Raw genomic sequence first — 55,360 nt, 5'->3', positions numbered from 1 at the left:
CCTCCAGGTAGAGCTCGCCCTGCCACTGCACCACGTGCGGGAACAGGTCGCCGTAGAAGGTGGAGTCCTTGGCCAGCAGCGACTGGAGGTCGAGCTCCCGCTTGGTGCTGACGAGCTGGTCGAGGCGCACCTGGCGAGGAGGGATCCTGGCCCAGTCGCGTGACGTCATCCCGTGGTCGGGATAGGGCCTTCCGTCACCCACCGCCTTGAAGATCACCCCTTGAGTCTACGGCGTCGGGTGGGGCCGGAGAAGATGGCGCAACTGCTCTGGTCACCTCACCCAGGGTGCACGGTCAATGACAAATCCCCAGGTCACCTGATGTAACGGTCAGCGGGAACCGACCGTCTCCGGTACGGCCGCGGGCGCCTCCGCGTGCCCGGAGCGCCGCGGGACGGGCCGTACGAGCCCCGGCCGGCCCACCTTGAGCCCGGTGAGCAGCTGCGGGACGACCAGCGCGAGCAGCAGGCCCAGCGGGACCTCCCAGCCGCCGGTCGCGTCGTGCAGGACGCCGACCGCGAGCGGGCCCGCGCCGGCCAGCAGGTACCCGCCGGTCTGCGCCATCCCCGACAGCCGCGCCGCCACCGCGGGCGTCGCCGCGCGCAGGCTCAGCATCGTGACCGCCAGCGGGAACGCGCTGCCGGTGGACAGCCCGAGGACGGTGACCCAGAGCCAGCCGAGCTGCGGCGCCAGCAGCAGCCCGCCCAGCCCGGCGACGTACACGACGCTGATCGCGCCGATCAGCGGCCGCTGGTCCCGCAGCCGCGCCGCCAGCACCGGGACGACGAAGCCCAGCGGGATACCGATGATCATCATGACGGAGACCATCGAGCCCGCGGTCGCCGCCGGATGGCCGGCGTCGCGCATGATCTCCGGCAGCCAGGAGAGCAGCACGTAGAACATCAGCGAGGTGAACCCCATGAACCCGGTCACGAACCACGCCAGGGGCGCCCGCAGCAGCGTCCCCTGATCGTCGGCGCCCGGCCCGTCCTGGGGCGCGGCCGCCGGGGCCGCCTCGGGCCTGCGGCGGAGGGCCAGCGGCCCCCAGACCAGGACCGCGACCAGGGACGGGACGGCCCACACGGCCAGGGCGAGGCGCCAGCCGCCGGCCTCGGTCAGCGGGACGGCCAGCCCGGCGGCGATCGCGCCGCTGCCCGCCATCAGCATCATCGCCATGCCGGTGAGCGCGCCGATCCGCCGCGGGAAGACCCGCTTGATGACGGCGGGCATGAGGACGTTCCCCATCGCGATCCCGGCGCCCGCCAGGACGGTGCCGGCGAACAGCGCGGGCCTGGCCGGGATCACGCGCAGCACGATGCCCGCGGTGATCATGACGAGCGAGATCGCGATGGCCGGCTCGGTGCCCAGCCGCCGCGCCAGCACGGGCGCGACGGAGGCGAACAGGCCGAGGCACAGGACCGGCAGCGTCGTCAGGACGCCGGCCTCGACGCCGGACAGCCCGAACGTGGTCCGCAGGTCGGTGAGCATCGGGGAGATGCCGGTGATCGCCGCGCGCAGGTTGACCGTCAGCAGCACGAGGCCGGTGAAGGTCCACACCGCGGTGGCGCGAGTGATGCGTGGGGAGGTCATATCGCCTTCGTCGAATGCCGCGTCGAAGCGGGTGGTACTCGTGGTTCGCCGGCCGCGCGCGGGCGGCGGCGGATGGGTTCTCGCCGGGGGGGGCGGCTAGGACGGCGCGACCGGGGCGGCGGAGGGCGCCGAGGTCGCGGGGGTCGCGGGAGACCCGGAGGTAGCGGAGGTCGCGGCCTCGGTGGAACGCAGGATCTCGTCCAGGCAGATGTGGGTCGCGCGGGCGGCGGCCTCGGCGTCCCCGGCCTCGATCGCCGCGGCGATGGGCCCGTGCGGGACGTCCTTCTGCTCCGGCGCGAAGCCCGCGCCGCCGATGCTCGCGCGCAGCGCCGCGCTGAAGTCCCGGTACAGCTCGGTGAGGACGCCGTTGTGGGTGGCCTCGACGACCGCCATGTGGAACGCCAGGTCGGCCTCGACGAACTCGGCGTGCGCGCCGGCCGCCCAGGTCGCGTCCCGTTCGGCCAGCGCCGCGCCGATCGCGGCGACGTCCTCGGGGGTACGGCGGGCCGCGGCCAGCCGGGCGGCCTCGACCTCCAGCCCGCGCCGCACCTCCAGGATCTCGATGATCTCGGCGGTCGCGAGCCGGCGGCGCACCGCGCCGGACAGCTCGCTGGTGGCCCGGACGTACGTGCCGTCGCCCTGCAGGCACTCCAGCAGCCCGGCGTGCGTCAGCGCCCGGACGGCCTCGCGGACGGTGTTCCGTCCGACGCCCAGGCTCTCCGACAGCGCCGGCTCAGGCGGGATCTTGGCGCCCAGCGGCCAGTTCCCGGCGGTGATCTCGCCCCTGAGCTGGTCGATGACCTGCTCCACCAGCGACGAGCGACGGGCCGCGCGCAGTGTCAAGACTCCCCCTTGGATCCAAGGATTCCACCAATCATCCCATGTCTCCATGTTAGGACGCCCCGCGCGGGCGCGTTTATTCCGGCTCCCGCCGGAACCGGTGGAACCTGGCTCGCTACGACACCGCTTGGGCGGCGTTCTGCGACCGGGCGGGGCGCAGGCCGGCGGCCGCCAGGGCCTGGCGGTACGCGCCGGTGGCGCCCTTGCCATCGCCCGCGGCCTCGAACAGCTCGCCCAGCTCGCGGAACAGCTGCGCGACCGGGCGGCCGGCGGGAAGCCGGTCGAGCTCGCCCACGGCGGTGCGCAGGACGACCAGCGCGGCCGTCGCGTCCTGCTGGGCGAGCCGCGCGCGGGCCAGGACGGCACGGGCCTGCGTCGTCTTCCGCACGTGGGCGGCGAAATCGCCCGCCGGGACGCTGCTCAGCTGGTTGGGGTCGGCGGAGGGCGGGGCGGCCAGCGCCCGGCCGGTGTCGAGGAACTCCTCCAGCAGCGCGATCGCGTCCTCGGGATGCCCGACCAGGACGAGCGCGCGCGCCCGCTCGATCGTGCTCTCGACGCCCTCGGCCCCTTCCAGGGCGGCGGTGCCGCGCAGCAGTTCGATGGCCTCCTCGGCCGCCGCCGTGCGCGCGGTCTCGTTCCGCGGCGGCCCGGCCGGGGCGTCTGCGGGGACGTCCGTGCCGTTGTCCTCGGCGGAGAACGGGGCCACGCCGCGCAGCAGCGCCTTCGCGCCGGCGAGGTTGAGGCGGGCACGGGCCAGCGTGGGCGTGACGCCGCCGTGGGCGGTCAGGGCCTGGTCGGCGAAGTAGAGGGCGTCGCCGACCGATCCCTCCTCCAGCGCGCGGGCGCTGGCCTGCCGGTACGCCCGGGTCGGCTCGGTCTCCGTCTCGTCCCCCTCGGGCGGGGCGGCCAGCACGCGGCGTCCCAGGGCGTGCGCGCGGACGGGGTCGGAGCGGTCCACGTAGGCCAGCAGGAGGATCCGCCCGACCTCGGTGTACTCGTGGCCGGTGCGCAGCCCCAGCCGGCCCAGCCGGGCCAGCGCCCGCTCGGCCAGCGCGATGGCCTGCCCCAGGTCGCCGACCGCGTGGTAGCAGCGGGCCAGCGCGATCACCGGCGGCAGCCAGCTCGCCCGGCCCGGGTCGCGTTCGGACTGCTCGCGCAGCTCCTCGAACAGCGCGATGGCCTCGGCGGTACGGCCCAGCTCCTCCAGCGCGCGGGCGCGGCCCCAGCGGGCCCGGGAGGTCAGGTCGGCGTCGTCGCTGCGCGCGAGGACGTCGTCGAAGCCGCTCTCCGCCGTCGCCGCGTCGCCGGACAGCAGGGCCAGGTGCGCGTGCCGTTCCCGGACCTCCAGATGGGCGCGCTGCTCCGGCTCGACGCCCTCGGCGAGGTACTCCGGAGTGCAGCCGAGGCGTTCCGCGAGCATCCGCAGGACGGTCGGCGTGGGCGTGCGCTTTCCGGACTCGATCAACGAGATATAGCTGTCGGAGAGGTCGTGACCGGCGAGCTGTGCCTGCGACAAGCGTCTGGTCAGCCGCAGGTTGCGGACACGTTCGCCGACATTGCCTGGACCCGGCATGTGGACTCACTTAGCGGAAGTAAACAGGCGGCTGGGGTGCCGACATGATTGCACATTGCGGGTTGCCCCACATCGTGAGCAACCAAGCGGCACGACATGGGATCACCTGTACGAGCCCGGCGTCAGCCCTTCGCCGGCGGCCCGTGGCCGGGGGACCGGTACGCCGTGCCGGCTCGGGGATCAGCCGCGCTCCCAGGGGATCTCTCTTACCGTAGCCGGTTCGCTGCCGCCTGGTCGGCGATGCCCCTAATTCGAGGCCCTAGGGCCCGAAAATCCCGTACAAAAGCCTCAGAATTCCCAGTCGCCGCGGCCGCCGCTCAGTCGTCGGCGGTCGCGTTCTTGTTCGGGAAGATCATCTCGCAGACCTCCAGGTAGAGCTGCTCGGGGTACGGGAGGTAGTCCACGGTGTCGAGCGCCTGGTCCTGGCCCGCCGACTCCAGCACGAAGTCGCCGTACCCGAGCATCCGGCCGGCGATCGTGCGGCGGAAGCTCATGTCGGTGACCTTGGCGAGCGGCATCATCGCCACCTTGCGGGTGATCAGCCCGGTGGTCAGCAGCATCCGCTGATTGGTGATCACGAAGTAGTCGACCGACCATTCGGCGACCCGCCAGACGAACCACGCGAGCAGGATCAGCCAGCCCCACCAGATCCAGGCCGTGACCTCCGCGACGGTGTTGCTCAGCACACCGGCGACGATCAGCCCGGCCAGCACCAGGCCGACCGGGAGCATCAGCACGGCCGGATGCCGCCGCACCGTGATGACCTGCGTCTCGTGCGGGAGAAGGTACTTGTTGACCGAGGCCGGGGCGGAGTCGCCGGGCGTCACCAGCCGCATCGTCGCCCCCTCAGGTCAGCTCGGTGACGAAGGTGGCCATCGCGCCCGCGGCCGAGGCGATCCCCTCGGCGGCGCTCCGCACCGACCCCGCGGCGCCGTCGGGCTGCTTGATCACGTAGAACGCCACGAAGGCCGCGGCAGCCCACGTGAAGTACTTCTTGGCGGGCACGGCAGCCTCCCGGAGCGAATGACCCACAGACCCCAGATCAGTTTCGCACAGCCCCGATGTGCCGCAAAGTAAGGCCTATGGCGCGTTGCCGAGGGTCGGACGCGACCCCTGGCGACGCCGCTCGGCCGCCACGACCGCGAGCACCTGCAGGTGCTTGCGTGCGATCCGTTCCACCAGGTCCGGCGACGCCGCCCCGGTGACCTCCTCCGCCCCGTGCCGGGCCGCCTCGACGCAGCGCGCCACCGTGTCGGCGGCGTGCACGTTCGCGAACTCCTTGGTGAGGCGGCCGCCGACCTGCGCGTACCCGGCCTCGCCGGACGCCGCCGCCTCCTGGTGCGCGGCGTCCTCGCGGTCCGGCCGCCCGCTGTCCCCTTGGTGAGCCATTGCGCTTCCTAGAGCCTCGCTCGCGCCGCTCCGGTCCCGAACGGTCCCCTGTGTGCCGGGGCGGCGGAGAGGAACGATCAATGACGTTCCGTGGCTCCTTATTACCCAGGGTCACCTATGCGTGAACATCGCGCGAAGTGGTCCGCGATCTGCCGCTAGACCACGCCGTAGAGGCGGTCGCCCGCGTCGCCGAGGCCGGGGAGGATGAAGCCCTGCTCGTTCAGGTGCGAGTCCACCGCGGCCGTGACCACGCGGATCGGCACCCGGGTGCCGTCGAACGCCTGCTCCATGTACTTCAGGCCCTCGGGCGCGGCCAGCAGGCAGATCGCCGTGACGTGGTCGGCGCCGCGGTCGAGCAGCAGCTGGATCGCCGCGGCGAGCGTCCCGCCGGTCGCGAGCATCGGGTCGAGGACGTAGCACTGCCGGCCCGAGAGGTCCTCGGGCAGCCGGGTGGCGTACGTCTGGGCCTGCAGCGAACCCTCGTCCCGGATCATGCCGAGGAAGCCGACCTCGGCGGTGGGCAGCAGCCGGGTCATCCCGTCCAGCATCCCCAGGCCCGCGCGCAGGATCGGCACGACCAGCGGCTTGGGGCTGGCGAGCTGCACGCCCTCGGCCTGGACCAGCGGGGTCTGCACGGTGGCCGCGGCGACCCGCACGTCACGGGTGGCCTCGTAGGCCAGGAGCGTGACGAGCTCGTCGGCCAGGCGGCGGAACGTGGGCGAGTCGGTGTTCACGTCCCGCAGTGTGGTGAGCTTGTGCGCGACGAGCGGGTGGTCGACGGCGTGGGTCTGCATGCGCACACCGTACCCGCGCGGGTAGGCCCGGTCTGCCACGCTTGCCCCAAGATGGTTCCCTGGTGAGGGCAGGACAGGGGCCGGACGGAGAGGATAGGAGCCCGCCGAGCGGGGCACGATGCCGTTATGACCCGAGATCGCGACCAGCAGCCGAGCCGCTTCGCGTCGGCCGATGACGCCTTCCTGGAGGTCACCGGGTCGCGCGCGAACGCCAGGCGCGTCCGCGGCGAGGGTACGCGCCGTACGCCGGGCGGACGCGCCGCACCGCGCGGGGCCGCGGAAGGCACGGACGACCAGGAGGCCCAGGAGGCCAAAGGGGACCGGGAGGACGCCGTCGGGGCCACCGCCGCCCGCGACGACCGCGCGGAACCCGGACCCGCCCCGGAGCCGGACGCCGAGCGGGACAGGGATCCGGGCGGGCCCGATCCCGAGGAGGTCCGCGACCATCTGCGCCGCCGCGCCATCTTCCTGCGCGAGCTGGCCGAGGCGAGGGAGCTGCGCGAGCGCGTGACCCCGCACCGCTCGCGGCGCGCCCGGATCCACGCGGCGCTGCGCCGCCGCACGTTCCGGCTGCACTGACCGGCCGCGCCGGGGCGACCGAGTAACCTCGGCCGAGGCTCCGGCCCGCGGCGCTGTCTCCACGCCTCACATCCGGTCAGGGAACCGAGTTTGGGCGTGGGGGGCACGAGAAGGCGCCGCATCTGCGAGCATGCCGTGGCAGGATCGGCGCCGGTGGGGTGGAAATGACGGATGTGGACGCGACGGATTTCGCCGTCGTGGTGTACCGGGAGGACGAGCGCTGGGAGGCCGAGGTCCTCCCCGTGGCACTGACAGAGGATCTCTCGGGACTGGTCCATGCGCTGCGCCAGCAGCCCAGCCTGGGCGGGACGATCGGGCTGGTGTCGGTGGGCGACGACTTCTTCGTGGCGATCCGGCTGCTCGGCGACGAGGTGATGGTCTTCCTCTCCGACGTGACCGCCTCGGTCGACTGGCCGCTGGCCGGGCAGGTGCTGGAGCACCTCGACATCCCGATCCCCGAGGACGAGGAGCTCGACCAGGTGCTCCCGGTGGGCGACATGTCGATCTTCGCCGATCTCGGCCTGGACGAGATGGAGCTGGGCGCGATATCCGGCGACCTGGAGCTCTACCCCGACGAGATGCTGCTGAGCATCGCCGGCCGGCTCGGCTTCGCCGCCGCGTTCGAGCGGGCGCTGGACGCGTTCGGCTGAGAAAATCGCCCCGGTCCCCGATCGGGGCGGTTCAGGGGTGTGACCGGCGCGATCCCGTGGGTCACAATGAGCGGGTGTCCTACTTCGCCGCCGTCTTCGCCCGGACCCCGCAGGGCTGGGTCGGGACCGAGGCCGTGCTCGCCGAGGTCGAGGGGATCGACGACGTCACCGACCTGATGCGCGAGGCCGCCGTCGAGTCGTACGGCGATGCCGTCGTGCTGCTGATCGAGGAGGACGACGACTGGTTCGCCGTCCTCCGCCTGGACGGGGAGAGCGAGCCGCAGGCGTTCGTGTCGGCCATGCGCGAGGACGGCATGTGCGGGCTGTTCCACCAGCTGGTGGGGGAGGTGCCGGACGGCGACGCGGGCGGCGACCCCGGGCTGCTGGAGGACCTCGGCGTCGACACCAAGCGGCTCGGCGAGCTGGGCGAGCGGGCGCTGCCGGGCGACGCGCTGCTGACGGTGGCCGAGCTCGCCGGGTTCGGCGAGGAGTTCGACCGGCTCCGTGACTAGCGGACGGCGGCGGCGCGCACCGTGACGGAGATCACTCCCGAGGAGGAGTTCGCGGCCCCCATGCGGCTGGCCCTGGCCGAGGCGCGCCTGGCCGGGGAGGCCGGTGACGTCCCCGTGGGCGCCGTCGTCCTGGACGCCTCCGGGACGGTCATCGGCAGGGGCCACAACGACCGGCAGCGTACGGCGGACCCCACCGGCCACGCCGAGATCGTCGCGATGCGCGCCGCCGCGATCGCCCTGGGCAGCTGGCGCCTCTCCGGCTGCACGCTCGTGGTCACGCTGGAGCCGTGCACGATGTGCGCGGGCGCTTCCGTACAGGCGCGCGTGGAACGCATCGTGTACGGCGCGGTGGACCTCAAGGCGGGCGCGGTGGGTTCGCTGTGGGACGTCGTCCGGGACCGCCGTCTCAACCACCGCCCCGAGGTCTTCGCCGAAGTACTCGCCGACGAGTGCGGCTCTCTGCTTTCCGAGTTCTTCGCGCACCGCAGAGTCGGGTAGGCTCTCCCGCGGTGGTGTCGCCTAGTGGACGAGGGCGCACGCCTCGAAAGCGTGTGAAGGGCAACCTTCCGTGGGTTCGAATCCCACCACCACCGCCACCTGAATGGCCGTTCACCTGGCCAAACGCTGAGAGGGCGGGACCTGTGGTCCCGCCCTCAGCGCTTTCCAGTCTCAGTTCTAGTCTCAGTCGCCCTGCTCAGGCCGCCCCTTGGTCCCCTTCGGGGCCGTCGTCCTGGTCCTCGGCGGGCTCCCAGAGCAGGCCCGCGACCCGTTCGGCCACGTCGCTCCGGATGACGTCGCTCATGTGCTGGTACCGCTTGGCCATGGCCGCACTCGACCACCCCATGATGGCCATCGCGGTAGGCGTCGGGACTCCGAGGATCAGGAGGACCGTCGCGGCCGTATGACGGGCGTCATGAAGGCGGGCTTCGCGGAGTCCGGCCGTCACGAGCAGGTCCTTCCACTCGTGGTAATCCGTGAAGGGGTTGAGCGGCTCCCCGTCCGGCTTGGTGAAGACGTAACCCTTATCCGCCCAGAGTTGCCGCGCTTGATCACGCTCGGCCTCCTGCTGGGCCTTGTGGAGCTTGAGAAGCTCCAGGAGGGGCGCGGGAAGGCCGATCACGCGGCGTCCGGCCTTGGACTTCGTCCGGCCGGTCTCCGCCCGGACCTGTTGCCGTTGCGGGCAGTAACCCGCCTTGATTCGCCCGCAGGACTCCCCCTCACAGCCATGGACGTACTTCGGACGGAGGCGGCCCCGCCGGATACGGACCATGCTGCTGGTGAGGTCAACGTCCTCCCACTTGAGGCCGAGCGCCTCGCCCTGGCGGAGCCCGAGGGCGAGCGCGAACACCCACCGGACACCGTTCCGTTCCTGCTCCCCCGCCACCTTGAGCAGCTTCTTGATCTCGCCGATCTCGTACGGCTCGAACTCCTCCTCTTCCACCTTCGGGGCCGTGGCGAGAAGAACGGGGTTGGTGCCGAGGTGGCCACGCTTGACGGCGACGTTGAGGGCGTTTCGCAGGGTGCGGTGTACGTGATGTGCCGTGCCTGCCGAGAGACCCTGCTTCTCCTGCATCCGGCCGTACAGCGCCTCGCAGTGCTCGGGCGTGAGCTTGTCCAGGCGGTGAGCGCCGAGGCCGGGGATGAGGTGCTTCTCGACGTCCACCCGGTAGCCGGAGTGCGCGTTCTCCGAGATCCTCGGCGGGATCGCGATGCTGTCGATCCAGTGCTGGAGCCACTTCTCCACCGTCCAGCGCTGTCCGGCCTTGGGCATCCTCCCCTTGTCGCGAAGCTCTTCCAGCTTCTTGACCTTCGAAGTGACCTCGGCCTTGGTCTTGGCCATGACGTGACGGCGGTCGGGCTTGCCGTCGTCCTTGGTGCCGACCGTCACGCGGCCGTGCCAGTAACCATCCTTGCCCTGGTAGATGCTGGAACGCCCATTGGCATTACGCCCCATAGTGGTTGTTCTCCCTCGTGACTACTTGGACGGAACAGCGGCCAGGAGGCCGGAGACATAGGCGGCGAGGCATTCGGCGGGAACTCGGCGGAGGCGCCCGATCGTCACGCTCTGGATCTCGCCGGAGGCGATGAGGCTGTACATCTGCGTGCGGCCGATCCGGAGGCGCTTGGCGGCCTCTTCGACGGTGAGCAGAAGGTCCGAGTCGTTGGTCATGAGGGCGGTCACGGCAACCTCCGGGGGCAGGCTGTAGGGATTGCGGAGCGTCACGAGCGGCGAGGCTCGGCGGAGGGCGGGCGGAGGTTGATGACGCGGTGACGTGGTGACAGAAGTCGACAGAAGTACTTCTGTCGACTTCTGTCACCGTGTCCCCCTGTCCCTGACCGCCGTGGCGGCCTGACGGCTGATCACGATGGGTCACGCCGACGGGGACGGACTGCCGGTCAGATCGGGGTGTGCTTCGTAGGCCGGGGCGGCGGGGCGATTGCGCGCGTTGGGCGGGCTCGGAAGGCGCCGAATCCACCCGTGCGTTTCCAGGACGCGCAATGCGGGCTCGGTGTCGGCGGCCTTCTTGAACCGGTTCTTGAGGCCGCTTCGCATGAGGTCCCGTGCGGTGAATCGGGTCGTGCCGGACCGTTCGATCCACTCCAGTACGGCGCGGCCGTCGTTCACGGCGGGATCGGCGCCGATGGCGTCGTAAGCCGCCTGGGCGTGGAGGGTGAAGTACTCGCCGATGAGCCGGGCGTTCGTGAACGTGGCGAGCGTGATTGGGCGGTCCCATCCGTCGCGGATGTGCTGGGCGAGGTGCAGGAGAGCGGCGATGCGGACGACCGCGCCGACGAACTTGCCCGCCCAGTCGGTCATATGGGCCAGGTCGCCCGTCCCGGGCCGTAGCCGGATCTCGTGCTCGCTCGCCAGGTCGAGAATGGCGGCCTGGGCGTCCGGCGCGAAGTGCAGCGTGGCGGGCTCGGGCAGCGCGGCCAGCGACAGGACCATTGCTTGCACGTTGGCGCTGTATGCGTCCCGGATGTGGTCGGGAACGGGCTCGGGGTGCGCGTTGCGGAAGCCCAGAAGCGACGTGGGCACGGAGTACAGCAGGCGTCCCAAGAGACCCTGCTCGCCGAACTGGGGAGTCTCGCCGAGGCGGGTCAGGACGCCGGGTTGGGTGCAGATTCCGAGGGTGATGGTCGCGGCCGCGATGCGTTCGCTCGGACGTCCCATGCGGTCAATGCGCATCTCTTCGCCCGCGTGACCGGACTTGAGGATGGCCAGGTTGGGGGCGCCGCCGTAGCGCCCAGCGGCGATAGAGAAGATCTCGCCTTCTGGCGACAGGACGGCGAACCGGCCGCCCTGCTCGGCCACGTGACTGGTGAGCCGTTCCACGGTGGCGTCATCGGAGAACAGGCACGGCTCGGCCGGGATCGGCGTGTTCTCCAGGTCCAGCCGCGCGGACGCTGCCTCGTCCCGGGCCAGGGCCTGTTGAGTTGGGTCCTGGGCGGAGGTCGCGGCCTTCTCGGTCTTCTCTACGGCGGCCTCGGCGACCTTGCGCGCCACGACGGCATCGGCGATGAGCGGGCGGGCCTGCTCGACCAAAGCGGCCTCAGCGGCCTTGATCGGGGCGGTCATGTGCTTGTAGACCTCGGACTTGCGGTTGCCCGGGGGCAGCACGACGAGCGTGAACAGGTTGGTCGGCTCCGTCCAGGTAGTGGCGCGGGCCCAGACCTTCCCGCCAGCGGCGACGCCGAGCACCGCCAGGGCAAGGCACCCGGCAAGGTCGGGCGGGGTCTGGGTGACCTCGGAGAGACCAGCGGTGTACTCGCCGAGCCACTCCGGGAACGCCCACACAGGGAACGCGGGCAGCTCCGTGGACGCCGAAAGCGGCGTCGGGTCGGTCCAGCCCTGGCCCTGTGCGGCAGTGGCGGCGGCCAGCTCGGCGACGACCGCGCCGCGTAGGTCGTCCTGGGTGTCACCGGTCGCGGCGTAGCCGAGCTGCATCAACCGCGTTCCCGAGGCGACCACGCGGCGGGCGTAGGCCAGATCGCGCACTATGTGGGCGTAGAACGTGGCGTTGGTGGCCGTGAGGACCTGACTGATCAGGGTGTGCAGGTAGGGAGCACCGCCCATCGTGGCGAGGTCGCGCGGGTCGATGGCGGCGGCCACGGCCACGGGCTCAACGGGGGCGCCACGGTCGGCCAGGCCGACGATGGTGTCCCAGATGAGCCCGTGCGCGGGGCGGTAGAAGTCGGGCCCGGCCACCAGGTCGCGTACCTCGGGCAGCGCGGCCGGGGCCAGCATGACCGCGCCGAGCGTGTGCTGCTCGGCCTCGATGTTGTGTGGCAGCGGCCGGACGAACTCGGCCAGCTCGGCGCCGTGTTGCTCGTTGTCTTGGATGACTTGCAGGCGCGGCGTGCTCAAGGTGGTTCCTCCTGAGACGAGAAGCGGGGAGCGGCGGGGTCAGCGCTTGTTGAGGCCGTTCCAGATGCGGCGGCCGAGGCGGAGTTGGGCGCCCTTGCCGGAGCAGCGGCCGCAGTAGCGCCAAGCGCGGCCGGAGGGCGAGCGGAACTTGCCCGTGCCGTCACAGCGGGTGCAGGCACGGAAGGGCCACAGCGCGCACGCGATGGCGTATCCAGCGAGCGCGAGAAGGGCGATGACGAGGAGGGCGGGCGTAGCGTCGGCCTGGGTAGCGGTAGCGGTGATGAAGGGGGTCACGGTGCCTCCTGACGCGGTTTCAGGGCAGCGGAGAGGGAGCGCGCTACCCGCTACCTGCGGGTATTCGCGCTGATCAGGTGGGTAGCGGGGGCGGTAGCGCGGTCGCTACCGCCACCGGGTGTCCGCTACCGCCGTCCGGTCACGGGCAAGGCCGTGACCGGACGGGCGGGATCAGGTGGAGCGGGCCTGGAGGGCGGCCGTGACGGCGTCGTGCTTGGCGCCCTTGAGCACCTGGCCGTCACGCTTGCCGTTCACGCTCTGCACACCGAACGAGCGGACCTGAGCCGAGACCGCATCAGCGGTCAGGTCGCCGTACGACTGGGGCAGCTTGTCCGCCAGACGCGTCGCCAGCTCTTGCCACGGCAGGAAGCCTTCACCGGGCAGGAACATCGCGTGCACGTCGGCGAGGACGTCCCGGACCTGCCGGGCGGTACGGTCTCCGGCCGCGTGCCCGGACAGCGTTCCGGCGCGCTCGCGGATCTCCCGGGCGACGTTGAGGATCTTCTCGGCGTCCTCGGCGTCGGCCAGGTGGGATCGCACGGTCGGGGTGTCGTCGGAGGCCCCGCGCAGGATGCCCACACCCTTGTACGAGGGCAGCAGCAGCGAGGAGTCGAATCCTTCGCTGTAGGCGCCCGCGCCGAGCACGAGGTCAGATACCTGCCATGAGCCGGTGCGGAGGCTGAAACGGGTCTGGTGGTTGTCGCGGAAGGAGTTGAACGACGTCGCCACCTGTCCGGCGCCGATGCCCGAGGGCTTCTGAGTCGCGTCGACCATGAAGACCCCAGCGGCCGGAGCGGTCTTGACCAGGAACAGCAGCAGGGAAGCGATCTCCTTGTTCGCCTCGACGTCCGGGGTGTCGTAGTACTCCTGGAACTCGTCCAGGAAGACTCCGCGTACCGGCATCCCGTACTTGGGGTCGCGGGCGATCTCCCGCGTGAGCTTGCCCTCGGGGCAGACGTCGGTCGGCAGGTCCGACAGGCGCTGATAGCGGTCCTGGACGTCGGCCTTCAACTCCCGCAGCGCCTCGACCAGGATCTCGACGGGATCGCCCTCCCGGGTCATCACCAGGCCGGAGGAGAACTGGTGCGCCACGAGGGCGAACTTCCGCCAGTCCGGCTTGCCGGAGGCGTCGAACACCGACAGCCGGACGTACGGGTCCAGGGCGGCGTAGAGGGCCAGGAGGCGGGCGAAGAACGTCTTCCCCTGGCGCGGTTGCGCGCCGACCATGGTCGAGTTCCACAGCAGCGGGACCGTGACTGCTCGGCCCCGTTCGTCCAGGCCGACCGGGGCGGGCTCCCAGATGTCGGTGGGCTTGCAGCGGAGCAGCGGCGTACGTCCGACCGGCACGGCCAGCGGGTCACGGTTGGCCACCCACAGCGTGTGACGCCGGTGCGAGGTGGCGTCCCGCGTGACGAACACCTGCGAGATCGCCACGTCCAGGCCGGATGCGAGCGCGTCCCTCGCCTGGATGACGTCGTTGAAGCCCTTGCCGTACGGCAGGTCAACGGTCACCTTCGAACCGTCGCCATCGGCGGCCAGGCCGGGCGCGGCGAACTGGACTTGCTGACCGGGCTTCTCGGGGTGGCCGAGCTTGGCGGCGTAGTAGGCACGCAGCACCACGTCATGGGTGATGACCCGGTACCGCGACGGGATGACCGCCTGTCCTGCGATGTTCTTGCCGGCCGGACGGCCGTAGCGAGCGAGCAGCGGCACGACCAGCGCCGCCGCGCCCGCCGTGGTCCACGCCGATCCGGCGGCGAACATCGCTCCGGCACCGATGAGGACGGTCTCGCCGAGCACGACCATCCCGCGTCCGGTGCGGACCTTGGACACCTCACGGTGGAGCTTGAGCCACAGGTCCGCGTCGCCCTTGCTCGCGGCGGCCTGCCTCAACGGCTGCTGCTCCAGGACCCACCACCAACGCAACTGCTTGCCTGCCAGCTTGGCCGTGCCGAGCAGGGCGTAGCCAGTCATCCTGACCGCGTACCACGGCGCCCGGACGGCGTGATAGCCGGTGATGTGCAGCCAGCGGCCGACCGTCTTGCGTACGGCGGCCTCGAAGGTCACGCGGTCCCTGAACACCGGCGGGATGATCGGACGGCGAGCGCCCTCGGTGACCGCCTCGTCGCCCGCGGGGCTCGGGACCGTGCCCTCCGGGACCGGCGCGGACACGGTGTCGCCGGTCTCCTCCTCCGGCTTGTCCAGGACGACCTCATAGGAGGTGTCCTGCATCTCGGGCTCGGTCTCCGGTGCAGTGGGCAGGGGAAGGCGGACGACGTCGGCCATGGGCTTGGAAGTGCCGTTCAGGTTCATCGGGCGTCGTCTCCCTTGGTCGCGCTCACGGTCTCGGGGGCGGGCTCGGCGGTGGGGTCGGTCGGGGCCTCGGTCCTGAGGCGGCCGAGCAGGGCGCCAACGCGTTCGTTACCGGAAGGGCTCCCGGCCTTGCGCAGCTCGGCGGCGAGTGCGTCCCGGGTGAGGGCCTGGCCCTGTGCGGACAGATCGGAGGCGATGCGCCAGCCGAGCGGCATCAGGTCGTCCACGTCCGGGACGGACCGGGCCTTGCGGCTGCCTCCCGTCCGGGACCGGCGGCCGGACGCCGAGGCGGACCGTCCGGGCCCCGTCTTCCGGGCCGTCTTGGCGGCGGTCTCAGACGGCTCGGCCGGGTTGGCATCGGACGGTCCGGCCTCGATGGCGGGACGGTCCTCGGTGGCGGTCTCGTCAGCCGGGGCGAGTTCGCCGAGGCGGTACATGGCGCGGACGCGACGGGGAGCCTTGCGGCGCCAGGCCCAACGGCCGTAGGTGTCCTGGAGGTCGGTCAGGGCAAGGACGCGGTCCCGCTCACGGTGCAGGGCGTCCGGGTAGGAACGGATTTCCCACAGCACCATGCGGCGCCACAGCTTGAGCGTCGGCCACGGCGCCAGCACCCAGCGCGAGGCACGGATGCCGTCCATGCGCGTCCCGGCCTCGATACCGGCCCGGATGCGGACGACGTGTGAGCCGATCTCCACGGCCAGTACCCACAAGCAAGGCAGGACGGCGTGAGCGACGGCGCCGAACGGCGTGGTCTCGTCCGCCACGTTCAGGTAGACCGTGGCGGCCGTGAGCGTCCAGGGGATGAGCCGCAGCCAGCGGACGCGCATGTCCAGCCGGGCGAGCACGATGTCGAGTGCGGCGAAGATGGCAATGCCCAGGTCGATGCCGAGGGGCACGGTCCAGGCGAACCAGCCGAACGACGGCCGGGCGGCCTGCTCGACGGCGGCGAAGCTGTTGACGAACCCCAGCAGGCCGAGCACCGCCACGCACGCGGCGACCGTGGCAACGGCCGTGAACTCGTTGCCGGTCAGCGTGCGGAGGTGTGGCCGAGACCGGTCCATATCGACGGACGGCGGAGGCGGGGCCAGGCTGTCAGCCATGATGAGACTGCTCCTTGATCCTGGAAGGGATTGGGAGTCATCGGGGCGGCCGGTTTCTTGGCGGAGACAGGGCCGCCCCGATGCTCGGAACACGTTCGATGTCGCGGGTTTGAGGCCCGCCACGGTCAGGCCACCTCGCCCAGGGACGTGGCGGCCAGCTCGGCGATCTCCTCGGCGGTGAAGCGCGCCCAGACGCCGGATTCGGGCAGGGTCTTTAGGGCGTACTCAAAGCAGGTCTGACGCAGCGGGCAGGTTGCGCAGACCTCGATCGCGACCGCTTCGCGAGCCTCGCGCTCCTCGGCGCTCTCCTCGGTGAAGGCGTCCGGGCCAGTGTGCAGGTCCGGGTCGAAGCGGCACTGCGCGCCCTCGATCGGCTCACCACGCAGATCAACGGTCGTGGACGAGGGGTGAGCCAGGGCGATGCGGTTCATCTGAGATCTCCTGAGTGCTTGCTCTGGGCCAGAGCGGAATGGTCGGGATGCGGAGGCCGGACGTCAGCCCAGCGCGCCCGCGAACTGGCCGATCGCCGTGATCACCTTGTTGACCAGGTGCGCGGCGGACGTCGGGTTGTTCACGGCGTAGATCGCGACCGCGACGCCCGCGATCCACTGGCCGACGTGGCTGGTCTTCTGGGGGAACATGGCGAACCTCCTTGGCGTTGACCTGACCGGCTTGGCTAGTCAGGTTCCGTTGGCTCGCCATCATGGCTGGCTTGGCTAGTCAGGTCAAGCCCGAAGCTCGAAATCTTCCTGGCTTGGCTAGCCAGGGCTTACGCTGGGAGCCATGAGCGTGGAGACCGAAAGCCTTGGTGACCTGGACCCCGATGACCCTCGGACGCCCTCACAGCAGATCGCCAACAAACTTCGGGCGGCGATCCTCACTGGCCAACTCAAGTCAGGCGACAAGCTGCCCTCGCAGCCGGATCTGGCAGCGCGGTACGGCGTCGCACGCGAGACGGTCAAGGCAGCGCTTCGCATGCTCCAGAGCGAGCGCCTGGTCATCACCCGCCAGGGGAGCGGCTCCTACGTACGCGCGCAGACTGAGCGCCCAGTCGGCCTGAGGCCGCACATTGAGGCCGCGTTCGAGAGCCCGCACGTCGCCATCGACTTCGCCGGTTTCTCGGGCGAGACCCTGCACAACACCCTCATTGAGGTACTCGACAAGGTGCGGGCCGGTCGGCTGACTCCGGAGTCACTCAAGATCCGGATCATGATGTGCGACACCTCGGCACCCATGGCGCTCCCGCGCCGAGTGGGCACCGAGACCGCCGAGCCCGCCATCAAAAAGCGCGCCGACCGAATCACGCGCCGAGCCGTTGACGGCATCATCGACGCAGTCAACGAGCTAGTTGACCTGGGACTTCTCAAGTCCGGAAGTGCGGAAGTGCGGGTCCACGAGCTGACGCCCGCCTTCAAGCTCTACGTCCTGAACGGCGAGGAAGCGTTCTACGGCCTGTATCCGGTGGTCAAGCACTCGATCCGGCTGGAAGGGCAATCGACCGAGATCTTCGATCTCCTCGGCAAGGACACCACGCTCTTCCACTTCTCGGCGCACGACGACTCCGAGACGTCGAACGCCCCGCAGTTCGTCAAGGAGGCCAAGGCTTGGTTCGATGCCCTCTGGGGGACGATCTCGCGCGAGTACGAGCTGTGACCTCCCTGCACGCGCTCTTCGAGCAGGCCGAGGCCCTCCTCCTGGACTTCGACGGCCCAGTCTGCAAGCTCTTCGCCGGATACCCGGCCCAAGAGGCCGCCGACGAGATCCGCAGTCTCCTGGGCGACCACCAAGACCAACTCCCCGAGCACCTTAAGCACGGTCCAGACCCCCTGAAACTCGTGCGATGGATCGGCGCTAACACCCCCCAGTTGCTCCCAACAGCAGAGCAGGCTCTCGCCCGTGCCGAGTCCCGTGCAGCGGAGTCCGCCACCCCCACACCGCACGCAGACGCGATGATCCGAGCGACAGCCGAGTCCGGACGACCCGTCGTCATGGTTAGCAACAACTCAGCAGAAGCCATCTGGCGCTACCTGCGGGCTCACGGCCTGGACCAGCACATCCGAGCGGTAGTCGGTCGCGATCCTCAGCACCCTGACCAGATGAAGCCCGACGTCCGCCCGATCCTCCGGGCCGCCCAAGAGGCGGGCGTCCCGTCCGATCGATGCCTGCTCATCGGCGACACACCAACCGACATCGAAGCCGCCGAAAAGGCCGGCACCCCGACCATCGGCTACGCCAAGCGAGAAAGCCGCGTGCACGAGCTGGGGGCCGTCGGCGCTGACGTCGTCGTCGAGAGCATCGCCCTCCTCGCCGAGGCCGCCGGAGCCCTCCAACTGGACTCACAGTGACGGGCGCCTCTGTAAGCATCCCGGCCTCCGTAGAGCAGGGCATCTCCGCACGCTGGCCTGACCGAGCACCGGCCTGGCTGGACGAGGTCACGAACGAACTGGCAGAACTCTGCCGACGCTACAGAGCGGCCCCGATGTCGACATTCGACTCTCGATACGGCCTGGTGGTCGAAGTCGAGGCCGACACCGAACGCCTAGTGATGCGTTCCTCCCCAGACCCCGATGCGCTCTTTCAGGCAGAGGTCTCCCAGCAGCTAGCCAAGCTCGGCATCGGCCCCGATATCCGGGAGGTCATCGCCACGAAGTCGGGAGTGTGGACGGTCGCGGCCCGGATCCTCCCCGGCTACACCCTGAAGAACCGCCCCGTACCGGTCGAGCAACTGGCTGCAGCACTTCGGCCACTACGAGACCAGCCAGCATCGGCACACCTGCCAACCCTGACTGCCTGGCTGTCCAGCCGCCTCACAGCCACCGAGGACGTAGACATGCCGTCCGGACGCACAACGGCGCCCGAAGCCGAACGCCAGCATGCCGCCGCCCTGCTGTCCGAACTGGCTGAACAGCCCCCTCAAACGCTCTGCCACGGCGACACATCGTCCAAGAACATCCTCATGGGCCCTGCGGGGAAGCTGTACCTGATCGACCCGCGCGGCCTCTCCGGAGACATCGCCTATGACGTCGCCGTGGCCGCGTGGAAGACCACCAGTGATGACCCCCTACAGGACCGAGCCGCAGAGCTGGCGCGCCTGGTCGGAGTCGATACGGAACGAGTCCAAGCCTGGCTCGTCGTCGCCGAGGCCGCCCGTGTCTAGTGGGGGCCGCAAGGCCGCGCCGATGTGGCTAGACCTCGTCCTCCCGGAGGAGGTCTGCCGCGTGGCCTGCGCTCTTTGAGGATCTCCGGGACCCCGGAGGCTGCGGAACCTGCATCGGTTCTGCGTTCGTCCCGTACAGGCTCATAGTCCGTGGTCCCCAGTGACAGGCAACGTTGCCGTCCTCGTGAGCCCAGAAGGTCAGGCTCGTATAGGAGGACTGGAGGAGAGGCTCCGAGCAGTGCCTACAGACAACCATCGGCGCACCTATCGTTACGGCGTTCGCATTACAGGCGCGAATGGCCGATAAGGGTCCGCAGTTCGGCAGTCCGGTTGAGAGGAACGGACTTCGGAAGAGCATGGAGTGTACGCGCGGCACGGTGCCTATAGATCGGGTCGACAGGCACCTTGTCCCTGACGAACGATTGCATCACGTCAGCAGCCATTTCGAGCGCTATCCCCGGGTTGTGAGGCGCCTCGCACCATGCCTGATTGAGTCGCAAGAGCTTCCGGAATCTCATGCGCTCGTTGGCCTCGTACGCGGTCGCCCGAAATCCGGCGGCGAAGAATTCGCTCGCGCTCGGCTGCCGACGAAAGGCGTGGGCGACTGCGAGTGAGTTGTACATCTGCGATGGAGTGAGCTCGAAAGCGTTGGGCTTCGGTATCTCTGGCAGGCGCTGTTGCCAGTCGCGTACCTGCCGTTCATACTCCTCGGACAGTCCGGCGGGATCCGGCGATCGCGAGTAGTGCACCATGGCTTGCGAGTGCAGCCCCGCCAGAATGAGCTTCCCGTGCGGTTCCTCCGCCTCTTTCTCGATTACCTTGATGCCGCGTACCGCTGCTCGTGAGCCGAGTTCTGGGGTTCCATACCAGATTTCGGCAATCGATTCGCGATCGTAGGCACTGGCCACCGCTGCACGGTCACCGCATTGGTAGCCAAATTCTCGTGCGACGGACGCCGCTTGGCGAGCCTGCCGGATCTCTCCGAGCCTCGTGTGGAGTGTCGTGAGGAGTACCCCTTGCCACGCCATGACTCGATATCCGGCGCGCCGCCGAGTCCGGTCGTTGGCACGGTTAGCAAGGGATCGGGTGACGAGAAAGTCAGCGTGCACCTCGCCCAGAAGCGCACGCGTCGACTGAGGATGGGCAGCGGCGACCGCCCAGTCCTGAAAGATGCGGGTCTCGAAGTCGGAAATTTCAAGTCCGTTGCGTGTCGGGGCTGCACTCCGAAAGTGCATTATCTTCTCTCCTCCATTTACGACAGGCGTCAGCCCAACGAGCGCGATCCCGGAAAGTGCTTGCCTTCGCTTCATGTCACCTCTCGCCTTCGTCGAGCCGTTCGGGTTTATATCGCAGGGGTGTAGACGCCCCTAACCTTCTTGTTGAGTTTCGGGGGCGCGCACTGTGTGGTTGCCATGCTGCGCCTGCTCTGCGACTCTGATCGCCGTCTGATTTCGGAGTTCGTTTGCAGCTTCTGTCATCGCGTTGGATCTAGCGATCAGTTGCGTGGCGTAGTCGAAAGCTTGCCGCAAGTCCAAGGAGGAGCGGATTGCCGACATCGCTTCTTCGTGAGCGTCACTGATTCCGTCCAGAATCCTCGTGAACGTCTTTGGAGGAGTAGACGGGGGCGGGGGGAGGCGACCCTCATAATCAGATCTGGACCGAACAACGGATCTACTCCCTTGACGGCCACTTATGAGATCCTCGGCAACAAGTTGCCGCAAGGCGGCCTTGACGGTTTCCCGCGCAACGCCGTATCTCCTGGAAAGCTGTTGCTGAGAGGGAAGCCTTGTGTCTGGCTTCAAGTGGCCAGCCAGGATCGCCGATCTGAGTTGCGCCGCGATTTGCTTCGACGGCGAACGCGGATCCTCGGGATTCAGTCCGCTAAGTAGATCGTCAAGTCCCGGGGAGCGCCCAGAGTGCTCGCCGACCGATTGGCCATCGGTCCGCGATGAGAGGGGTCCACCGTTCATGAGGACCTGGCCCCGTCAGCGCCGCTGACGAAGGATTCGCACTGCGTGTTCCCCAGTCGTGCGGGCTCACCTTGTCCGGCCCTGCGTGCGATGACCTTGGGGTGTGGAGCGGTCCTCGGTCGGGCGGCCTCCGCCAGAGCGAGCCGCTCGGCCAACCGCTGCTGTGCATCACACAGGATCCAGAGCTCTACGTCAGTCCGCGCCTCGACCTCGGACACCGCGCCCCATCGGCGTTGGAAGTCGGTGAGGTCCTCAGTCCTGGTCGCGACGTACGTCCGATCTTCGAGCACGACCGACCAACCGTTGATCGCGGGTACGGCCTTGGCTGACTGCATGTGATGGCTCTCCTCAAGGCCAGCGGCGCCGGAGCGGAGTCCGAACTTGGCGAGCAGATAGCCAAAGCAGTGTACGTGCTACATAGAGCTATGCATAGCTCCCCGTGCCTTTATGCAGGTCAACGGGGCTCTACGTTTGTCGTGTGGGTGATCGTTCAGAGGTTCCGGAGTTCGATCCGCAAGGGCCGCAACTCGTCTACATGGCGTTTGCTGACCACATCGCGGCGCGGATCGCTGCTGGCGACCTCTCGCCCGGATCGCGGCTGCCGTCCGAACGCGAGCTTGCGGACGAATACGGCATTGCCTACATGACGGTACGGCTCGGAATGCAGGAACTTCGTGAGCGTGGCCTGATACTCACCGTGCATGGCAAGGGCACGTTCGTGGCCGAGCCACCTCAGGACGACACCAGCGAAGAACCTCAGGCAGACCGCTGAGGACTGAGGCCGGAACCCGCATGGTGTAGCTCGCCTCCAGGACCGACTGAACTGGGTGTTCGCGCCTGAGCTGTTTGTTTGCGGGACCGACTTCTATCGTGGCTGCAGGTGTGCGAGGCGGTGGCGTGGCAGGCGGAGTTCGCACGGCGGCAGGTCGAGGCTCGGCAACGTATTGAGGACCTTCGACAAGACCCGCCTCATACGTTCACTGCCCGGGGCGCAGTCAGCTGACCCATTCCGAGGATGCTCTCGGGAAGGGTATCGATCAGTTCGGTTCTCCACAGTGACCACACCTGGCAAATCTCTACAAGGCAGCCGTGACGAGCGCGATCATGAGCGGCATGATAGATCCCGTCACAGCGCCGTTGCCGCCACTCCTGATGCCGACTGGCCCTGGCCAGAGTGATCTGCTGATCCACTTTTGTGGGCGAAGGGAGAACTCGTTGTTCACTCCCGATGTGCCTGCGGACATCAGGGAGATGAATCCTGAACAGCGCCTAGATGCGATTCTCACCTCGCAGTCCATCCGTGCCTTCACCCCCTTTCGCGCCCATGTGCCAGCCGTGTGCCTGTCAGAAAGCCCTGGTCTCCACCTCGTTCACATGATCCGCGATCGGGGGATGCTTCCCTGGGGCATCCTGCTCCGCCGGTCCGATGTCATTGCCGCTGGAGGCGGCGGTATCGCCTACCCGCCTGACGCAGTCCACGAGCAGTGGCCAACGGACATACAGGTCTGGGGCAATCCCATCCGCAACGACGGTCGAGCCCTGATGGATTTCAGCTGGGAGCGCGAATGGCGGATTCCCGTGCCAGGCGGAGCGTTCTTCTTGCAACCCCAGGCCGTAGCAGCGATCCTGGTCGGCGACCAGGATTGGACGCCTACTCCTGTAGCCACCGAGTGGGTGAACGGCTACACGGGTGAACCCTTGCCCGGTCCCAGCGTTCCCGAAGCCATCGCCCTGCCGCACTACCCGGAAGCATGGACCAACGCCGTACGTCTGTACTGGGACGGGACTACTGTGGTTCACATCCAGTAGGACGTGGAACAACACCGCCGAGTCCTTAACGTGGTGTCTCTGTAGAACTCGGCTGGTCGAAGAGGCGACTCGGTTCGAGAAGAGCCGCAGCCAACCGCATGGGGACCGGGCGTCGTCCAGTCTCAGTTCTAGTCTCAGTTAGTCGTCATCCGGGGTTCGTTCGGGCCCGTTCATGGCCGTCCGGCCACGGACGATGGCTGGTCCCGCACGGGGTTGACCACCCGCTGAGCGACTGCGGAGTACTCCGCCGATCATGGGTGAACAGAGATCCGCAGACCTCGAAAGCGTGTGAAGGGCAACCTTCCGTGGGTTCGAATCCCACCACCACCGCCGCCGCGAGAAGGCCCCCTGGTCGGGGGCCTTCTTCGTTTTCCGGCCGGTCCGCGGTCCGTCTGCGGGCCGGTTCTGGGTGTTGTCAGCCGATGGTGACCAGTGCCACGCCCGCGACCGCCACCGCGAGCCCGAGGCGCTGGACGGCCCGGAGCCGCTCGCTGTAGGCGATCCTGGCCAGCAGGACGGTGATCGCCGGGTAGAGCGACGTCAGGACCGCGGCGAGGCTGAGCAGGCCCTGCTGCGCGGCGACGAAGTAGAGGCCGTTCGCGGACGCGTCCAGGATCCCCGACAGCAGCGCGAGGCCGATCAGGAGGCGTCCCGAGACCGGCGGGCCCTCGTTCCTGCCGGCCCTGGCGAGCAGGAGCAGCGCCGTGCCGATCACGACGAGGTTGCCGACCCGGGCCGCGACCAGGGGCCACAGCCCGCCGCCGTCGCCCGCCGTCTCCAGCAGGATGAAGAAGATCCCGAAGCAGGTTCCGGAGATCCCCGCCATCAGCGGGCCGGCGTCGTACCACCGGACGGCCTTCGGGGACGCCGCGTCCGGATCGTCCTTCTCCATGCTGACCAGGCCGATCGCGACCAGGCACAGCAGCACCCCGGCGAGGACGGTGGCGTCCAGGCGTTCCCCGCGCAGCGTGCCGACGGCGACCGGGAGCACGGCCGAGGCCAGCGCCGACACCGGAGCGACGACGCTCATCGGGCCGCGGGCGAGCGCCCGGTAGAACGTGATCAGGCCGATCCCGCCCGCCAGCCCGGCGCCGAACCCCCAGGCCAGCGACGGTGCGGTGGGGCGGCCGCCGATGATCACCGCGGCCGCCAGCACCACCGCGAGCCCGACCGGGACGCACCATGCCAGCGCCTTCAGCGCGGTCGACCGGCGGGAGACCGCGCCGCCGAGGAAGTCCGCGACGCCGTAGGCGAGGGCCGCCCCCAGCGCCAGCACGGTCACCATCAGGCGCCGCCGCCGATCAGGCGGCTCTCGATCCGCACGTCCGGGCTGAACTCGCGGAGCCGCGCCGCCAGCGCGTCCCCGGCCTCGTGGAGCCGCTCCAGCGGGTACGGCTCCAGGCGCTCCAGCAGGAAGAGCGCGTTCCGCGTCGACTCGGTGATGCGCGTGCGCACGCACTGCCGCCAGTTCCAGCGCCGGCAGGTCACGCCGAGGTCGTCGCGCCACACCACCTCGCCGGCCGCCGGGTGCTCCGTGACGGTCTCGCCGCCGGCCACGGTGTCGAACGGCTCGTCGCCGCTCGCCCGGACGAGCCGGGCCGCGCCCTGGTAGGCGTCGAGGTCCTCGCCGCCGATCGGGAGCACGTACTCGACGCTGACCGCGTTGTAGGCGTCCACGACCCTGTTGATGGAGGGGAGGGCGTCGGCCCTCCTCAGCAGGGCGTCGATGGACGACCGCGTACGCTGGGGCTTGGCCCCGAACGCCCGGTACGCCTCCCGCCACGCCTCGACGTGCGGGTCCTGCGCGGCGCCGTCGGGGACCTTGGCGTCCGGTTCGCCGCCCGGCCCGTTCACCAGGCCCTCGGCGGTCATGGCGAGCACCGTCGCGTCGGGGCGCAGGTCCCGCACCGCTTGGTCTATGACGATCCGCTCCAGCATCGCAACCTCCGTCCGGTCATTTTAATGAACTCTAAATGTCATCCTACCGACCGCACCATAGGGTTGGGGCCGTGAGTGATCAGGACGCGATCGGCGAAGCGGTGGCCAGGACCGTGCGGGCACTGCGCGCCGGCCACGGCTGGAGCCTCGACGAGCTGGCCGGCCGCGCCGGGGTGAGCAAGGGCGTACTGGTCGGTCTCGAACAGGGGCGCGGCAACCCCAACCTCGGTACGCTCATTCGCATCTCGGACGCGCTGGGCGTACCGCTGACCCGGCTCGTGCAGGTCGAGGAGCACCCGCCCGTACGGGTGTTCCCGCCGGAACGGCACGTGGTCCTGTGGGAGGGCCCGGCCGGCGGCACCGGCACGCTCCTGGGCGGCAGCGATCCGCGGCCGTCCCTGGAGCTGTGGCGCTGGGAGCTGCGGCCGGGGGAGGTCAGGGAGAGCGACGCGCACGTACCCGGGACCAAGGAGATCGTGTACGTGGAGGAAGGGGTCCTCACCCTCACCGTGGACGGCCGCAGCGACATCGTCCGCGCCGGCACCGCCGCCGTGTTCGTCGGCGACCGGCCGCACGCGTACGGCAACGCGGGGGAGGACGGGCTGCGGTTCGTCCTCGCCGTCCTGGATCTGTGACGGCCCCCGACTCGGGATCCTTGGAGCGGGCCAGCGCGTTGAAGGAGTGTGCAGCCGGTGAACGGAAACGAGTCCCAGGGCATCTCCGGTACGGTCATGGCCCTCGGCTCCGGTACCGCCTGGCAGGTCGTCTCCCCCGCCGCCATCGAGGCCCCGCACCTGCTCGCCGCGGTCGCCGTGGGGGCTCCCGGCGAGGTGTGGGTGGCCGGCCACGCCCGTTCCCGCCCGCTGATCGCCCGCTGGGACGGCACGTCCTGGACGACGCCGCCCGCGCCGCCGGCCGAACCGTCCCATATCGGTGCCGGTTTCCAGGGGATCGACGCCGCTCCGGAACGTGCCATCGCGGTCGGCGGCGCCTATGACCGCGTGAACGCGACGGAGGTCCCGCTGATCCGGCACTGGGACGGCACCTCCTGGCAGGACCACGCGCCGGAGGGGACGGGCTACGTCCTCACCGGCGTCGCCCTCTTCCCCGGTGAGGCCTGGGCGGTGGGCCACGGCCTCCCTTGGAACGCCCCAGGCCCCGTGGCCCTGCACCACTCTCAGGGCTCCTGGCGGCTCGTAGCGCTGCCGCCCGTCCCGAAGGGCAAGCTCCTCGCCGTCTCAGGCACCGCGCCCGACGACGTCTGGGCCGTCGGCGCCGCCGACCGCGCCGCCCTGATCATGCACTACGACGGCCGCGCGTGGACGCGCGCCGCCGCACCCTCGACCCGCTTCCCCCTCACCGACGTCGTGGCGCTCTCCCCCTCCGACGCCTGGGCGGTCGGCCGCGACCGTGTCCTGCACTGGAACGGCCGCAAGTGGAGCCGTGTCAGGACCCCGCTGACCTCGGCCAACACCGTCACCGCCCGCGCGCCCGGCGACCTCTGGGTCGCCGGCGGCCACGGCGAACTCGCCCACTACGACGGCGCCCGCTGGACCCTGGCCGACTCCCCGCAGGGCCGGACCGCCGTCTGGCTGGCCTCGGCATCCTCCGGGTCCGCCACCTGGCTGGCCGGCTCCCACCAGGCGACCCGCCAGACCCCCACGCCCCCGCCTCAGAGCATCTCCGCGGAGTCCTAGCGGGCGGGGCGCGCTCGGTGCGGGCTCAGATCCGCACGGGCATCGCCAGGTAGCGGAAGCCGGTGTCCTCGCCGGTGTCGGTGGCGTGGTCGTCGTCGGACTTGTCGGGGACGGCGCTGAGGAGGGCCGCCTTGGTCGGGGCGGTGCACTGGAGGCGGGCGAACTCGGTGTCGATGCCGGCCAGGCCGTCCAGGAGGTACTGGGGGCTGAAGGCGATGTCGATGTCGTCGCCGTCGAGGAGGGCGGGGAGGCTCTCGTTGGCGCGGGCGTTGTCGCCGGAGGCGGCGCGGACGCGGACCTCGCCGGGCGTGAAGGCCAGCCGGACGGGCGTGTTGCGCTCGGTGACCAGCGCGACCCGCTTGATGGCCTCGGTGAACGGGGCGACGCGGACGCGGGCGGTGGTCGTCCAGGTGCCGGTGAGGCGGGAGCGGTAGTCGATGAACTGGTCGTCGAGCAGGCGCGTGGTCATGCTGCGGCCGCCGCCGGAGACGCCGATCAGCACGTCGCCGGAGCCGGCCAGGTCGAGGGTGACCTCGGCGCCGGGCTTGATCGCCTTGGCGGTGTCGGCGAGGGTGCGGGCCGGGACGACGACGCCCGCGGTGAACGCGGGGTCGGCGGGCGTCCAGGTGAGTTCGCGGGCGGCGATGCGGTAGCGGTCGGTGCAGGCCATCCGCATGGTGGCGCCGTCGATGTCGAGCCGGACGCCGGTCAGCATGGGCAGGGTGTCGTCGCGGCCGGCGGCCGGGGTGACCTGGGCGACGGCGGCGGCGAACAGGTCGCCGGGGACGGTGCCGGCGTGCGCGGGCGGCTCAGGGAGGGCGGGGTAGTCCTCGACGGGCAGGGGGAGCAGCCCGAACTCGGCGCTGCCGCACGTGAGGACAACCTCGGAGCCCTTCAGCGCGACGTCCACCGGGTGCGGCGGGAGGCTGCGGACGATCTCGGCGAGGAGGCGGCCGGGGACCAGCGCGCGGCCCGGCTCGGCGACGGTGACGTCCTCGCCGGTCAGGACGGCCTGCGCGGAGACCTCGTGGTCGAACCCGGCGAGGGAGAGCGAGCCGTCCGACGCCTCGATCAGGAGGCCCGCCAGGACGGGGAGCGCGGGGCGCGACGGCAGCGTGCGCGCCGCCCACGCCACCGCGTCCGCGAGCGCCTGCCGATCGACCCGGAACTCCATCGTCTCCCCCTCGTCGCGCGAAAAGCCGTGCACCGGGAACGGTAGCGGCCGGGTCCGACAGCCTAGAAGCCCGGCGGCTCAGGCGGCTCAGGCGGCTCAGGCGGCTCAGAAAAGGGTCTCGGCCTTCACCCGCTTCTCGAAGTCGAGGAGGTAGCGCTTGCGGTCGAGGCCGCCGCCGTAGCCGGTGAGGCCGCCGGTGGAGCCCACGACGCGGTGGCAGGGGACGATGATGCCGATCGGGTTGCGGCCGTTGGCGAGGCCGACGGCGCGGGACGCGCTGGGGTTGCCGAGCTCCTGCGCGAGGGTGCCGTACGTGACGGTCTCGCCGTACGGGATCTCCTGGAGGGCGTTCCAGACGCGCTGCTGGAACGGGGTGCCCTGGAAGGCGAGGGGGAGCGTGAACGCGGTGAGCTCGCCCGCGAAGTAGGCGCGAAGCTGTTCGGCTATGGGGGTGAACGTCGTGTCGCCGTCGGCGGGGACGCCGAAGGTCTCCTCTGGTGGGCGATGCCGTTGGTTGTTCATGTAGAGGCCCGTAAGGGCGTCGTCGGTCATCACCAGGGTGAGGGGCCCGACGGGGCTTTCTATGGTGGTGTGCGTGCGCATGGCGTGCTCCTTCAGGCCGAAGGTCTCAGACGGGGGGCTCTCAGACGGGCAGGTCGTTGATGGGGTGGTCGCCGGTCGCCCACAGGTACTGGACGGCGTACGCGCGCCAGGGGCGCCAGGCGGCCGCGCGCTGGGTCAGCGCGACGGGGGTGGCGGGCAGTCCGAGGTCGCGGGCGGCCGCACGGATGCCGAGGTCGGTGGGGGTGAACGCATCGGGGTCGCCGAGCGCGCGCATGGCGATGGTCTCGACGGTCCAGGGACCGATGCCGGGGAGGGCGCCGAGTCTCGCCCTGGCCTCGTCCCAGTCGCTTCCGGCACCGAGGTCGATCTCGCCGGCGGCGAGGGTCGCCACGAGGGTGGTGAGGGTGGTGCGGCGGGCCTGCGGGAACGCGAGGGTGACCGGGTCGAGTTCCGCGAGTGCCTGCGGGCTCGGGAACAGGTGGGTGAGGCCGCCCGCCGGGTCGGTGATCTGCTCGCCGTGGGCCGTCACCAGGCGTGCCGCGTGGGTGCGGGCCGCCGCGGTCGACACCTGCTGGCCGAGTACGGCGCGTACGGCGAACTCGGCGGGGTCGGCCGTACGGGGTACGCGGCGCCCGGGTGCCTTGTCCACGAGGGGCGCCAGCACGGGGTCCGTGCGCAGGAGGTCGTCGACCGCGACCGGATCCGCGTCCAGGTCCAGCATGCGGCGGCACCTGCTGATCGCCATGGCCAGGTCGCGCAGGTCGGTCAGCGTCAGGGAGCACGCGACGTGGTCTGGCTGGGGCGTGAGCGCGACGATGGCGTGCCCGTGGGGGAGGCGGAGCGTTCTCCTGTAGGCGCCGTCCCGCCACTCCTCCACGCCGGGTACGCCCGTGGCCACCAGGTGGCCGAACAGGTTGTCGGGACATAGGGGAGCGCGGAAGGGCAGCCGTAGGGAGAGCGCTTGTGTGCCTGCGGCGGGGTGTCCGCGCGCGACCCGGTCCCGGAGTTGGCTGGGGGTCAGCGCGAAGACCTCCCGTACGGTGTCGTTGAACGCCCTGATGCTGGCGAATCCGGCCGCGAACGCGACGTCCCCCATGGGCAGGGCGCTGGTCTCTATCAGCAGGCGGGCCGTCTGGGCCCTCTGGGCGCGGGCCAGGGCGAGCGGGCCCGCGCCCAGTTCGGCGCGGAGCTGCCGTTCGATCTGCCGGGTGCTGTAGCCGAGGCGCGTCGCCAGCCCCGGCACTCCTTCACGGTCGACGACGCCGTCCGCTATCAGGCGCATGGCGCGGGCCACCACGTCCGCGCGGTGGTTCCATTCGGGGGAGCCGGGGCTCGCGTCCGGGCGGCAACGCTTGCAGGCCCGGAAGCCCGCCTGCTGCGCCGCGGCCGCGCTGGGGTAGAAGCGCATGTTCGCCGGCTTCGGCGGAACCACCGGGCAGCTGGGCCGGCAGTAGATGCCGGTGGTGACGACGCCGGTGTAGAACCAGCCGTCGAACCGCGCGTCCTTGGAGCGCACCGCTCGTACGCAACGTTCCACGTCCTCGTGCATGGGTTCAACGATCGCCGATGTCAGCCGCCTTCACTAGCGAGAATCCGACATCTACCTGGCGGTGGGATAATCGTCCCAGGGGCGGCGACGGGCGGCCCGGAAGGCCGGGGACGCGCGCGTGGACATCGAATGGACGCAGGACGGCGAGTCGCGTTCGGCCCTCTGGCGTTCCGAGAACGGCGCGCCCCCGCCGAGGCGGATCGTGGTCGCCGACGACCGGACGAAGGCCGACGACGCGTACCGGCTCGCCTGCGAGGGTACAGCGCTGCTGTGGCGCGGCGACTTCCAGAACGCGCGGCAGCTCCTCCAGGCCATGGCGCGGCGCGTGGACCGTACGCCCAAGCGCAAGAAGCGGAAGGCCCCCGAGCCGTCGCGGGTGCAGGCGTTCCATCTGCATCGCCAGGCGCAGGGGCAGCGGGCCCGCACGCTGGGCATGCTCCTCATCCCCATCGAGGCGGGGCATGTCGTACCGCTCCGGCGCGCGCCTGATGTACGGCAGGCCTGCACCGAGGCGTACGGGCAGGCCGACGAGCCCTATGTGGTGTCCCTACGCGAACTCCTGGGCGTGGTGGGCGCGCACGAATGGCGGACCAAGGGCGTGGAGATACCGGCGCTCTCGGGTGAGCGCATCCATCCGCACTACGGGGTCTTCTCCCCGGTACGGGGCGAGTACGTGGACCTGGTGGCCGAGGCTCCGATCCCGCATGGGACGAAGCTCGCGTACGACATCGGCACCGGCACCGGGGTGCTGGCGGCCGTCCTGTCCCGGCGGGGCATCGAACGGGTCGTCGCCACCGACCAGGACCCGCGCGCGCTCGCCTGCGCCCGCGAGAACGTCGCCCGCCTGAATGTCGGCGTCGACGTCCAGGAGGCGGACATGTGGCCGTCCGGAAGGGCCGATCTGGTGGTGTGCAACCCGCCGTGGGTCCCCGCGCGCCCAAGCTCACCCCTGGAGTACGCCGTGTACGACCCCGACGGCCGCATGCTCAAGGCGTTCCTCGCGGGGCTGTCCGAGCGCCTGGAGCCGGGGGGAGAGGGCTGGCTCGTCCTGTCCGACCTGGCCGAGCATCTGGGCCTGCGCACCCGCGAGGAGCTGCTGGAGGCGTTCGCGGCGGGCGGCCTGGAGGTCGCCGGCCGCCTGGACGCCGAGCCGCGGCATCCGCGCGCCTCCGACCCCGGCGACCGCCTCCACGCGGCTCGCGCGGCCGAGGTGACGTCCCTCTGGCGCCTGCGGGCCGCTTCAGATTAAGCCCAGGGTGGGCTCGGGCTGATCCTCCAACGCCCGGTCCCGGGGTCCGCCATGCGCGCTATAGTAAACGAACGTACATTTACTAAGGAGGCCCCATGCGACCGACCGACACCACCGCCCTCGTCGCCGGCGGCACGCGCGGCGCGGGCCGGGGCATCGCCACCGAGCTGGGCGCCACCGGGGCGACCGTGTACGTCACCGGGCGCACGACCCGCGAGTCGCGCTCCGACCTCGACCGTCCGGAGACGATCGAGGACACCGCCGAGCTGGTGACCAAGGCCGGCGGAACGGGCATCCCGGTGCGCTGCGACCACTCCGAGCCCGAGCAGGTACGCGCGCTGATCGAGCGGATCGGCGCCGACCACGGGCGGCTCGACCTGCTGGTGAACGACGTCTGGGGCGGCGACGCGCTCACCGAGTGGGACAGCAGGCTCTGGGAGCACGATCTGGGCAACGGGCTCAAGCTGCTCCACCGCGCGGTCGACACCCACATCATCACCAGCCACTTCGCGCTCCCGCTGATGATCCGGCGGGGCCGCGGGCTGGTCGTCGAGATCACCGACGGGACCGAGCGGTTCGTGGACGAGATGCTGGACGGCTACCGCGGCGCGTTCTTCTACGACCTGGCCAAGCAGTCGGTGATCCGGCTCGCCCGCAACCAGGCCGCCGAGCTGCGCCCGCACGGTGTCGCCGCGCTCGCGCTGACCCCGGGTTTCCTCAGGTCGGAGGCCATGCTGGAGCTGTTCGGGATCACCGAGGCGAACTGGCGGGACGGCGCCGCCAAGGACCCCCACTTCGCCCAGTCCGAAACCCCCGCCTACATCGGCCGCGCGGTCGCGGCCCTCGCGGCCGACCCGGACATCATGGCCAAGAGCGGCGGCTCGTACGACACCGGAGAGCTGGCCAAGGAGTACGGCTTCACCGACGTGAACGGGACGCAGCCCGACTTCGCCGCGTACTACCGCGACTTCTTGGCCGCCTCCAAGGGGGACGCGGAGGACTCCTGACCAACGGCATCGTCCACGGGCGCCTCCTGGCCCGCCTCGAAGGCCTTCCCGTAGGCGTCGTCTCCCAGGGCCTCCCGTACGCGCGCGGCAATGCGGTCCACATCTCCGCGTTCGGCCGCCGGTAGGGGAACGCCCGTGGACGCCCTGGCCGCGTGCGCCGCTCCCAGCAGCCACGCCGCCCGCTCATGCTCACCGGCGAGCGCCCGTGCCCCCGCCAGCCCCTCCAAGGCCAGCGCCAGCGCCCGGCGGTCACCGGTGCTATGGGCGGCGGCCAGGCCCTCCCGGTGCAGCGCCAGCGCCTCGCCCGCGGCGCCCCGCGCCTCGGCCGCGAAGCCCAGCTCGGCCAGGATGAGCGCGACGCCGCCCGCCCCCTCCCAGCGCCGGCACCAGTCCAGCCACGCCCGCAGATGGCGCTCGGCGTCGTCCAGGCGCCCCTGCCGCCGGGCCAGCATCCCCAGCCCGATCTCGGCGTACTCCTCGCCGCGCGGGAACGACCGCTCCGCCGCCAGATCCCGGGCCCGCCGGTGCAGCTCCGCGGAGCGCGCGTGGTCGCCGGTCAGCAGCGCGACGCGGCCCAGGCGGGCGAGCATGCCGGACACCTCGTTCCAGAGCCCGAGATCCTCGGCGACGCGCAGCCCGTCCCGGCGCACCCGCTCCGCGCCCGCGTGATCCCCGGTGATCTCGGCCAGCTCGCCGAGGACGCGCACGGCCTGCAGCTCGCCCCAGCCGTCGCCCAGCTCGCGGAACAGCGCCCGGCTCTCCGCCCCGGCCGTTCCGGCATGCCGTACACCGCCGGGCTCCCCGCGGTAGAGCGCCACCTCGGCGTGCACGCTCAGCGCCGCGGCGGCGCCCCACCGGTCGCCCAGCGCCCGGTACTCGCGCAGCGCCCGTTCCACCAGCTCGGACCCGGCGAACGCCGCCCCGAACCCCAGCGTGCAGTAGCCGAGCAACCAGCACGCCCAAGCCCGCCCGGCCGGATCGTCGATCTCGTCGTACCGCCGTACGGCCACACCCGCGAGCCGGAGCGGATCGGGATCGCTCCCGTCGAGCACCAGCAGCGCCATGGCCGCCCGCCACACCGCGGCCGCCGCACGCCTCTCCTCGGCACGACGGCCCTGCGCATTTGCCCGTTCTGCCGGGCCGCCGGCATCGCCGGCCGGCGACAGGGCCATGCGGAACGAGCGGTGGGCCTCGGTGAAGCGGCCGCGCAGGAACCAGTACCAGCCGAGCGCGTTGACCAGGCGCAGCGCGTCCTGCTCGGCGCCGTCCTCCAGCGCGCCGGCCAGCGCGGCACGGAGGTTGGCGGTCTCGGCGTCCAGGCGTTCGAGCCAGCGGCGCTGCTCGTGGCCGCGCAGGAGCGGTGCGGCGCGTTCCGCCAGCGCGATGTAGTGGTCGCGGTGCAGGCGGCGGACGCCCTCGGACTCCCCTGCCTCGGCCAGACGTTCCCTGGCGTACGCGGCGACCGACTCCAGCAGGCGGTAGCGGACGCCGTCGCCGGGCGTCTCCACGAGAACGACCAGGGAGCGCTCGACGAGCCGCCCCAGAAGATCGACCACCTCGTCCGCCCGCACGTCCGCGCCCGCGCACACCGCCTCGGCGGCGCTCAGCGTGCACCCGCCGGTGTGCGCGGCGAGGCGGCGGAGCACGGCGCGTTCGGGTCCGGACAGCAGCTCCCAGCTCCAGTCGATCACCGCGCGCAGGGTGCGCTGGCGCGGCGGCACGCCGCGCGGGGCCGAGCTCAGCACCCGGAACCGGTCGTCCAGCCGGGCGGCCAGCTCCCGCACCCCCATGGCCCTGACCCGGGTGGCGGCCAGCTCCAGGGCGAGCGGGATGCCGTCCAGGCGGCGGCAGATCGCCACGACGTCGGCGGCGTTCCGGACGTCAAGCGCGAAACCCGGTGCCGCGGCCGCCGCGCGGGCCACGAAGAGCCGGACCGCGCTCGACCGCCGTTCCAGCTCCCCCGGACCGTCCGGCGCATCCGCCGCCGGAAGATCGAGCGGCGGTACGGCCCGCAGCCGCTCGCCCATGATCCCCAGCGCGTCCTGGCCGGTCGCCAGGACGCGCAGCTCCGGCGCCTCCCGCAGCAGCACCGCGACAAGCTCGGCGACCGGTTCGACGACGTGCTCGCAGTTGTCCAGCACGAGCAGCGCCCGGCGGGGCCGTACCGCCTCGACGAGCCGTTCGAGCAGCGGGCGCGAGCGCTCCTCCGGCGCGGGACGCGCCGTCGCGCCGTCCCGGACCCCGAGCGCCGCCGCGACCGCCTCGACGACCCCGGCGGCCGCGCCCCGGCCGGGAGCCAGCGCGGCGAGTTCCACGGCCGGCACGCCTCCGGGGAACGCGCCCGCCGCCCGCCGCGCGGCCTCGTACGCGACCCGCGTCTTGCCCACGCCGCCGGGCCCGGTCAGAGTGACCAGGCGTTCGGTACCGCCGGCCAGCAGCCCGCGCACCTCCTGGACGATCTCCTCGCGGCCGATCAGCTCGGTCAGCGGCGCCGGCAGGTCCGCCCCCGGGACACCCCGGACCGGACGCGGCTCCAGCGCCGCGTCCTGGCGCAGGATCGCCTGATGGAGGGCCGCCAGCTCCGGGCCCGGGTCCAGGCCCAGCTCGTCCCTAAGAAGGTCGCGCGTCTCGGCGTAGGCGGCCAGCGCCTCGCTCTGGCGGCCCGACAGATAGAGGGCCCGAACATGCGCGGCACGCAGCCGCTCGCGCAGCGGATGCGCGCCGACGAGCGCACCGAGCTCCCCCGCCAAGAGGGCGTGCTCGCCCAGCTCCAGGCGCGCCTCGGCGAGATCCTCGACCGCCACGAGCCGCTGCTGCTCGAGGCGCTGCGCCTCCGCCCGCGCGAACTCCTCGTCCGCGAACCCGGCGAACGCCTCCCCGCGCCACAGCTCCAGCGCCTCCGCCAGCAGCGCGGCACGCCGCCGGGGATCGCCCCCGCGCGCCCGCCGCAGCAGATCCTCGAACCGGTCCGCGTCGACATCGCCGTGCCCCGTCCCGAGCAGGTAACCGGGGGAGCTGAACACCAGCAGATCCCGCGCTCCGGCCTCCGCGAGCGCACGCCGGAGCTGCGACACCTTGGCGCGCAGCGTCTTCGCGGCCCCGCCCGGAGGCTCCGCACCCCACAGGGCCTCGATCAGCCGGTCCGCGGGCACCGGACGCCCGCGATGGACGAGCAGGACGGCCAGCAGCGCCCGGACCTTGGTCTCGGGCACGCGAACCGCGCTCCCGTCCGCCGCCCGCACCTCCAGCGACCCCAGCACCCCGAAACGCACGCCGCCACGGTAACCGGACCACAACCCGGCCGGAGCCCGACCACAACCGCCCTCTCGCACAGTGGACCCGTAACCACCGATTGAGGAGCGACTCGATGACCGACAAGACACCCGTGACGATCCTCGGACTCGGCGCCATGGGCGCCGCGCTCGCCGCCGCGCTGATCGAGGCGGGACACCCGACGACCGTGTGGAACCGTTCGCCCGAGAAGGCCGGCCCGCTCGTGGAACGCGGCGCGACCCGCGCGGCGACCGTCGCCGACGCGGCCGCGGCGAGCCCCCTGGTGATCGCCTGCCTGCTCGACCACGAGGTCGTGGACGCGCTGCTCGGCCCGGCCGCGGACGCCCTGTCCGGCCGCGACCTGGTCAACCTCACCAACGGCACGCCCGAGCACGCCCGTACCGCCGCGGCATGGGCGGACCGGCACGGCATCGCCTACGTGGACGGCGGGATCATGGCGACTCCCCCGCTGATCGGCGGCCCGGACGCGTTCATCCTCTACAGCGGATCACAGGCGGCGTTCGACCGGCACCGGGAGACCCTCGGGGAGCTCGGCGGCGCGCGCTTCCTGGGGGAGGAGCCCGGTATGGCGGCGCTGTACGACCTGGCACTGCTCAGCGCGATGTACGGAATGGCCGCCGGCGTCCGGCACGCCCAGGCCATGGTCGGCGACGAGCGGGCCGAGGCGTTCTCCGCCGAATACCTCACACCCTGGCTGCAGGCCATGGCCGGCCCGATCGCCGCGGGCGCGGCCGGCGAGGAGTCGGACTCCCCGCTCGGCATGCAGGCGGTCGGCCTGGCCAACATCGTGGCGGGCGCACGCGGCGCGGGCACCCCGCTCGACCTGCTCACCCACATGCTCACGCCCATGCGCGACATCGTCGCAGCCGGGTACGACGACCTGCTCCCACCGCTGATCGACGAGATCGCCACCGCCTGAGCCCTCCGGACGGACCCGCGTCATCGTGGGTCCGTCCAACAGTTCGCTAGAATCTCCGCATGACGACGGGGGACGACGCGCGGCCCGCACGCCTCAGCCACACGCCGAGCTGGCTCATCAGCCAGGTCTCGACGCACAGCCACCGGCTGGTCCACGAACGCTTCGCCGCCGCCGGCGGCCGCGGCTACCACTACCGGCTGCTCGCCGCCCTGGAGGAGTTCGGCCCGGCCAGCCAGGCCACCCTCGGCCGCCGCACCGGGATCGACCGCAGCGACGTCGTCGCCGCCCTCAACGAGCTCGCCGCCCGCGACCTCATCGAACGCGCCCCCGACCCGGCCGACCGCCGGCGCAACATCATCACCCTCACCACCGCCGGCCGCCGCCAGCTGGAACGCCTCGACGGCGTCCTCACCCAGATCCAGGACGAACTGCTGGCCCCCCTCTCACCCGCCGAACGCGACCAGCTCACCGGCCTCCTCGTACGAATAGCCGACCACCACGGCTCCCCCTGACCGGCCTCAGTACCGGCTCTCCTGACCGTCGATCACGATGGTCATGCTTGACCTTGACACTGGCGGCAGGGTCACAGACTCATCCCCATGAGCACCGCAAACCCCAGGACCGTCATCGTCACCGGAGCCGGCACAGGCATCGGCCGCGCCACGGCACGCGCGTTCGCGGACGAGGGCGCGCACGTCATCGCGGTCGGCCGCCGCCCCGAACCGCTCACCGAGACCGCCGCCGGCCACCCGAACATCCACCCCCTCACGGCCGACATCACCGCCGACGGCGCCGCACAGAAGATCATCGACTTCGCCCTGGCGTACTCCGGCCGGCTGGACGTCCTCGTCAACAACGCCGCCATCGTCCAGAGCGGCCCGCTGGACTCGATCACCCGCCAGACGATCGACCCCCAGGTGGCGACCAACCTCGTCGCGCCCATCCTCCTCACCCAGGCGGCCCTAACCGTCCTCCGGAACGGCGTCGTCGTCAATGTCAGCACCTCGATCGGACAGCGCGCCTGGCCGGGCAACTCCGTCTACGCCGCCACGAAGGCCGCCCTGGAGACGCTGACCCGTGCCTGGGCCGTCGAACTCGCACCGCGCGGCATCCGCGTCCTGGCCGTCGCCCCCGGCGCCACCGAAACCCCCATCGGAGAACATCAGGGCCTGACCCCCGACCAGATCGCCGCCGTACGGAAATGGCAGCTCGAACAGACCCCGATGGCCCGCATCGGCCGTCCCGAGGAGGTCGCCTGGGCGATCACCGGGCTGGCCTCCGCGAAGGCGTCCTTCGTCACCGGCACCGTCCTCCCCGTCGACGGAGGCGCCGTGATCGCGTGATACCTCTATCGGATGCGGATCGGTGAGCTGGCACGGGCCACGGGCACCACACCCCGCGCCCTGCGCCACTACGAGCAGGCCGGCCTGATCGACTCGGCGCGCGCGGGCAACGGCTACCGCGTCTACGACCAACGCGCCGTCACCCGCGTCCGCAACATCCGCGTCCTCCTGGAGGCGGGCCTCACAGTGGACGACGTGCGCGCCTTCCTCCCCTGCCTGGACGGGGACGTCCGCGCCGCGCCCTCACCCGAAGGCATCCGGATCGCCCTGGACCGCCTCGCCGTCCTCGACGCCCGCATCGCCGCCCAGACCAGGGCACGGAACCGCCTGGCCGACGCGCTCCAAGCCGTGACAGGCGGCGCCCCGCCGCGCTGACGGAGAACGGCTACTGCGCCATATCGACGAAGCGGCTGTAATGACCCTGGAACGCCACGGTGACGGTGGCGGTCGGACCGTTACGGTGCTTCGCCACGATCAGGTCGGCCTCGCCCGCCCGGGGCGACTCCTTCTCGTACGCGTCCTCACGGTGAAGAAGCACCACCATGTCCGCGTCCTGCTCGATGCTCCCCGACTCACGAAGGTCCGACACCATGGGCTTCTTGTCCGTACGCTGCTCCGGACCACGGTTGAGCTGGGACAGCGCGATGACCGGCACGCCCAGCTCCTTGGCCAGCAGCTTGAGCGAACGCGAGAACTCCGACACCTCGACCTGCCGGCTCTCCACCCGCTTGCCCGACGTCATCAGCTGCAGATAGTCGATGATCACCAGCCGCAGGTCGTGCTGCTGCTTCAGCCGCCGGCACTTGGCCCGGATCTCCATCATCGACATGTTGGGCGAATCGTCGATGAACAGCGGCGCCTCGGCCACCTCGCTCATCCGCCGCGCGAGCCGCGTCCAGTCCTCGTCCTGCATCGTCCCCGAGCGCATCGCGTGCAGCGCCACCCGCGCCTCCGCCGAGAGCAGCCGCATCGTGATCTCGTTGCGCCCCATCTCCAGGCTGAAGAACGCCGAGGTCAGCCCGTGCTTGATGGACGCCGCCCGCGCGAAGTCCAGCGCGAGCGTCGAGTTGTGCGTCGGGATGCAGGAACGCCCCGCCAGATACATGTGGTCGGCGTTGTCGACCTGAACGCACCGCACCGGCACGCTCGGAATCGGCCGCACGTCCACGATGTAACGCACCCGGGCCTTCGGATCCACCGTCCTGCGCTGCCGCGCCAGCTTGCGCGGCAGCCGGAAGACCGGCTCGGCCGGGGTGAAGTTGATCCGGTAGAGCGTCGAGGTCTCCGGCGAACGCCCCTTGACCGGCTTGGTCGTCATCGTCGCCCGGTAGCCGAGGCTCAGGATCAGCTCGTGCGCCCCCTCGGCCAGCCGCCTGTTCACGAAGGCGAGCTGGACCTGCCCGATCTCGGAGACGTATCCGTCGGTGTCGAGCATCCCCGCCAGCAGCGCCCGCCGCTGCGCCTCCGACGCGCGTAGATAGCGCGCGGGGACATGCTTGTTCCGATAGACGCCCAGCTCTCTGAGCTTCGTGATGAGCCCGGGGAGGCCGAAGTTCCCCGGAGTCCTGCGCCGGGTGATCGGCTGCCCGGCCGCCTCGATCTGTTCGAGGATCTCCTCATCGAAGCAGGTGATGGTTCCGGCTGCGCTGCTCCCGTCACCGAGCCAGGCGCCCAGAACATACGGATCGACAGGCAGCTCCGCAGGAGGGAGCTGGAACGGCGCCGCGACATCGACCGCGTGGTTGGGACGGTTGTCGCCATCACAGCGCACGCTGGCCGCGATCTCTTCGGTCGTCTTGATGGGCCGATGCTGAGCCGTGGTCGCGAAGTTCTTCGGCCGCACGGCACGTCGCAGGAGCTCCCGATAGAGGGAGGTGTTCGGATAACGGGGTTGTCGCTTGGAGATACTCGTGTCGGCCTCGCCACGGTGGCCCTGCTGCCGGGTGGCCCCGTAGAGAGCGTCCTTGAATTCTGCACCGACCACCGACATCGCCTGGCGATGGGTGATGAGCCGGGGGGGCTTCTCGTTGGCCACCGCCGTCGCCCATCTGACGCGATTGATCGCTTCGTGGGACCAGTAGTAGGCGCGGCTGTTCTCACTGCTCTGGCGGCGGCTGGCCCGGGTCGTCGTGCGCCACTGGTGCTGGGCATCGGCGACAATGACCTCTCCATCGGAGAACTCAACCTCGTAGCACGGACGGCCGTGCATGACCTCGGTCGCGGCGACGACGCGGGTCGGCTTCCCGTCGGCCCCGATCAGGTGGTCTCCCACCTTGACCTGGCCCATCGTGGTCCACCCCGTGGGCGTTGTAAGGGGTGTATCAATGCTTATAGCCTTACCCATCGCAGGTCGCGCAGCAACTACGATCATCTGGCCGGGGTGGAGGCCGTTGGTGAGGGCGTCGAGGTCGGCGAAGCCGGTGGGGACGCCGACCATCTGGCCGCCGCGGCTGCCGATGGCCTCGATCTCGTCCAGGGCGCCGGGCATGATCTCGCTGAGCGGTACGTAGTCCTCGCCGGTGCGCTTGTCCGCGATGGCGAAGACCTCGGCCTGGGCGCGGTCGAGCACCTCGTCGGCGTCGGCGCCGTCGGCGGCGTAGCCCATCTGGACGATGCGGGTGCCGGTCTCGACCAGCTTGCGCAGCACCGAGCGCTCGCGGACGATCTTGGCGTAGTAGCCGGCGTTGGCGGCGGTGGGGACGGAGGAGATCAGCGTGTGCAGGTACGGGGCGCCGCCGATGCGGCCGATCTCGCCGCGCTTGGTGAGCTCGCCCGAGATGGTGACGGCGTCGGCGGGATCGCCGCGGCCGTACAGGTCGAGGATCGCGTCGTAGATGATCTGGTGCGCGGGGCGGTAGAAGTCGTGGGTGCTGAGGACCTCGATGACCTCGGCGATGGCGTCCTGCGACAGCAGCATGCCGCCGATCACGCCCTGCTCGGCGGGGATGTCGTGCGGCGGGGTGCGTTCGAACTCCTGCTCGTGCGATCCGAGTTCGGTCACACTCATCCTGCGCACCCCCTTGCCATCTGCCGCCGGTCGGCCCCGGCCGCTCGTCGAGGACCGTTCGCCCCACGTTTACCGGACGGCTCCGACATTCTCTGGGGCAGCACGCCCGATCGGCAAAAAGATCTGTGGACGAGCCTGTGGACGCGCTGTGCAGACACGCCGGAAAGGTTGTGCACGAGCTGGGGATAACCTTGTGGACAACTGTGGACCGTCCGGCGATGAACGTCTCTGACCTGCGATAACGTCATCCACCGGCTGTGTGGGAAAGAAAGATTGGCCGCAGGCCGCCTTTCCCGTTCGTAATGGACATACCCGTTGCAGCCCTTACATCTGCTACCGTAAGCCGCAGTATGGTCGGCTCACCCCTGCGTGCGAACCCGCACGACCGCGAGATCCTGCGGCTCGCCGTACCCGCGTTCGGCGCGCTGGTGGCCGAACCGCTCTTCCTGCTCACCGACTCGGCGATCATCGGCCATCTCGGCACCGCGCAGCTCGGGGGCCTGGGCGTGGCCGGCCAGGCGCTGGCGACGCTGGTCTACCTCTGCGTCTTCCTCGCGTACGGGACGACCGCCGGCGTGGCGCGCCAGATGGGCGCCGGGGATCTGAAGGCCGCGATCCGCCAGGGCGTCGACGGGATGTGGCTGGCGGTGGCGATCGGCGCGGTGCTGATCGTCGCGGGCTGGCCGCTGGTGCCGTGGCTGGTCGACATGTTCGGTTCGTCCCCGTCGGTGGACGTGTACGCGCAGACCTACCTCAAGGTCAGCCTGCTGGGCATCCCGGGGATGCTGCTGGTCCTCGCCGGTACGGGCGTGTTGCGCGGCCTCCAGGACACCCGCACGCCGCTCCTGGTGTCGGTCGGCGGCTTCGGCGCGAACCTCGTCCTGAACGTCGTGTTCGTCCTCGTGCTGGACTGGGGCATCGCGGGCTCGGCCTGGGGAACCGTGATCGCCCAGAACGCGATGGCGGCCGTCTACGTCGCGATGGTCCTGCGTGCCGCCCGCCGGCACGGCGCGCCCGTGCGTCCCGACCTCGCCGGTGTCCGCACCGCCGCCACGGCGGGCGCGCACCTGCTGCTGCGCACCGCCGCCCTGCGCGTCGTGCTGATCGTCGGAACGTCGATCGCGGCCCGGATGGGCGATCCCGAGATCGCCGCGTACCAGGTCGGCTTCCAGATCTGGAACCTGCTGGTCTTCGCCCTGGACGCGATCGCGATCGCCGGGCAGGCCATCACGGGCCGCTATCTCGGCGCCGCGGACGTCCGCGGTACCCGCGCGGCCACCCGCCGGATGATCCAGTGGGGCATCGCCTCCGGGATCGTGTTCGGCGTCGGCATCCTGGTCGTGCGTCCCTGGCTGCCGGACCTGTTCACGGCCGACGACCAGGTGCGGAGCCTGCTGCTCGGCTCGCTGATCCTGGTGGCGCTGCTGCAGCCGGTCGCGGGCGTGGTGTTCGTCCTGGACGGCATCCTGATCGGTGCCGGGGACGGCCCGTACCTTGCGATCACGTCGCTGATCGCGACGCTGGTGTTCCTGCCCGCGGCGCTCCTCGCGTACGGGACGGGTGCCGGTCTGCTCGGCCTGTGGCTGGCGATCGGGGTGTGGATGGTCGCCCGGCTCATCACGCTCGGGCACCGTGCGCGGGGCGAGGCGTGGCTGGTCACGGGCGCCACCCGCTGACACGCCGCGCGGTCGCCGTCGTCCCAGCTCAGTGACCGTTCCCCGGGGAAATCGGGAAAGCCCACGCGCCCCAGGCGCCACTCTCGCTAGGATTCGAACATGTGTTCCACTCACGGCGAGCGGATGGCCCGCCTGACGCAGGCGATCGACGACCTGGCGGCCGAGGGCCTGGCCGGTCTGCCTCCGGAGACGCTGGTCGAACGGGTCGCCGGCATCTGGTCGCTCGTCGAGGGCATCGATCCCGAGATCGCCCGCCGCCGCACCCGCTACACGACCCCGGAGTCCTGACCCCCGATCGCCCTTGGAAACGCACCCGCCGGCGCGTGCACGGTTGTCCGGCCCTTTCGGGACTCAGCCCGGAGCGCCCACGTCCGGCGGCAGCGGATTCTCCCTGGGAGGAGTGACCGAGGTCCGCGGAGACGGACTCGAAGACGGACTCGCAGGTGGACGTGCGGGCTCGCTCGGAGAGGGCGACGCCGAGGAGGACGGCGACGACGCGCTCGGCGCGGGCGCGTCCGACTTGGTGGACGGCGGCACGGCCTCGGCCGCCTCCTTGTCGGAGCCCCCGTCCAGCCGCAGGGCGACCCGCGTGCGGAGTTCGGTGAGCCTGGCGTACATGATGTCGCCGGGGCAGTCGGTCGCGAACAGGTCGCGGTGGCCGACGATGGCGCGGAACGGGTCCAGGTCGTACGCCGTGCACAGCCACGCGCACGTGTCGATGAGCGAGTCCCACAGCCGGGACGGCACGGGCGCCCTGCTGTAGGTGCCCTCGTTCTCGATGCCGATGGTGTGCCGGTTGTGGTGCAGGGTCTGCGCCCCGACCGCGTGGCGGCCCGCGCGGATCGCCTCCAGGCTGCGGTTGCGCCCTTCCATCACGTATCCGCCGCGGCTGATGGTGAGCTGCTGGCCGGTGTCGTCCCAGCCCCGCTCCCGCATGTGGAAGCGCTGGATCTCCCGCGAGAGCCGGAACGCCTGCGCGAGCGAGCGGTCCTTGGTGTTGGCGGTCGCGGTGTGGTGGACGACGATCCGGTCCGGTGGCCGGGAGATCACCCGGGCGGTCCTGGCGGGACGCCGGGCGCCCCATTCGTCCCTGCCGTACACCCGGAAGGGCGGCTCCCCGCCCTCCGCGAGGAGCGTGCTCTCCTGGGCGAGCGCGCGGCCGGGCATGAGCAGATCGAGGACCCCCAGGCCGAGGATTCCCGCCAGGCCCCGGCGGGTGAGCCCGCGCTCCGGATGTGTGGACATCTCGGCCCCCTCCACGTGATGATCCACTAACGGACGGTAGCGATCATGTGGCGACGGAACCAAAGACCCGGAGGTTCAGGGCCGTTTCCCGTGAAACGTTCAATCCCCCAGGAACCCGGCCACCCGGTACCCGCCCGCGATCGGGGTCACGGGAAGGCGTGTCACAGGGCGATGGGGAGTGGCTCGACCAAGCAGTCCTCCGCTTCGCTCGCGAGCAGCGCGCGGGTCTCTTCGGCGTCCTCCTCGGTGAGGAAGAGGCCGATCGGGGAGATGCCGCCGTGCGGCCGGCGGCCGGTCATCAGGACGTAGACCCCTGTCGGGCCGGCCGTGCGAGGTCAATGGCCCGGCCGCCGGAACGCGAACGCTCCGCGTCCCTCCGCCGGAGCGGTGTGAGGAACGCGGAGCGTTGCGGGAGCTCGCCGTGGCGGCGGGCTCAGGCTTCCACGACGTCCACGTCGATGGTGGCGTTGACGTCAGAGTGCAGCCGGATGCTGACCCGGTGGGTGCCGACGGTCTTGATCGGGTTGCCGATCTCGATGCGGCGGCGGTCCAGGTCGGGACCGTCCGCGGCCTTGACGGCCTCGGCGATGTCGGCGGCGGTCACGGCGCCGAAGAGGCGGCCGTTGGTGCCGGTGCGGGTCCGCAGGGTCACCTTCAGGGACTGCAGGGCGCCGGCGACCTCGCGGGCGTGCTCGACGGTCGCGATCTCGCGGGCCGAGCGCGCCTTCTTGATCGAGTCGATCTCGCGCTCCGCGCCCCGGGTCCACTTGATGGCGAACCCGCGGGGGACGAGGTAGTTGCGGCCGTAGCCGTCGCGGACCTCGATGACGTCGCCGGGCTCACCGAGACCGGAGACCTGCTGAGTGAGGATGAGCTTCATGATTGGTCCTCCCTTCCTCAGCGCGCGGTGCTGGTGTACGGCAGCAGCGCCATCTCACGAGCGTTCTTGATCGCCGTGGCGACGTCCCGCTGGTGCTGGGTGCAGTTGCCGGTGACCCGGCGGGCACGGATCTTGCCGCGGTCGGAGATGAACTTCCGCAGCAGGCCCGTGTCCTTGTAGTCGACGTAGGAGATCTTCTCCTGGCAGAACACGCAAACCTTCTTCTTCGGCTTGCGAGGAGGTGGCTTCGCCATCGTGGTGCTCCTTTGATGAGAGCCCCGCTCGCGCGGGAATGGACTGTTGTCGTGTGGTCTGGTGCCGGTCCGGCAGTGGCCTCGGCCGTCGCGCGACCGCGTCACCCGCGGTGCGGTGCCGTGCCCGTCCGGGGACGGTCACGGCCGCGACCGCGGAGACACCCGCTAGAACGGCGGGTCGTCGGAGAATCCGCCGCCACCGCCGGAGCCGCCGCCGGTGGCCCAGGGGTCGTCGGCCGGGGCGCCGCCGCCGAAGCCGCCGCCCTGCTGCTGCTGACCGCCGCCGCCCTGCTGGCCGCCGCCGAAACCGCCGCCACCGCCGCCGCCGAAACCGCCGCCGCCACCGCCCTGCCGCTGGGTCTTGTTGACCTTCGCGGTGGCGTTGCGCAGCGAGGGGCCGACCTCGTCGACCTCGATCTCGTAGACGGTGCGCTTCTCACCCTGCTGGGTCTCGTACGAGCGCTGCTTGAGGCGCCCCTGCACGATCACCCGCATGCCGCGCTGCAGGGTCTCGGCGCAGTTCTCGGCCGCCTGCCGCCAGACGTTGCAGGTCAGGAAGAGCGCCTCGCCGTCCTTCCAGTCGCCCGACTGGCGGTCGAAGAACCGCGGGGTCGAGGCGATGCGGAACGACGCGACCGCCTGGCCGCTCGTGGTGAAACGTAGGTTCGGGTCCTCCACGAGGTTCCCGACGATCGTGATTACGGTGTCGCCTGCCATTGGCTCGCTCCGGCTGTGGTGAGGGCCTGAGCCAGGCTCAGTGGACCTCGGGGCGGATGACCTTCGTACGGAGGATCGACTCGCTCAGGTTGAGCTGCCGGTCGAGCTCCTTGACCGTGGCAGGCTCGGCCGAGAGGTCGACCACCGCGTAGATGCCTTCGGACTTCTTCTGGATGTCGTACGCCAGCCGGCGGCGACCCCAGACGTCGACCTTCTCGACGCTCCCGCCGCCGTCCTTGACGACCTTCAGGAACGGGTCGAGCGCCGCGTTGGCGGTGCGCTCGTCGATGGCGGGGTCGAGAATGGCCATGAGTTCGTAACGACGCATGCTGTGTCCCTACCTCCTCTGGACTGATGCGGTCACGGTCTCTCCGTGACAGGAGGGCTCTTGCGTCCTTCGCGGCCGCGTGGCACCGGCCGGGTGACCGGCCACCTGCCGCGAGACCGATACAGGCTACCAAGAGTCGGCAGCGTGAACGCCGTTTCGGGGCCGCCGCCCGCGGGCTAGCGGCGGGCGGCCGGTGCGGCCTTGGCGCACCGCCTGCGGTCCAGCTCGGCCATGATGTCGGCCATGCGGGCGCGCATGCGGGCCGTCTGCGTCGTCAGCACCGACAGCTCCTCCACGAGCTCCGCGTCGCCGATGACGGCGAGTTCGCTCTGCCTCATCTGAGCACCTCCTGACGCTCCCCGTTCCCCGCAGGAAGCGGCGTCCTCGAATCCATGTTCGACGTTACCCCGGCCCGCCGACATTTTCGGTCGCACCGGAGCCGAATGATCAACGACTCCGGCGGGAATCCTCTACGGACGCCCGGGCAGGACCGCGGGTGAGACGGACGAGCCGTACGCGGAAGGGGTGTCCCCCATGTCACAGGAGGCGACCGGGAAGAAGCGGTCGGCACTCACCCTCAACACCGACGGTGAGCGCCACCCCGTGGAGAACTCCCTCGCGGTGACCGCGATCACGCTGGGGCTGGCCGCCCTGGTGCTGGGTTTCATCCCGGCGACGCACTTCTTCGGCGCGCTCGCGGGCGTCATCGGCCTGCCGGTCGCGCTGTACTCGCAGCTGGTGTCGGCCACGACCGGGGAGCGCTGGCTGAACGTGGTGGGGATGGTGACCTCGTTCGTGGGGGCGGCGTTCGCGCTGAGCCACGGCGGTTTCTCACTCTGACCGCTGCTGTCGGTGGGCCCGGATACCCTCGTAGGCATGCGTATCGGAGCCCACGTCGACCAGACCCAGCCGCTGGACAACGCCCGCGAGCGCGGGGCCGATGTCGCGCAGTTCTTCCTGGGTGACCCGCAGGGCTGGAAGAAGCCCGTGCTGCCCGAGGGCGTGGAGGCGATCCAGGACTCCGACGTGGACGTGTACGTGCACGCCCCGTACGTCATCAACGTGGCCACGTCCAACAACAGGATCCGCATCCCCAGCCGCAAGCTGCTCCAGCAGCAGCTGGAGGCGGCGGCCTCGATCGGGGCGAAGGCGCTGATCGTGCACGGCGGCCACGTGCTGAAGGACGACGACCCGGAGACCGGGTTCGACAACTGGCGGAAGGTCTTCGAGCGGATCGACTGTCCGATTCCGGTCTACATCGAGAACACCGCCGGCGGCGGCAACGCGATGGCGCGCAAGTTCGATCGGATCGCCCGGCTCTGGGAGGTCCTGTCCAGCGTGAACGGCCTGGAATCCAGGATCGGCTTCTGTCTGGACACCTGCCACGCGCACGCCGCCGGCGAGGAGCTCATCGACGCCGTCGACCGGATCAAGGCCATCACCGGCCGCATCGACCTGGTGCACTGCAACGACAGCCGGGACGCGTTCGGTTCGGGCGCCGACCGGCACGCCAACCTCGGCGCGGGCACCATCGACCCCGAGCTGATCCTGACCGTCGTCCGCGCGGCCGGCGCCCCGGTGGTCGTCGAAACCCCAGGTGGCGGGCAGGCCGACGACATCGCCTGGCTCCGCTCGAACCTCGACTGAGCCCGCCCGGCCCCACCTCGCCCCGGCCCCGCCGCACCGCCGGCCGGGAAAAATTCGCCCCCGTTCCCCAGGAACCCCGCAGGCCGTCGCGGCATCTAATCTCGCTGTACGGCAAAGCACGTGATCTCGCCTCACTGGCATACTTCGGAAAACGACCTCAGCCCCAGCGCACGCGCGCGAACCAAAGCGACGACGGGCGCGCCGAACGATCGGGAAGTCAATGGCACAACCCCCCTACGACCCGTACGGCGGCGGTTACGGGCAGGACCCGTACGCGCAGCAGCCGTCCGTCCAGCACCACTACTACGGTGGCGGCGCCCCGGCCGCAGTGCAGAACAACGGCATGGCCGTCGCCTCGATGGTGCTCGGGCTGATCGGCATCGTGTTCTGCGGGTTCACCTCCATCCTCGCGATCATCTTCGGGCATGTCGCGCAGAGCCAGATCAAGCGGACGGGCGAGGGCGGCGCCGGCATGGCGACCGCCGGCCTGGTCCTCGGCTACATCATGACCGGGATCTGGGTGCTCGCCTGGATCTTCTACCTGGGGCTGTGGGCCGCCGTCGTGGGCAGCAGCGCGGGCACCACCTACTGATCCGATTCCGGCAGGACCCCTGGGGTCCGCCCCCTGAGGCGGCACCAGCCTCCGGACGGCCAGGTCAGGCGAGCCTGGGGACGCCGGCGACCTCCACGCCCATGCTCGACAGCAGCACGGTCATGGGGGTGCCGGTGTCCCGCCAGTGCCGCACCGCCTCGGTGAGGACGCCGAGCGCCGTCCGGAACGCGCGCTGGTCCGCCTCCGCCAGCTCGGCCCACGCCTCGTAGACGACCAGGTATCCGCGCTCCGCGGGCGCCCACGACAGGTCGCGCAGGCAGTCCTCCAGGGCGTCCCAGTTGCCGCCGAACCAGTCCGGCAGTTCGAAGACGCCGGCGCTGAGCCGCAGGAACGACTCCCTGTCCCGGGCGCGGTGCCCGTCCAGATGGAAGGCCCGCCAGCCGGCCTTCTCCGCCCGCTCCGCCCAGCCGGTCGCGGCCAGTCCCGCGCCGGGGGCCGCGGGCGCGCGCCACTGGTAGACGCCCGGCTTGACCCGGCCCTCGATCATCTCGTCGATGGCGCTGCTCGCGTCCACGTTCACCTCCCGTCGGCAGTGTGGTGTCCTGCCCGTTCCCGTACCCGATCATGCGGGGCCCGATGTGGGAACGGCGACGCGCCCGTTCAGGTGACCGCGCCCGTTCAGGTGACCGCGGCCGTCACGGGCGTGCGGCGCCTGCGGCGGAGGGCCCCCAGGGAGACGACGTCGCGGGCCCCGTCGAGCACGCCTCCCGCCGGATCGTCCACGCCGCCGGTACGGACGACGTCGTGCGCCGGCCGCAGGATCTCCCAGACGACGAGCGCCGCCAGCAGCGCCACCGTCAGGAACCGGGCGAGCAGGGCGATGTAGTAGACGTTCTGGTCGATCCCGTCCGCGGGGAGTTCAAAGCTCAGCAGGCCCGACAGGAGCTGCGGAAGGCCGGCGGAATCCTGGCGCACGGTGACCGACAGCAGGTACCACCAGATGCCGAAGAAGTACATGATCTCGCCCACCTGCCACACGACGTACGCCGGCAGCTTGGGGCGCGCGAGCACGACCAGGGGGAGCAGCCACAGGACGTACTGCGGCGACCACACCTTGTTCGGCAGCATGAACGCGACCAGGACCAGGAACATCAGCTGCGGCAGGCGCGGCCTCCTAGGCGCGGCCAGGGCGAGCACGGCGATTCCCAGGGCGAGCACGAGGAACGTTCCCGTACCCCAAAGGTTGAGGGTGCCGGTCTCGTCCAGCCCGTCCATCCCCCGGCCTTCCAGGAAGAAGAAGACGGAGCCCCAGTCGATCCCTCGGCTCTGGCTGAAGCTGTAGAACTCCAGCCAGCCCTCCCAGGCGAACACCATGATGGGCGCGTTCACCAGCAGCCAGGCGCCGGCCGTGCCCGCGAGGAGGCGGCCCATGGCGCGCCACTGCCCGGCGCGCACGCACAGCAGCACCAGCGGGCCGAGGAAGAGCAGCGGGTAGAACTTCGCCGCGATGGCCAGCCCCAGCAGCACGCCCGCCCAGGCAGGGCGCCGCGTGGCCCAGGCCGCCAGCGCCAGCGCGGAGAGGCCGACCGCGAGCAGGTCCCAGTTGATGTACGCGGTCAGCACGAGCGCCGGAGACAGCGCGACCATCAGTCCGGCACGCAGCGACCGCCTGCCCGCGACGAACGCGGTCGCCAGCACGGTCGCGACGGCGAACAGGCCGAGCACCAGCACCGTGATGTTGAAGAACGCCATCCCGCGCGTATCGATGCCGAACGGCTGTACGAGCACGTTCACGACGTGCATCAGCGCGCCGCTCAGCACCGGGTACTCCACGTACTGGAGCGAGTCCCCCGTGAACGTGTCGAAGTAGGGGACCTTGTTCTCGTTCAGCCCGCGCGCGTAATAGAGCGGGTAGATGTCGGTGTAGCACGCCCGGGTGGTCGTCTTCACGAAGTCGAACGAGGCCGCGGCGCAAGGCTGCTTCTGCCCCCAGGCCAGCACCGCCGCCAGTGCCGAGATCCCCGCGAGCAGCGGCATCAGGCGCTGCGCGCGCCCTCGCTCGTCGTCGTCCGGATCCGGTGCTGGGGACGGCTCAGACCGCGGGGAAAACGCCATGGGGGAAAGCCTATTGGTGACCGGCCGTATGGCTCACGGCCGTGTAGAGCACCGTTCCGGGTGGCGGTCGCACCACCACGGCGGGGGCGGGTAGTCCGGCGGGACGTTGGGGTCGCAGCCGACCGGCAGGCCCATCCGGTTGCAGGGCGGGCCGCCGGGCGGTGCGGTGGGCAGGCCCGGGGTGGGGGACGCGGGGACGCAGGGTTCGCCGTCCTCGCCCGGCAGGCCGGGGATGGGGTCGGGGGTGGGGGTGCAGGTCGGGTCGGGCGACGGGGCCGGCTCGGTCGGGGCGGGCTCGGGCTCCGGCACGGACCAGGGCGCGGGGGAGCCGACGTTGCCCGGCGGCCCGAACCGCCGGATCTCCTTGCCCTCGTGCGCGCGGATCATGAAGCGCTTGAAGAGGTCGGCGGGGACGGTGCCGCCGTAGATCTGGTTGTAGCCGCCGATGCCCTGCAACGAGCGGAGGCCACCGTCCTCGTCCTGCCGCCACATGGCGACCGAGGTGGCGAGCTGCGGGGTGTAGCCGACGAACCAGGCGGACTTGTTCTCGTCGGTCGTGCCGGTCTTGCCGGCGACCGGGCGGCCGGGGAGGGCGGCGCGGGTGCCGGTGCCGGAGCGGACGACGGCCTGCATGGCGACCGTCGCGTCGCGGGCGACCGCCGGGGGGAGGACCTCGTCGGACTCGTACGGCACCTTCTTGATCTTCTTGCCGTCCGCGGCGGGGACCGGGCCGCCGTGCCGATCGGTGATCTTGCTGATGACGTGCACCGGGGTGTGCCGGCCCTCGGCGGCGAACGTGGAGTAGACCGAGGCCATCGAGACCGGGCTGACCGAGACGGTGCCGAGCGGGAGGCTGGTGAAGCCGGACTTCAGGTTCTTGGTGTCCGGCGGGATGCCCATCCGCGCGGCCATCTCCGCGACGTTCTCGAGCCCGACCTTCTGGCCGAGTTCGACGTACGCCGTGTTGATCGACATCTCGGTCATCTGCTCCAGCGTGTACACGCCGTTCTCGCTGCGGGCGTCGTTGGTGAACTCGTCGCCCTTGATGACGCGGCTGTACGCGCCGTCCATCCGCGTCCGCAGGCTGATGCCCTGGTCCAGCGCGGTGGCCAGGACGATCGGCTTGAACGAGGAGCCCGGCTGGATCCGGCCGTCGAAGGAGTCGTCGAACTGCTGCCTGGTGTACGACGGCCCGCCGTACGCCGCCACGACGCCGCCGGTCTCCGGGTCGACCGAGGCGAGCCCGAAGTGGACGTCCTTGCCGAGGCCCTTCTCCGCACGGACCTGCTTGACGGCCTTGGCGGTGTGGTCCTGCAGCTCCTTGTCGAACGTCGTGGTGATCCGCAGCCCGCCCGTCTCCAGCAGGTCGTCGGGGACGCCGAGCCGCTTGAGCTCCTTGAGCACGCGTTCCTTGAGGTAGCCGGCCTGCGAGGAGGACGGGACGTCGCTCCAGTTGCGCTCGGTCTTCGGGAAGCGCTGCGCGGCGCGCTCGGCGGGGCTCAGCCACTTCTCCTCGACCATGCCGTCCAGGACGTAGTTCCAGCGCGCGATCAGGGCCCGCTTGGCGGGCTGGGTGTCGGGCCCGGTGGTGACGAAGTAGCCGGGACGCTGGATGAGCGCGGCCAGCATCGCCGCCTCGCTGACGGTCAGCTCCTTGACGTCCTTGTGGAAGTAGGCGCGGGCGGCGGCCTGGATGCCGTACGCCTGGCGGCCGAAGCTCACCGTGTTGAGGTAGAGGCCGAGGATCTCGTCCTTCTCCTGCTCGTTGTCGAGCCGGATCGAGATCATGATCTCCTTGAGCTTGCGGCTGACCGTGCGGTCCCGGCTGAGCCCCTGGTAGTAGTTGCGGGCGAGCTGCTGGGTGATCGTGGAGCCGCCCTGGACGTCGCCGCCGGTGGCGGTCCTGAACAGGGCGCGCGCGACGCCGGTCGGGGAGACGCCGTGCTCGTGCTCGAAGTTGCGGTCCTCGGCGGCGAGCACCGCGTGCCGGACCGTCATCGGGATCCGCGACAGCGGGACGCTCTCGCGGTGCATGCCGATCCTGGCGATCGGCGTCCTGCCGTCCCGGTAGTAGATGACGGACTCCTGCGCGACGGCGCTCGCCTGCGTCTCGCTGGGGATCGGCGTGTTGGCGTACGCGACGCCGACCAGCGTGGCGCCGCCGAGGATCAGCACGCCGGTGGCGGCCAGGACGGTCTTCCAGGACGGCAGGCGGCGCCGCCATCCGGTACGGCGCCCCGGGCGCCCCGGCCTGCCGGGTCCACCGGACCCGCCGGGCCCGCCGGGTCCTGGACGGGCGGGGCCGGCCGGACTCCCCGGAGGCGGGTTCGCGGGCCCGCCGGCCGGCCGGCGGTGGCCGCCGCCGCCCCTGGAGCCCAGGATCTTCGGCAGGGCGGCATGGGCCGGCGCGTGCGCTCCGCCCCTCGCGTGCCTGCCGTGACCGCTGCTCTCACCTGGGCCATCCGGGTAACCCACGCGCGACCTCACCACCTGGAGTACGGCTGTGCGTCGATCCGAGGGTAACGCGTAGGTCACGGTACGGGGCGCGGTCGGTCCCCTCCCCCCGGGAAAAGGCCGACGGCCGGCCCGCCCGGGGAGGGCGGTCCGGCCGTCGGGCCGAGCCGATGCGGTCAGGTGGTCAGGCGATCAGGCGGTCAGGTCACTCCTCTTCCTGCCTGCCGTTCGGCGGATCGTTCGGGCCCGGCTCCTCCGGGTTCTGGTCGTCGTTCTTGCAGACCGGGTGGTCCGGGTTCCGCATGCACCACCAGCCGTTGTCCGGCGGGTTGGCCTCCGGCGGCTTGCTGGGGTCGCAGGTGGCGTTGGGGATCGGGGTCGTGCACGGCGGCTTCTGGCCGTTGTCCGGCTGCTCGGGCTCGTTGGGGTCCTTGCAGCGCGGGTGGTCCTTGAACATCGGCCGGTTGCACCACTCCGGCTTCTCGTTCTCCTCCTCGTCCGGCCGCTCGGTCTTCTTCGGCTCGGGCTTCTTCGCGAACTGCTGCGCGTTGCCGATGTTGGCCGGCGGCGCGAACTGCTCGGGTGCCGTACCGGCGACCGCCTTGGTCATGTACGACTTCCAGATCTTGGCGGTGATGCCGCCACCGAAGACCTCGGCCTGGCCGTCGAACGTCAGCGGCTTCTTCTTGTCGTTGAAGAGCGTCACCGAGGTGGCGAGCTTCGGGGTGTAGCCGACGAACCACGTCGCGACGTTCTTCTCCGTCGTACCGGTCTTGCCGGCGACGGGCCGGTCGGGGAGGGCGGCGTTGGTCGCCGTACCGCCCGGCTTGACGACCTGCTGGAGGGCGTAGTTGACATCGCGGGTGATGTCGGTGCCGAGGGCGTTCTCCTTCTTGTCCCAGCTCAGCTTCTTGTAGTCGGCCTCACCGGTCTTGTTCCGGACCTTCTTGATCACGTGCGGCTGGTAGTAGGTGCCGCCGTTGGCGAAGGTCGCGTATCCGGAGGCCTGCTCGATCGCCCGGATGTCGTTGATGCCCAGCGCCAGACCGGCCTGCTGCTTGTAGGGGTCCACCATGTCGGGGGAGACGCCCATCTCCTTGGCCGTCTTGACGACGTCCGGAACGCCGACCTTCAGCGCCAGCTGCACGAAGCCGGTGTTGGACGACTCCTTGGTGGCCTTGATGAGGTCGATCCCGCCGGGCGCGTCGTGGCTGTTGCCGATCGGTTTGAGCGCCCCGGGCGTGCCGTTGGGGACCACTTCACCGGAGCCGTTGAACGAGGCGGGCCCCTTGCCGTGGACCAGGGTCCGGAGACTGTAGTTCTTCTTCAGGGCCGTCGCGAGCACGTACGGCTTCATCGCCGAACCCGCCTGCGCCGAGCCCTTCCAGACGTTGTCGAAGGTCTGCTTCAGGTAGTCGGGGCCGCCGTAGATGGCCTCGACCTCCCCGTTCTTGGCGTTCACCGAGGCGAGTCCGAGCCGGATGTTGCGCTTGAGCAGCTTGGCGGGGTCCTCGGGGACGTTCTCCTCCACCGCCTTCTTGGCGGCGACCATCTTGTCGTGGTCGAACGTCGTGGTGATCCGGAGGCCCTGGTCGAGGACCTCCTTCTCCTTGATGCCCTTGCGGTCGAGCTCCAGCAGCGCGCGCTTGATCATGTAGCCGCGCTGGCCGCCGTACGTCGCGAAGCCGCCGACGTCCTTCGTCTCGGGCAGCTGCCCGTAGTACTTCTGGAAGTCGGCGTCGCTGATCGTGTTGGTCTTGCGCATCCCGTCCAGCACGTACTGGTAGCGGGCCTTGGTCTGCTTGACCAGCTCCGGGTCGTCGCTGGCGGGGTCGAACCGGCCGGGCTGCTGGATGATCGCGGCCAGCATCGCGCCCTCGCCCGGGTTCAGCCGGCTGACGTCCTTGCCGTAGAACGCCTTGGACGCGGCCTGGATGCCGTAGGCGTTGCGGCCGAAGTAGATGGTGTTGAGGTACTGCTCGAGGATCTTCTCCTTGCTCCCGAGCTCGTCCTCCAGCTTGAGCGAGATGAACAGCTCCTTGAACTTGCGGCTCATCGTCCGCTCGTCGCTCAGGTAGTAGTTCTTCGCCAGCTGCTGGGTGATCGTCGAGCCGCCCTGGGTGGAGCCGCCGCTGATGTTGACCCAGACGGCGCGGGACAGGCCCTTGATGGAGAAGCCGCTGTCGGTCCAGAAGCTGCGGTTCTCGGCCGCGATCACGGCCTCCCGGACATGCTTGGGCACCTTGTCGTAGGTGACCAGCTCGCGGTTCTTGCCGATCCGGCCGATCTCGCGCTTGCCGTCCGCGTAGTAGAAGATCGCGGACGTCTGCATGGCCTCGTCGTTGCCGGTGGACGGGACCGGGGTCTGCGCGTACGCGACGCCGATCAGGGTGAGGAACGCGAAGAAGCCGAGCGCGAGCACGCCCGTGACGATCTTCCAGTTCGGTACGTACCGGCGCCAGCCGGTGCGTTCCTTGCCGTTCTTCGGGCCCTTGCCGGCGGCGTTGCGCAGCCGTCCCATGCCCTTGCGGCCGCCGTCGTCGCCGGCGCCGTCCCAGAAGCCGTGCGGACCGCCCGGTCCGCCGGGACCACCAGGGCCTCCGGGACCACCAGGGCCTCCGGGGCCGCCAGGCCCGCGGCCACCGCCGCCGCGGCCGGGTCCACCGGGTCCCGCAGGGCCGCCGGGCCCGCCGCGACCGCCGGGCGGGCCGCCGCGGCCTCCCGGGCCTCCCGGGCCTCCCGGCGCGCCACCTCGACCGCCACAGGACGTCCTCGACCGTGACGGCGCCGGCGCTCTCGTCCACGCTCACCGC

Annotated in this window: 58 protein-coding genes and 1 tRNA gene (1 of these 59 cut by a window edge); 23 read left to right on the top strand and 36 right to left on the bottom strand. The window is 70.8% G+C overall.

Annotated features, from left to right (window positions below; genetic code table 11):
• From AB0881_RS29375 to upp, 8 genes are all read right to left on the bottom strand, one after another.
• A protein-coding gene (locus tag AB0881_RS29375; protein ID WP_366622007.1) for a type II toxin-antitoxin system VapB family antitoxin crosses the window boundary here: on the bottom strand, positions 1-217 show its 5' portion. It extends 95 nt beyond the left edge of the window; only the first 217 of its 312 coding nucleotides appear in the window; the start codon lies at positions 215-217; the stop codon falls past the left edge of the window.
• 111 nt (positions 218-328) lie between these two features.
• Positions 329-1,588: an MFS transporter gene (locus tag AB0881_RS29370; RefSeq protein ID WP_366622005.1), complete on the bottom strand. Its 1,260-nt coding sequence runs from the start codon at positions 1,586-1,588 to the stop codon at positions 329-331.
• A 96-nt stretch (positions 1,589-1,684) separates the two neighbouring features.
• A complete protein-coding gene (locus AB0881_RS29365) occupies positions 1,685-2,431 on the bottom strand; it encodes an FCD domain-containing protein (protein ID WP_366622004.1) in 747 nt (248 codons plus the stop codon).
• Between the two features lie 112 nt (positions 2,432-2,543).
• Complete coding sequence (locus tag AB0881_RS29360) at positions 2,544-4,001, bottom strand: helix-turn-helix transcriptional regulator (protein ID WP_366622002.1); 1,458 nt, start codon at positions 3,999-4,001, stop codon at positions 2,544-2,546.
• 317 nt (positions 4,002-4,318) lie between these two features.
• Complete coding sequence (locus AB0881_RS29355) at positions 4,319-4,837, bottom strand: PH domain-containing protein (RefSeq protein WP_366622001.1); 519 nt, start codon at positions 4,835-4,837, stop codon at positions 4,319-4,321.
• Between the two features lie 10 nt (positions 4,838-4,847).
• The gene (locus AB0881_RS29350; protein WP_366622000.1) at positions 4,848-5,006 is read right to left on the bottom strand and encodes a hypothetical protein; all 159 of its coding nucleotides are present in this window, start codon (positions 5,004-5,006) and stop codon (positions 4,848-4,850) included.
• Between the two features lie 75 nt (positions 5,007-5,081).
• Positions 5,082-5,390, bottom strand: coding sequence for a hypothetical protein (locus AB0881_RS29345; RefSeq protein ID WP_366621998.1), 309 nt, complete (start codon positions 5,388-5,390; stop codon positions 5,082-5,084).
• 155 nt (positions 5,391-5,545) lie between these two features.
• Positions 5,546-6,184: a uracil phosphoribosyltransferase gene (gene upp / locus AB0881_RS29340; RefSeq protein ID WP_366621996.1), complete on the bottom strand. Its 639-nt coding sequence runs from the start codon at positions 6,182-6,184 to the stop codon at positions 5,546-5,548.
• A 126-nt stretch (positions 6,185-6,310) separates the two neighbouring features.
• Between upp and AB0881_RS29335 the strand changes: the two genes are divergently transcribed.
• From AB0881_RS29335 to AB0881_RS29315, 5 genes are all read left to right on the top strand, one after another.
• Positions 6,311-6,763: a hypothetical protein gene (locus tag AB0881_RS29335; RefSeq protein ID WP_366621994.1), complete on the top strand. Its 453-nt coding sequence runs from the start codon at positions 6,311-6,313 to the stop codon at positions 6,761-6,763.
• Between the two features lie 164 nt (positions 6,764-6,927).
• Entirely contained in the window at positions 6,928-7,413 is a 486-nt protein-coding gene (locus AB0881_RS29330) for a tRNA adenosine deaminase-associated protein (protein WP_366621992.1), read from the top strand.
• Between the two features lie 74 nt (positions 7,414-7,487).
• Entirely contained in the window at positions 7,488-7,925 is a 438-nt protein-coding gene (locus AB0881_RS29325; RefSeq protein WP_366621990.1) for a tRNA adenosine deaminase-associated protein, read from the top strand.
• A 60-nt stretch (positions 7,926-7,985) separates the two neighbouring features.
• Positions 7,986-8,423, top strand: coding sequence for a tRNA adenosine(34) deaminase TadA (tadA, locus tag AB0881_RS29320; RefSeq protein WP_366622015.1), 438 nt, complete (start codon positions 7,986-7,988; stop codon positions 8,421-8,423).
• Between the two features lie 10 nt (positions 8,424-8,433).
• Positions 8,434-8,521: transfer RNA gene (locus AB0881_RS29315), tRNA-Ser, on the top strand.
• Between the two features lie 98 nt (positions 8,522-8,619).
• On the opposite strand, the gene AB0881_RS29310 is transcribed toward AB0881_RS29315, so the two are convergent.
• From AB0881_RS29310 to AB0881_RS29275, 8 genes are all read right to left on the bottom strand, one after another.
• Positions 8,620-9,879, bottom strand: coding sequence for a site-specific integrase (locus tag AB0881_RS29310; RefSeq protein ID WP_366621988.1), 1,260 nt, complete (start codon positions 9,877-9,879; stop codon positions 8,620-8,622).
• 21 nt (positions 9,880-9,900) lie between these two features.
• Complete coding sequence (locus AB0881_RS29305; protein WP_366621986.1) at positions 9,901-10,149, bottom strand: helix-turn-helix domain-containing protein; 249 nt, start codon at positions 10,147-10,149, stop codon at positions 9,901-9,903.
• A gap of 147 nt (positions 10,150-10,296) precedes the next feature.
• Positions 10,297-12,294 carry a DUF3987 domain-containing protein gene (locus tag AB0881_RS29300; RefSeq protein WP_366621984.1) on the bottom strand — a complete coding sequence of 666 codons (1,998 nt, stop codon included), beginning with the start codon at positions 12,292-12,294 and terminating at the stop codon, positions 10,297-10,299.
• A gap of 39 nt (positions 12,295-12,333) precedes the next feature.
• Positions 12,334-12,588, bottom strand: coding sequence for a hypothetical protein (locus tag AB0881_RS29295; RefSeq protein WP_366621982.1), 255 nt, complete (start codon positions 12,586-12,588; stop codon positions 12,334-12,336).
• Positions 12,589-12,759: 171 nt separating this feature from the next.
• Positions 12,760-14,901, bottom strand: a complete 2,142-nt coding sequence (locus AB0881_RS29290) for a hypothetical protein (RefSeq protein ID WP_366621980.1) — start codon at positions 14,899-14,901, stop codon at positions 12,760-12,762.
• Positions 14,898-16,001 (bottom strand): DUF2637 domain-containing protein, encoded by a 1,104-nt coding sequence (locus tag AB0881_RS29285; RefSeq protein WP_366621978.1) that lies wholly within the window; start codon positions 15,999-16,001, stop codon positions 14,898-14,900. Before AB0881_RS29285 ends, AB0881_RS29290 begins: the two co-directional genes overlap by 4 nt.
• A 125-nt stretch (positions 16,002-16,126) precedes the next feature.
• On the bottom strand, positions 16,127-16,432 hold the full coding sequence (locus AB0881_RS29280) for a WhiB family transcriptional regulator (RefSeq protein ID WP_366621976.1): 306 nt from the start codon (positions 16,430-16,432) through the stop codon (positions 16,127-16,129).
• A gap of 63 nt (positions 16,433-16,495) precedes the next feature.
• A complete protein-coding gene (locus AB0881_RS29275) occupies positions 16,496-16,642 on the bottom strand; it encodes a hypothetical protein (RefSeq protein WP_366621974.1) in 147 nt (48 codons plus the stop codon).
• Positions 16,643-16,784: 142 nt separating this feature from the next.
• Between AB0881_RS29275 and AB0881_RS29270 the strand changes: the two genes are divergently transcribed.
• The 3 genes from AB0881_RS29270 to AB0881_RS29260 all read left to right on the top strand — a co-directional run bounded on the left by AB0881_RS29270 (position 16,785) and on the right by AB0881_RS29260 (position 19,158).
• On the top strand, positions 16,785-17,654 hold the full coding sequence (locus tag AB0881_RS29270; RefSeq protein WP_366621972.1) for a winged helix-turn-helix domain-containing protein: 870 nt from the start codon (positions 16,785-16,787) through the stop codon (positions 17,652-17,654).
• A complete protein-coding gene (locus AB0881_RS29265; protein WP_366621970.1) occupies positions 17,651-18,346 on the top strand; it encodes an HAD family phosphatase in 696 nt (231 codons plus the stop codon). The genes AB0881_RS29270 and AB0881_RS29265 overlap by 4 nt, the downstream gene beginning before the upstream one ends.
• A gap of 134 nt (positions 18,347-18,480) precedes the next feature.
• Positions 18,481-19,158 carry an aminoglycoside phosphotransferase family protein gene (locus AB0881_RS29260; RefSeq protein ID WP_366621968.1) on the top strand — a complete coding sequence of 226 codons (678 nt, stop codon included), beginning with the start codon at positions 18,481-18,483 and terminating at the stop codon, positions 19,156-19,158.
• Between the two features lie 284 nt (positions 19,159-19,442).
• Here AB0881_RS29260 and AB0881_RS29255 read toward each other — a convergent pair whose 3' ends face one another.
• Complete coding sequence (locus AB0881_RS29255) at positions 19,443-20,468, bottom strand: hypothetical protein (protein WP_366621966.1); 1,026 nt, start codon at positions 20,466-20,468, stop codon at positions 19,443-19,445.
• A gap of 57 nt (positions 20,469-20,525) precedes the next feature.
• Positions 20,526-21,128 carry a winged helix-turn-helix domain-containing protein gene (locus AB0881_RS29250; RefSeq protein ID WP_366621964.1) on the bottom strand — a complete coding sequence of 201 codons (603 nt, stop codon included), beginning with the start codon at positions 21,126-21,128 and terminating at the stop codon, positions 20,526-20,528.
• 478 nt (positions 21,129-21,606) lie between these two features.
• Between AB0881_RS29250 and AB0881_RS29245 the strand changes: the two genes are divergently transcribed.
• Together AB0881_RS29245 and AB0881_RS29240 are read left to right on the top strand one after the other, a co-directional pair.
• Positions 21,607-21,900, top strand: coding sequence for a GntR family transcriptional regulator (locus AB0881_RS29245; protein WP_366621962.1), 294 nt, complete (start codon positions 21,607-21,609; stop codon positions 21,898-21,900).
• A 317-nt stretch (positions 21,901-22,217) separates the two neighbouring features.
• Positions 22,218-22,937, top strand: a complete 720-nt coding sequence (locus AB0881_RS29240; RefSeq protein WP_366621960.1) for a hypothetical protein — start codon at positions 22,218-22,220, stop codon at positions 22,935-22,937.
• 415 nt (positions 22,938-23,352) lie between these two features.
• Here AB0881_RS29240 and AB0881_RS29235 read toward each other — a convergent pair whose 3' ends face one another.
• Together AB0881_RS29235 and AB0881_RS29230 are read right to left on the bottom strand one after the other, a co-directional pair.
• A complete protein-coding gene (locus tag AB0881_RS29235; protein ID WP_366621958.1) occupies positions 23,353-24,222 on the bottom strand; it encodes an EamA family transporter in 870 nt (289 codons plus the stop codon).
• On the bottom strand, positions 24,222-24,875 hold the full coding sequence (locus tag AB0881_RS29230; protein WP_366621956.1) for a phenylalanine--tRNA ligase beta subunit-related protein: 654 nt from the start codon (positions 24,873-24,875) through the stop codon (positions 24,222-24,224). The genes AB0881_RS29235 and AB0881_RS29230 overlap by 1 nt, the downstream gene beginning before the upstream one ends.
• 71 nt (positions 24,876-24,946) lie before the next feature.
• Here AB0881_RS29230 and AB0881_RS29225 point away from each other — a divergent pair, with 71 nt between their 5' ends.
• Positions 24,947-25,510 carry an XRE family transcriptional regulator gene (locus tag AB0881_RS29225; RefSeq protein WP_366621954.1) on the top strand — a complete coding sequence of 188 codons (564 nt, stop codon included), beginning with the start codon at positions 24,947-24,949 and terminating at the stop codon, positions 25,508-25,510.
• A 57-nt stretch (positions 25,511-25,567) separates the two neighbouring features.
• Entirely contained in the window at positions 25,568-26,572 is a 1,005-nt protein-coding gene (locus AB0881_RS29220; protein ID WP_366621952.1) for a hypothetical protein, read from the top strand.
• A gap of 25 nt (positions 26,573-26,597) precedes the next feature.
• Here the strand turns inward: AB0881_RS29220 and dnaN are convergent, their stop codons facing one another.
• The 3 genes from dnaN to AB0881_RS29205 form a co-directional block, all read right to left on the bottom strand.
• A complete protein-coding gene (gene dnaN, locus AB0881_RS29215; RefSeq protein ID WP_366622013.1) occupies positions 26,598-27,746 on the bottom strand; it encodes a DNA polymerase III subunit beta in 1,149 nt (382 codons plus the stop codon).
• A 105-nt stretch (positions 27,747-27,851) separates the two neighbouring features.
• On the bottom strand, positions 27,852-28,349 hold the full coding sequence (locus AB0881_RS29210; RefSeq protein ID WP_366621950.1) for a methylated-DNA--[protein]-cysteine S-methyltransferase: 498 nt from the start codon (positions 28,347-28,349) through the stop codon (positions 27,852-27,854).
• Between the two features lie 40 nt (positions 28,350-28,389).
• Positions 28,390-29,859 (bottom strand): AlkA N-terminal domain-containing protein, encoded by a 1,470-nt coding sequence (locus tag AB0881_RS29205; protein WP_366621948.1) that lies wholly within the window; start codon positions 29,857-29,859, stop codon positions 28,390-28,392.
• Positions 29,860-29,977: 118 nt separating this feature from the next.
• Here AB0881_RS29205 and AB0881_RS29200 point away from each other — a divergent pair, with 118 nt between their 5' ends.
• Positions 29,978-31,108: a class I SAM-dependent methyltransferase gene (locus tag AB0881_RS29200; protein ID WP_366621946.1), complete on the top strand. Its 1,131-nt coding sequence runs from the start codon at positions 29,978-29,980 to the stop codon at positions 31,106-31,108.
• 95 nt (positions 31,109-31,203) lie between these two features.
• Positions 31,204-32,115, top strand: coding sequence for an SDR family oxidoreductase (locus tag AB0881_RS29195; RefSeq protein WP_366621945.1), 912 nt, complete (start codon positions 31,204-31,206; stop codon positions 32,113-32,115).
• Here AB0881_RS29195 and AB0881_RS29190 read toward each other — a convergent pair.
• Positions 32,067-35,387 (bottom strand): BTAD domain-containing putative transcriptional regulator, encoded by a 3,321-nt coding sequence (locus tag AB0881_RS29190; RefSeq protein WP_366621943.1) that lies wholly within the window; start codon positions 35,385-35,387, stop codon positions 32,067-32,069. The genes AB0881_RS29195 and AB0881_RS29190 overlap by 49 nt on opposite strands.
• Positions 35,388-35,482: 95 nt before the next feature.
• Between AB0881_RS29190 and AB0881_RS29185 the strand changes: the two genes are divergently transcribed.
• From AB0881_RS29185 to AB0881_RS29170, 4 genes are all read left to right on the top strand, one after another.
• The gene (locus tag AB0881_RS29185; RefSeq protein WP_366621941.1) at positions 35,483-36,328 is read left to right on the top strand and encodes an NAD(P)-binding domain-containing protein; all 846 of its coding nucleotides are present in this window, start codon (positions 35,483-35,485) and stop codon (positions 36,326-36,328) included.
• A 59-nt stretch (positions 36,329-36,387) separates the two neighbouring features.
• Positions 36,388-36,840, top strand: coding sequence for a MarR family winged helix-turn-helix transcriptional regulator (locus tag AB0881_RS29180; protein WP_366621939.1), 453 nt, complete (start codon positions 36,388-36,390; stop codon positions 36,838-36,840).
• 87 nt (positions 36,841-36,927) lie between these two features.
• Positions 36,928-37,671 (top strand): SDR family oxidoreductase, encoded by a 744-nt coding sequence (locus AB0881_RS29175; protein WP_366621937.1) that lies wholly within the window; start codon positions 36,928-36,930, stop codon positions 37,669-37,671.
• Between the two features lie 12 nt (positions 37,672-37,683).
• Positions 37,684-38,046, top strand: coding sequence for a MerR family transcriptional regulator (locus tag AB0881_RS29170; RefSeq protein WP_366621935.1), 363 nt, complete (start codon positions 37,684-37,686; stop codon positions 38,044-38,046).
• Positions 38,047-38,056: 10 nt separating this feature from the next.
• Here the strand turns inward: AB0881_RS29170 and dnaB are convergent, their stop codons facing one another.
• Entirely contained in the window at positions 38,057-40,678 is a 2,622-nt protein-coding gene (gene dnaB, locus AB0881_RS29165) for a replicative DNA helicase (protein WP_366621934.1), read from the bottom strand.
• A 350-nt stretch (positions 40,679-41,028) separates the two neighbouring features.
• Between dnaB and AB0881_RS29160 the strand changes: the two genes are divergently transcribed.
• Together AB0881_RS29160 and AB0881_RS29155 are read left to right on the top strand one after the other, a co-directional pair.
• The gene (locus AB0881_RS29160) at positions 41,029-42,354 is read left to right on the top strand and encodes an MATE family efflux transporter (RefSeq protein WP_366621932.1); all 1,326 of its coding nucleotides are present in this window, start codon (positions 41,029-41,031) and stop codon (positions 42,352-42,354) included.
• Between the two features lie 99 nt (positions 42,355-42,453).
• The gene (locus tag AB0881_RS29155; protein WP_366621930.1) at positions 42,454-42,642 is read left to right on the top strand and encodes a hypothetical protein; all 189 of its coding nucleotides are present in this window, start codon (positions 42,454-42,456) and stop codon (positions 42,640-42,642) included.
• Positions 42,643-42,705: 63 nt separating this feature from the next.
• On the opposite strand, the gene AB0881_RS29150 is transcribed toward AB0881_RS29155, so the two are convergent.
• The 7 genes from AB0881_RS29150 to AB0881_RS29120 all read right to left on the bottom strand — a co-directional run bounded on the left by AB0881_RS29150 (position 42,706) and on the right by AB0881_RS29120 (position 46,116).
• Entirely contained in the window at positions 42,706-43,599 is an 894-nt protein-coding gene (locus AB0881_RS29150; protein ID WP_366621928.1) for a peptidoglycan recognition family protein, read from the bottom strand.
• A 161-nt stretch (positions 43,600-43,760) separates the two neighbouring features.
• Positions 43,761-43,898 carry a hypothetical protein gene (locus AB0881_RS29145; protein ID WP_366621926.1) on the bottom strand — a complete coding sequence of 46 codons (138 nt, stop codon included), beginning with the start codon at positions 43,896-43,898 and terminating at the stop codon, positions 43,761-43,763.
• A 134-nt stretch (positions 43,899-44,032) separates the two neighbouring features.
• Positions 44,033-44,479: a 50S ribosomal protein L9 gene (rplI, locus tag AB0881_RS29140; RefSeq protein ID WP_366621924.1), complete on the bottom strand. Its 447-nt coding sequence runs from the start codon at positions 44,477-44,479 to the stop codon at positions 44,033-44,035.
• 17 nt (positions 44,480-44,496) lie between these two features.
• Positions 44,497-44,733, bottom strand: a complete 237-nt coding sequence (rpsR, locus tag AB0881_RS29135; protein ID WP_019631633.1) for a 30S ribosomal protein S18 — start codon at positions 44,731-44,733, stop codon at positions 44,497-44,499.
• Between the two features lie 165 nt (positions 44,734-44,898).
• Positions 44,899-45,450: a single-stranded DNA-binding protein gene (locus tag AB0881_RS29130; RefSeq protein WP_366621921.1), complete on the bottom strand. Its 552-nt coding sequence runs from the start codon at positions 45,448-45,450 to the stop codon at positions 44,899-44,901.
• Between the two features lie 37 nt (positions 45,451-45,487).
• Complete coding sequence (gene rpsF, locus AB0881_RS29125; protein WP_366621920.1) at positions 45,488-45,778, bottom strand: 30S ribosomal protein S6; 291 nt, start codon at positions 45,776-45,778, stop codon at positions 45,488-45,490.
• A 176-nt stretch (positions 45,779-45,954) separates the two neighbouring features.
• A complete protein-coding gene (locus tag AB0881_RS29120) occupies positions 45,955-46,116 on the bottom strand; it encodes a hypothetical protein (RefSeq protein ID WP_366621918.1) in 162 nt (53 codons plus the stop codon).
• A gap of 196 nt (positions 46,117-46,312) precedes the next feature.
• Here AB0881_RS29120 and AB0881_RS29115 point away from each other — a divergent pair, with 196 nt between their 5' ends.
• The 3 genes from AB0881_RS29115 to AB0881_RS29105 all read left to right on the top strand — a co-directional run bounded on the left by AB0881_RS29115 (position 46,313) and on the right by AB0881_RS29105 (position 48,017).
• Positions 46,313-46,618, top strand: coding sequence for a hypothetical protein (locus AB0881_RS29115; protein WP_366621916.1), 306 nt, complete (start codon positions 46,313-46,315; stop codon positions 46,616-46,618).
• Positions 46,619-46,654: 36 nt separating this feature from the next.
• Positions 46,655-47,425 carry a deoxyribonuclease IV gene (locus AB0881_RS29110; RefSeq protein ID WP_366621914.1) on the top strand — a complete coding sequence of 257 codons (771 nt, stop codon included), beginning with the start codon at positions 46,655-46,657 and terminating at the stop codon, positions 47,423-47,425.
• Positions 47,426-47,645: 220 nt separating this feature from the next.
• The gene (locus AB0881_RS29105) at positions 47,646-48,017 is read left to right on the top strand and encodes a DUF4190 domain-containing protein (RefSeq protein ID WP_366621912.1); all 372 of its coding nucleotides are present in this window, start codon (positions 47,646-47,648) and stop codon (positions 48,015-48,017) included.
• A gap of 64 nt (positions 48,018-48,081) precedes the next feature.
• On the opposite strand, the gene AB0881_RS29100 is transcribed toward AB0881_RS29105, so the two are convergent.
• From AB0881_RS29100 to AB0881_RS29085, 4 genes are all read right to left on the bottom strand, one after another.
• Positions 48,082-48,552, bottom strand: a complete 471-nt coding sequence (locus AB0881_RS29100) for a barstar family protein (RefSeq protein ID WP_366621910.1) — start codon at positions 48,550-48,552, stop codon at positions 48,082-48,084.
• Positions 48,553-48,656: 104 nt separating this feature from the next.
• Entirely contained in the window at positions 48,657-50,093 is a 1,437-nt protein-coding gene (locus AB0881_RS29095) for a glycosyltransferase 87 family protein (protein WP_366621908.1), read from the bottom strand.
• A gap of 33 nt (positions 50,094-50,126) precedes the next feature.
• Positions 50,127-52,568, bottom strand: a complete 2,442-nt coding sequence (locus AB0881_RS29090) for a transglycosylase domain-containing protein (protein ID WP_366621906.1) — start codon at positions 52,566-52,568, stop codon at positions 50,127-50,129.
• Positions 52,569-52,752: 184 nt separating this feature from the next.
• A complete protein-coding gene (locus AB0881_RS29085; protein WP_366621905.1) occupies positions 52,753-55,068 on the bottom strand; it encodes a transglycosylase domain-containing protein in 2,316 nt (771 codons plus the stop codon).
• Positions 55,069-55,360: the final 292 nt, after the last annotated feature.

It is taken from the genome of Spirillospora sp. NPDC029432 (assembly GCF_040703975.1).
Taxonomy (GTDB): domain Bacteria; phylum Actinomycetota; class Actinomycetes; order Streptosporangiales; family Streptosporangiaceae; genus Spirillospora.
This window is presented reverse-complemented; position numbering and strand designations above follow the sequence as displayed.

Coding starts and splice junctions, on each gene's coding strand:
- AB0881_RS29370 (WP_366622005.1), bottom strand. CDS start 1,588: ATGACCTCCCCACGCATCACTCGCGCCACCGCGGTGTGGACCTTCACC.
- AB0881_RS29360 (WP_366622002.1), bottom strand. CDS start 4,001: ATGCCGGGTCCAGGCAATGTCGGCGAACGTGTCCGCAACCTGCGGCTG.
- AB0881_RS29355 (WP_366622001.1), bottom strand. CDS start 4,837: ATGCGGCTGGTGACGCCCGGCGACTCCGCCCCGGCCTCGGTCAACAAG.
- AB0881_RS29345 (WP_366621998.1), bottom strand. CDS start 5,390: ATGGCTCACCAAGGGGACAGCGGGCGGCCGGACCGCGAGGACGCCGCG.
- upp (WP_366621996.1), bottom strand. CDS start 6,184: ATGCAGACCCACGCCGTCGACCACCCGCTCGTCGCGCACAAGCTCACC.
- AB0881_RS29335 (WP_366621994.1), top strand. CDS start 6,311: ATGACCCGAGATCGCGACCAGCAGCCGAGCCGCTTCGCGTCGGCCGAT.
- AB0881_RS29330 (WP_366621992.1), top strand. CDS start 6,928: ATGACGGATGTGGACGCGACGGATTTCGCCGTCGTGGTGTACCGGGAG.
- tadA (WP_366622015.1), top strand. CDS start 7,986: ATGCGGCTGGCCCTGGCCGAGGCGCGCCTGGCCGGGGAGGCCGGTGAC.
- AB0881_RS29310 (WP_366621988.1), bottom strand. CDS start 9,879: ATGGGGCGTAATGCCAATGGGCGTTCCAGCATCTACCAGGGCAAGGAT.
- AB0881_RS29290 (WP_366621980.1), bottom strand. CDS start 14,901: ATGAACCTGAACGGCACTTCCAAGCCCATGGCCGACGTCGTCCGCCTT.
- AB0881_RS29285 (WP_366621978.1), bottom strand. CDS start 16,001: ATGGCTGACAGCCTGGCCCCGCCTCCGCCGTCCGTCGATATGGACCGG.
- AB0881_RS29280 (WP_366621976.1), bottom strand. CDS start 16,432: ATGAACCGCATCGCCCTGGCTCACCCCTCGTCCACGACCGTTGATCTG.
- AB0881_RS29275 (WP_366621974.1), bottom strand. CDS start 16,642: ATGTTCCCCCAGAAGACCAGCCACGTCGGCCAGTGGATCGCGGGCGTC.
- AB0881_RS29270 (WP_366621972.1), top strand. CDS start 16,785: ATGAGCGTGGAGACCGAAAGCCTTGGTGACCTGGACCCCGATGACCCT.
- AB0881_RS29260 (WP_366621968.1), top strand. CDS start 18,481: ATGTCGACATTCGACTCTCGATACGGCCTGGTGGTCGAAGTCGAGGCC.
- AB0881_RS29255 (WP_366621966.1), bottom strand. CDS start 20,468: ATGAAGCGAAGGCAAGCACTTTCCGGGATCGCGCTCGTTGGGCTGACG.
- AB0881_RS29250 (WP_366621964.1), bottom strand. CDS start 21,128: ATGAACGGTGGACCCCTCTCATCGCGGACCGATGGCCAATCGGTCGGC.
- AB0881_RS29235 (WP_366621958.1), bottom strand. CDS start 24,222: ATGGTGACCGTGCTGGCGCTGGGGGCGGCCCTCGCCTACGGCGTCGCG.
- AB0881_RS29230 (WP_366621956.1), bottom strand. CDS start 24,875: ATGCTGGAGCGGATCGTCATAGACCAAGCGGTGCGGGACCTGCGCCCC.
- dnaN (WP_366622013.1), bottom strand. CDS start 27,746: ATGGAGTTCCGGGTCGATCGGCAGGCGCTCGCGGACGCGGTGGCGTGG.
- AB0881_RS29210 (WP_366621950.1), bottom strand. CDS start 28,349: ATGCGCACGCACACCACCATAGAAAGCCCCGTCGGGCCCCTCACCCTG.
- AB0881_RS29205 (WP_366621948.1), bottom strand. CDS start 29,859: ATGCACGAGGACGTGGAACGTTGCGTACGAGCGGTGCGCTCCAAGGAC.
- AB0881_RS29195 (WP_366621945.1), top strand. CDS start 31,204: ATGCGACCGACCGACACCACCGCCCTCGTCGCCGGCGGCACGCGCGGC.
- AB0881_RS29185 (WP_366621941.1), top strand. CDS start 35,483: ATGACCGACAAGACACCCGTGACGATCCTCGGACTCGGCGCCATGGGC.
- AB0881_RS29180 (WP_366621939.1), top strand. CDS start 36,388: ATGACGACGGGGGACGACGCGCGGCCCGCACGCCTCAGCCACACGCCG.
- AB0881_RS29175 (WP_366621937.1), top strand. CDS start 36,928: ATGAGCACCGCAAACCCCAGGACCGTCATCGTCACCGGAGCCGGCACA.
- AB0881_RS29170 (WP_366621935.1), top strand. CDS start 37,684: ATGCGGATCGGTGAGCTGGCACGGGCCACGGGCACCACACCCCGCGCC.
- dnaB (WP_366621934.1), bottom strand. CDS start 40,678: ATGAGTGTGACCGAACTCGGATCGCACGAGCAGGAGTTCGAACGCACC.
- AB0881_RS29160 (WP_366621932.1), top strand. CDS start 41,029: ATGGTCGGCTCACCCCTGCGTGCGAACCCGCACGACCGCGAGATCCTG.
- AB0881_RS29155 (WP_366621930.1), top strand. CDS start 42,454: ATGTGTTCCACTCACGGCGAGCGGATGGCCCGCCTGACGCAGGCGATC.
- AB0881_RS29150 (WP_366621928.1), bottom strand. CDS start 43,599: ATGTCCACACATCCGGAGCGCGGGCTCACCCGCCGGGGCCTGGCGGGA.
- AB0881_RS29145 (WP_366621926.1), bottom strand. CDS start 43,898: ATGACCGGCCGCCGGCCGCACGGCGGCATCTCCCCGATCGGCCTCTTC.
- rplI (WP_366621924.1), bottom strand. CDS start 44,479: ATGAAGCTCATCCTCACTCAGCAGGTCTCCGGTCTCGGTGAGCCCGGC.
- rpsR (WP_019631633.1), bottom strand. CDS start 44,733: ATGGCGAAGCCACCTCCTCGCAAGCCGAAGAAGAAGGTTTGCGTGTTC.
- AB0881_RS29130 (WP_366621921.1), bottom strand. CDS start 45,450: ATGGCAGGCGACACCGTAATCACGATCGTCGGGAACCTCGTGGAGGAC.
- rpsF (WP_366621920.1), bottom strand. CDS start 45,778: ATGCGTCGTTACGAACTCATGGCCATTCTCGACCCCGCCATCGACGAG.
- AB0881_RS29120 (WP_366621918.1), bottom strand. CDS start 46,116: ATGAGGCAGAGCGAACTCGCCGTCATCGGCGACGCGGAGCTCGTGGAG.
- AB0881_RS29115 (WP_366621916.1), top strand. CDS start 46,313: ATGTCACAGGAGGCGACCGGGAAGAAGCGGTCGGCACTCACCCTCAAC.
- AB0881_RS29110 (WP_366621914.1), top strand. CDS start 46,655: ATGCGTATCGGAGCCCACGTCGACCAGACCCAGCCGCTGGACAACGCC.
- AB0881_RS29105 (WP_366621912.1), top strand. CDS start 47,646: ATGGCACAACCCCCCTACGACCCGTACGGCGGCGGTTACGGGCAGGAC.
- AB0881_RS29095 (WP_366621908.1), bottom strand. CDS start 50,093: ATGGCGTTTTCCCCGCGGTCTGAGCCGTCCCCAGCACCGGATCCGGAC.
- AB0881_RS29085 (WP_366621905.1), bottom strand. CDS start 55,068: ATGGGACGGCTGCGCAACGCCGCCGGCAAGGGCCCGAAGAACGGCAAG.